Here is a 56708-nt window from a genome sequence, read left to right as displayed (position 1 = left end):
CGAGGTCGGCGGCGTGCCAGGCCCCGAGCGGGGCCACCCGCATGGCCGCGCCGTTGCCCCACGAGCCCTGGCCGCCGAACTGCCCGCCGACCACCTCCTGCCACGGCTCGCCCGCGCCGATCCGGCGGAGCACGTCGTGCATCGAGGCTCCGTACCCGCGGTGCGTGTCGTCGGCGTACGCCGACGCGAAGCGCAGGGCGAGGCGGTCCTGGTCGACGGTGCCGCCGCCCTCGGCGAGTTCCCGGACGAGCACCAGCGCCTGGGCGGTGTCGTCGCTCCACCGCCACAGCGGTTCCGGGGGCGGCGTCCGCGCCTCCAGAGCGGCGGGACCGTCCCGGCGCAGGATGCCGAACCAGCGGTCACCGAAGGCGTCGCCGAACGCGACCCCGTAGAGCGAATCCAGTACAGCCGGAGGCATGGTGATCATCGCGCCAGTCTCGCGGCGCGACGGCGCTCCCGCACTCCGTTTTCACCACGGGCGGTGGGCCCGCCCCGTCCCGCCCCGGCCCGTCAGCCCAGGCGGACCACCCGGGCCCAGGGGGGCGGGTCGGCGGGGACGTACTCCGGGTCGTCCTCGTCCACGGTGCCGGCGGGTCGCGGGAAGAGGCCGACGACCGTACGGCAGGACGGCTGCGCGGAGGGCCACGGCGTCTGCCCGTCCGTCAGGGCGACGATCACGTCCGGCCGGGGACGGGACCGCAGCGCCCGGGCGAAGCCCGACCTGAGGTCCGTACCGCCCCCGCCGATCAGCTCCAGGTTCTCGGCACGGCACAGCGGTACGGCCACCCCCGCCGCCGCGTCGCACGAGATCACCGAGACCAGGTCGCGGCGGCCGCCCACCGCCCGGGAGATCGCCGCGACCTCCAGCAGCGCGGTGCCCAGTTCGGCGTCGCTGACCGACCCGGAGGTGTCGATCACCACGCACACCCGGGGCGGCATCCGCCGCAGGCTCGGCAGCACGACGCCGGGAACCCCGGCCGAACGCCGGGACGGGCGCCGGTAGCTGTGGTCCTCGCCGGCCCCCGGCCCGCCCGCGGCCGCCCGGACGGCCGCGCCGAGCAGCTGCCGCCACGGCTGAGGGGGATGGAAGGCCTCGTCGGCCCACCGCCGCCAGCCCTCCGGCGCGTCCCCGGGCCGGCCGGTGATCGCCTCGGCCACCCGGAAGCGGACCGCGTCCCGCTGCTGCCGGCTCAGCCCGTGCGCGCCCTCCGGCCCCCGCTCCCAGGGCCGCGCCCAGCCGTCCGCGCCGCTCCCGCAGTCCAGCCAGGCCAGCTGCGGGGCGTGGTCGGCCAGGGAGAAGCGGCGCAGGTACTCCTCCATCAACAGCCCGTCGGGCAGGCCCATCAGGGCCGGCCGCACGGCACCGGAGGGCATCGGCAGGCCGTCGCCGTAGATGTCGTCGTTGATCTCGAAGTCGGCGGCGATGTTCCGCCGCAGCCGCTGCCCCGGACCGCTCTCCCCGCACTCCCGCGCGTACCGCTCGCCGCGCTCGTGGTGGTCCCGCAGCAGGTGGGAGACCTCGTGCACCCACACGCCCGCCAGCTCCTCCAGCGGCGTGCGCTCCACGAACGACGGGGAGACGTAGCAGCGCCAGTGGGCGTCCACCGCCATGGTGGGCACCGACCGGTCCTCCACCACGTGCAGCGCGAACAGCGCCCCCGAGAGGTACGGGCGGACGGAGGCCGCGTGCAGCCGGGCGGCCAGCAGCTTCTCCCTGTCCAGCGGGACGGCCGGGACGGCCGGGCCGGGCGGCCCGCCGGGGGCCGTCACCCGTACGGGCCGCGGCGGCGGGGGAGGGGCCATGGGACGCGGACGCGGACGCGGGTGGGGGCGGGGAGGGGGAGGGGGGCTCGGGCGGGCGGGAGTGCTCATCGGCGTCCCCCCGTGCCGCCGTGGCCCGCGGCCTTCGCGGTGCGGGCCACCGAGTTCTCCGCCCGCCGGGCCAGACCGACCACCGGGGCGAGCCGCTCCATCGCCTCCGGGACTTCCCAGCCGTCGCGCCGGAGGGCGGCCAGCGCCTTCGCCGGGCCGACCAGCAGGTCCGGCGCCCCGGTGTCCATCGCCCTGACGAGGACCGCCCAGGCAGCCTCCCACCGTGCACGCTCCGGGCGCGCCCCGACGGCGGCGACCACCCCTTCGAGCGCCGCCTGGCGCAGGTCGCCGCGTTCCGGCAGGTCGGCGGCGGCCGGATCGGCCAGCAGGGAGTCCGGGTCGGGCAGCTCCATCCGGTCGATGTGGGCGAGCAGTTCGAGGCCGGGGCCGTCGCCGACGGCGCCCCTGACCAGCAGTGCCAGTACGTCGCGGGAGACATCGGCGGCCGTGCCGAAGGCGAGCAGCGTCATCGCGGCCTCCCAGCTGCGGGGCGACGGCCATGCGCCGCCGCGCCGGGTCTCGGTGGTCGGCAGCCGGTGGATCAGCGTGGGCCGGGCGTTCAGGAAGCCGCACACCGCGAGGCGGGCGAACGCCACCGCCCCGGTCAGCGCCGCCGGGTCCAGCCGGGGCAGCTCGGCGCGCGGCCAGACCCCGCCGAGGCCGCGCACCACCACATCCCGGTCGTGCACCCAGTACAGGTGCACGAAGCGGTTGGCCAGGGGCGGGCTCAGCTCCCAGCCGTCCGCGGCCGAGGCCCGCGGGTTGGCCGCGGCCACGATCCGTACGTCGGACGGCAGTTGCAGCGCGCCGACCCTCCGCTCCAGGACGACGCGCAGCAGCGCGGCCTGGACGGCGGGTGTGGCGGTGGACAGCTCGTCGAGGAAGAGCAGCCCCCGTCCGGCGCGGACCAGTTCCACGGCCCACTGCGGCGGCGCCATGGGCACCCCGTTTTCGGCCGGGTCCTCGCCCAGGACCGGGAGGCCGGAGAAGTCGGTCGGCTCGTGGACGCTGGCGATCACGGTCGTCAGGGGCAGGTCCAGGGAGGCGGCGAGCTGGGTCAGCGCCGCGGTCTTCCCGATGCCGGGCTCGCCCCAGAGCAGGACGGGCAGGTCCGCGGCCACGGCCAGGGCCAGCGCCTCCAACTGCTCGTCGGGACGCGGCTCGGTGGTGGTGGTCCGCAGCAGCGCCAGGAGGTCGCCGGCGAGGGAGAGCTGGGGCCGATCGCCGTCCGCGGGAACGGCGGGCTGGGAGGGGAGGGAGGGGAGGAGAGTGCTGGAGGACATGGCTGTCACCTGTGTGGGTCTCGGGGACGGGGTTTCCGTCCGGATGCCGCCGAGGGAGAGGGCGAGGGCGAGGACGCCCAAGCGAACGCGAACGCGAACGCGCAAGCGCACGCCCCGGCGCCCCGGCGTGCGGGGAGGGGAAGGACAGGGGGCGAGCTCCGGCCGTCAGCCGCGCAAACCGGTCCGGGGGCGGGTACGGGAACCCCGCTTGCGGCGCAGTTCCCCCGGCAGCCGGCCGAGCGCGGCCGGGTGCACGGAGACCAGCCCCGCGCGGAAGAGCCCGTGGTCGAGGCGGCCCGCCACCGCCGCCTCCAGGGCCTCCCGCAGGGCGCCTTCACGCAGCACCGCGCCCGGCCCGAGGAGCCCTTCGACCACGGCGAGGGCGCCGGTCACGTCGCCGTGGCCGAGGCGCTCGCGCACCGCGGGCAGCGCCTCGGGGCTGCGGTGGACGGCGTCGATCGCCCGCAGGCAGGGCAGGCCCGGCCCGCCGAGGGCCATGAGCAGGTCCTCACGGGCCAGTTGGGCCGGATCGTGGTCGACGGCCGTCAGCACCCCGTCCCGCAGCGCGATCCGGTGGACCTCCCCGAGGCATTCCACCCGGTGCGGGTCCGTGCCGTCTGCGGAGGCCGCCGGACCGGGGTCCGGTACCGGCCCGCGTACGGGAGGCCGTTCGGGAGGGCGTACGAGGGCCCGTACGGATTCCCGTGTCGACAGCGCGGCCGCGACCAGCGGGTGCAAGCGGTCGGCCCGGACCAGGCCGGCCCGGAGCAGCTCAAGGTCGGGCAGCGGCCTCGCCGCGGCATCCGGCAGCACCGGCAGCGCCGCGACCGCCTGCGCCGGCAGCACTTCCCGTACCGGCCGCAGCGCCGGGGCGTGGCCGTCGTCCGGGGCGACGAGCTCGAAGACACCGCGGCCGCGCGCGCCGAACCGTACGGTCAGCGGCCCGCGCGGGCCGAGACCGTCGGCCCGCAGCAACAGCTCGGCCTCGGCGGCCCACTGCTCCGGCGGCCGCGACGGCGAGGGATCGCCGGCCTCACCGCACCGGCCCGCCAGCTCGGCACTGCGCGTGCCGTCCCAGAGGTGGCGGTGCAGGTCGAGCCGGAAGCGCCGGTCGGGGTGGGGGTGGGGATGGGGATGGTGCGCGGGTGCCCCGTCCCGGGGTTCCTCCCAGAGCGCCAGGGACATCCGCTGGCCCGCGTCCGCCCAGGCGGGCGGCGTCCGCACCACGAGCCGGGGCGCGGCCCGGCCGGGAGGCCCGTAGCGGGCCAGCGAGACGGTGAGGCCGGGCCGCAGGCGCCCGTCCGGTGCGGTCCGGGGCATGTGCCAGCGCAGCAGATCGGGCGCCAGACGGCGCAGATCGGCCCGCAGGCGGGAGGTGAGGTCGATGCCGTGGCGTCGGCGCACGGCGCGCAGATCGAGATCGACGTCGATCCGGGCGGCGGCGCAGGCCCCCGCCCAGTCCCCGACGGCGCGGCGCGCCGTCGCGTTCTCGATCATGGACGGTGGCACGGCGTACTCGCGTACGCGTTGCCACATGAGCAGGCGGGCGGGAATCGGTTCCACGAAGTGAGGTGCCATCAGCACTCACCTTGCGCGGACGATTCCCCCAATCCGGCAGAGGAGTAGGTCTTCATCGGCGGCATCATAGGCAGGCCCCCGAAGCCCTGTCACCCGACTTTCCGGTCCGCCGTGACGAGCCAGGCCGTGGCGAGCAGGCGGACCGCGCCCTCCCGTTCGTACGGGCGCAGGCGGTCGGCCAGTACGCGACGGGCCTCGGCCCGCGCCTGCGGACCGACCTGGGCGAGCAGGTGGTGGCCGGGGCCGGAGCCGAGCAGGAAGTCGGCCGCGTCCTCGGCGTCACGGCCCCACACCCCGTACGCCCGGACCCGTTCGGCCGTGACGGCGGTGAAGCCGGCCGCGCCGAGCAGCGCCTTCGTGCGGGCGGGGTCGGCGAGGGAGAACATGCCCGGGGTGCCCGGGGCGACGGCGAAGTCGCCCATGGGCAGGACGCCGTCCAGGGCCCGGAAGGCCTGCATCCATTCGCTGGCCTCCGCTTCGGCCGGGGCGACGAACGCCAGGCGGCCGCCGGGGCGCAGGGTCCGGCCGATGTGGGCGAAGGCGGCTTCGGGGTCGGCGAAGAACATCACGCCGTACCGGCTGATGGCATGCGTGAAGGAGCCCGGCGCGAAGGGGTGCACCTGGGCGTCGCCCTGAGTGAAGGTCACGTTGCCGATGCCCTCCGCCTCGGCGGAGGCGCGGGCGCGGGCCAGCAGGGGCGCCGAGAGGTCCAGCCCCTCCGCCGAGCCGCCGCCACCCCCGCCTTCGCCCCCGCCCTCGCCCCTGCCCTCGCCCCTGCCGGCGGCGCGCAGGGCCGCGAGCCGGGTCGTACGTCCCGCCCCGCAGCCGATGTCGAGGACGCGGTCGCCGGGGCCGATCCCCGCGGCGCTGAGCAGGGGTTCGTTGAACCCGTCGTTCACGGCGTCCCAGCGCTCCTGGTGGGTGGCCCAGTACGTGCCGTCGTATCCGTTCCACGCCTCCGCCTGCGCGGTGTTGACGATCCTCATGCCGTTCTCCTCCGGTCCGCGGGCCGAGAATGGGCGTACGCCCAAACCTCAGGGCGCTAGAGTATGGGCACCTGCCCATCCCCGCAATCACCCCTGGAACCGGAGCGCCCGATGTCACCCCGTGGAGTAGCCATTCCGGACCTGCGCGAACGGCTGTTCGCGGCCGCCGAGCGCGTGGTGGCCCGCGACGGCGCGGCCGCCCTCACCAGCCGGGCGGTCACCACCGAGGCCGACTGCGCCAAGGGGGTCCTGCACACGCACTTCGCGGGGCTCGACGCATTCGTGGCCGAGCTGGTCCTGGACCGGTTCGCGCGCACGGCGCGGCTGGCGCAGGCCCTGCCGGCCCGGGCGGGAGAGGGCGAAGTGGCCGGCAACCTCGCCGAGGTGGCGCTCGCCCTGCTGGACTCCCTCGACCCGGGCGTCGTCGGCCTCGCCCTCACCCGCCCCGCGTCCGCCCTGCACACGCGCGAGGCGCTGCGGTCGGGCTCGCCGGGGTTCGCGACGATCGAGGAAGCGCTACGGGCCTACCTGGAAGCGGAACGCACGCGCGGCCGCGTCCCGGCCGGCCTCGACTCCGGCGCGGTGGCCCTGGCCCTCGTCGGTACGGTCCACCACCTCCTGATGACCCGCACCCCCGACGGCCCACCCCCCGGCGAAACCACCACCCGCCTGATCGCCGCCCTGCTCCCCGCCCCGGTGGCCGCCCCACCGCTTCGGCCCGCCGGTCAGGCCGTCAGGCCCGGTCCGTGAGGTCGTAGTGCCCGGTTGAGGAGACGGGTTCACCACGGGAACGACACTTCACGGTCCGGCTACTGGCTCCGGAACGGTTCGGGCGACACGATGGAGGGCTCCCGGGAGCGGAGCCGTGGACGGGGTTCCGCGTCCCGACCGAGATCTCCACCCGACCCGAAGGGGTGTGCGCACATGCCCGACCGCCCGAGTGCCGAGAGCGGGGACCGCGTCGAACTCGCCCCCGGCGAAGTCCCCTCCGACGGCCGCTTCGCCAATCCCGACCTCCTCCCCGTCCCGGTCGACGCCCGCCGCTGGACGACGTACAACTTCACCGCCCTGTGGGTCGGCATGGCGCACAACATCCCCTCCTGGCTGCTCGCCTCCGGGCTGGTGGCCCTGGGGATGGACTGGAAGCAGGCCGTCTTCACCATCGCGCTCGCCAACCTCATCGTGCTCGTCCCGATGCTCCTCACCGGCCACGCCGGCCCCAAGTACGGGATCCCTTTCCCCGTGCTGGCCCGGGCCTCGTTCGGGGTCCGCGGCGCCAACATGGCCGCGCTCATCCGGGCGGCCGTGGCCTGCTGCTGGTTCGGGATCCAGACCTGGATCGGCGGGTCCGGGATCTTCGTCCTGCTCGGCAAGATCTTCGGCGGCTGGGCGGGGGCCGCCGAGATCGGCGGCGAGCCGTGGACGCTGTGGCTGTGCTTCGTCGTTTTCTGGGCCCTGGAGCTCGCCATCATCTACCGCGGGATGGAGGCCCTGCGGCGCTTCGAGAACTGGGCCGCGCCCTTCGTCATCGTCGGCGCGCTGGCCCTGCTGGTGTGGATCGGGGTGAAGGCGGGCGGCTTCGGCGAACTGCTCGACCAGCCGTCCCGGCTCGGCTGGGGCGCGGACTTCTGGCCGGTCTTGTTCCCCTCGCTCATGGGGATGATCGCCTTCTGGTCCACCCTCTCCCTCAACATCCCCGACTTCACCCGCTTCGGCGCGGGCCAGCGCTCCCAGATCCTCGGACAGACCCTCGGCCTGCCCACGACGATGACCCTCTTCGCGCTGCTGTCGGTGTTCGTCACCTCCGGCTCGGAGGCGGTGTACGGGGCCCCCGTCTGGGACCCCGTGGAGCTCGTCGCCAAGACCGACAGCGTCTTCGGGCTGCTATTCGCCCTGGTCACCGTGCTGATCGCGACGATTTCGGTGAACATCGCGGCCAACGTCGTCTCCCCGGCCTACGACCTGGCCAACCTGGCCCCCCGCCTGATCGACTTCCGCCGGGGCGCGCTGATCACCGGCGTGGTGGGCGTACTGATCATGCCGTGGAAGCTGACGTCCACCCCCGAGCTGTACATCTTCACCTGGCTGGGCCTCGTCGGCGGACTGCTCGGCACCGTGGCCGGCGTCCTCATCGCCGACTACTGGGTCGTACGCCGCACCCGCCTCTCGCTGCCCGACCTCTACCGGGAGGGCGGCCCGTACTGGTACACGGGGGGTTGGAACCTCCGGGCCCTCGCCGCCTTCCTGGCCGGCGGGGTACTGGCCATCGGCGGCTCCCACTCGGCCCCCGGCAAGGGCCCGTTCCCCGAAGAGGGCCTGATCCCCTTCCTGAAGCCGCTGGCCGACTACGGCTGGGCGGTGGGCCTGACCGCGTCCTTCCTGCTCTACACGGCGCTCATGCGCGGGGCGCGCCCCGGCCGCCCCGCCCACCGGCGGTCAGGTCACGTCATGTCAGACGGAAGACCGGACCTCTCGGCCTGAAGGGGAGACCGGCCCCCTCGGGGATCAGGTAGGCGTGCTCGCGGCGGATGCGCAGGGTGTCGCACCAGCCGTCGGTGATCACCAGGACCGGCGCCGCGGGCGGGAAGTCCTCGGCGCGCTGGAGCAGGTCGACGCCCGGCTGGAGCACCGTGCCTCCCCGGCCGCGGACCCGGACCCGGCCCGCGATCTCGGTCGGCGGGACGTAGCCCGCGTCGTCCGCGGCCGCGTCGCAGAAGACGACCCGGGCCGCCGGTACGTCGCGGGCCTCGGCGTACGAGGCGATCGCGCCCAGCGCCTTGCCGAGCAGGGCGGCGTTCATCGACCCCGAGGTGTCGAGCACCACGCCGAAGGTGCAGCGGGCCGTCTCCTCGGGCGGGAAGTACCGGCCCGCGCGTGGGATGTCCGGGGTCGAGGCCTGGCGGCGTGCCGGGCGCGCGTAGGACCGTACGGCCTCGGGCCTCGGCACGTACTCGTCGAACCAGCGGGCGAGCCGGGCGTCCCAGGGCACCGGCGGGTGGGCCAGGGCCCGGATCTCCTGTACGAGCCCGGCGGGCAGCAGGCCGCGCCCCTCGCGTACGTGCAGGTCGAAGCCCTGGACGAGGCCGCGCCGGTAGAACTCGTCGAGATCCGCGTACGGACGTCCCGCGCCATGCGCGAGGGGTTCGCCCAGGATGTCCCCGGCGCCCTTGCCGCGCAGCGTCGCGAGGCGCCGGATCCGCCGCAGGTCGGTGGCGATCCGGTCGTACACCTCCTCGACGGAGAGGCCGCGCAGCGCCGGGTCGTGCAGCAGCCCCTCGGGCATGCTGCCGACCCGCATCTCCACCAGCCAGTCGTTGACGACGTAGTCCGCGGCGACGTTGTGCAGGTACGGGTCGCGGCCGCCGCGGCGCTCACCGTGGCGCAGGGCGGCGTGGAGCATCTCGTGGGCCAGGATGAACCGCCACTCGTCGTCCTCGAAGGTGCGCAGCGGGTTGACGTAGATCTCGCCGGCGGCGGTGCTGACGGCGGCGACGGCGATGTCCTGGGCGCGGGCCAGTTCGGCGTCGGCGACGACGGTCAGGCCGGCGGCGAGCCCGCCGAGCAGCGGGTACGAGGACACGAACCAGTTCAGGGCCCGGTCCCACGGGCGCTGGGCGACGCGTTCGCCGGTGGTCCGGTCACGGCGGCCGCCGGCCACGTCCATGGCGGCGGAGACGCTGCGGGTCAGTGCGGCGGCGAAGGCGGTCTGCCAGTCGGGGACGGCGGCGCCGCCCCAGGCCCGCCAGGTGGTCAGGACCTGGTCGGGGCCGTGCCCGGCGGTGCCGCAGTGCTCGTAGGCGGGCGGGATGCCGTCGCGGCGCCAGCGGGCGGCGAGTTCGTCCTCGTCGCCGCCGGGGTAGTCGGCGGGCAGGTGGTCGGGGGCGCGGCCGACGGGGAAGGTCAGCAGGAAGCGGTTGACGACCACGCAGCGGGCGGCGAGGTCGAAGGGGTCCGGCTGGGCGCGGTCCTCGTCGTCGGCGGCCGGGACGTGGCCGAAGCCGAGGTGGAGCAGGGCGTGGGCGAGCGCCCATGCCCACGCGCGGGGTTCGGCCCGCCGGGTGGGGTGGACGTGGACGATGCCGTTGGAGGTGACGGCGGCCAGGCCCCCGTCCGGGGACTCCTTGCAGCCGGCCTCGCGGCAGATCTTGCCGTGGAGGGCGCCGAGGGCCGGGTTCCGCTTGACCAGGGCCAGGCCCTCGGCGAAGGCCTGGGCGGCCGGGTCGGGCCGGGCGGCGGCCTTCGCCCGGGCGCTGCCACTCCGGCTCACCGGCGGGCCTCGACCAGGCGGGGCATGTCGCGCGCGGCCTCGATCAGGAACCATCCGGGCAGCACGGGCAGGCCGTCGGCGTCGTCGGCGATGACGGTCTGGGCGACCTCGACGGAGATCTCGGCGAGCTGGACGAGCAGCGACTTGAAGCGGTGGGTGTGCTGGCGCAGGGCGGCCGAGACGTGTTCCTTCTGCGCCGGGAGTTCCTTGAGCAGACGGCCCCGGAAGGCTTCCGCGAGGTAGTAGAGCAGGTCGCGGTCCTGGAGCCGAGTGGGCCAGGAGGCGTCGCCCTTCAGGATGGCGTCGATGCCGAAGGTGTGACGGACGATCTTGGCATAGCCGCAGAAGGAGACGGCGTGCGCGGGGGTGAGGGTGCCGTGGGCGACCACCTTGAGGGTGTGCTCGTCCAACTCCGCGCCGAAGGAGTGCAGGGCGTCGGAGAGCATGTGCCAGGAGCGCGGGGTGGAGAAGGGCTCCTCGGTCTTGGGCGGCTGCGACCAGAGGTGGTCGGGCCGGTCGGTGAGGTAGTCGGTGACCCACGGGTGGACGCCGTGCTCGCCCGCCCACACCAGCCAGTCCTGTGCGGACGCCTGGAGGTGGACATGCGTGAGGCGGTTGACCAGGGCGGAGGCGATGGGCCGGGCGAGGGCGTTGTCCGTGGCCCGGTTGCCGGCGCCGATCACGATGGACCCGGCGGGCAGTTCGTAGGATCCGATCCGGCGGTCGAGGATCAGGGAGTAGAACGCCTTCTGGACGTCCGGGCCGGCGGCGTTGAGCTCGTCGAGGAAGAGGCAGTACGGCTCGTCGCGGGCGATCGCCTCGGGCGGGCAGAAGACCGAGCGGCCGTCACGGATCTGGGGTACGCCGATCAGGTCCTCGGGGGCGAGCTGCGTGCCCAGGAGGCTGACGCATTCCAGGCCCAGGGAGTCGGCGAACTTCCTGACGAGGGAGGACTTCCCGATACCGGGCGCCCCCCAGAGGAAGACGGGCCGCACGGTGGCGAGGCCGAGCAGCAGTTCGGGGATCTGGGCGGGGGTGACGGTGACGGCGGCCTGCACGCGCGGGAACGTCCTTCGGGGCGGGGCGGTGTGTGGTGCGGCCAGTGTGGACGCACCGCACACCGCCCGGCATCCGGTTTTCCCGCCGTCGGGCCGGCGCCGGCGCCGGCGGCCGAAGCGGTCGCCGGGTCCGCGTTCCGCGGCTACATGGGGTCCATGGTCCCGCTGCCGCGGCCGTTCTGCTGCTCGCTCTTCTCGCGGATGCGCAGGGCCTTGTCCCTCAGCCGCTGCTGTTCCGCGGGGTCCGTCGCCCGCTGGGCCGCCTGCTCCAGCTCCTGGGCCTTGTCCCGCATCTCCCGGGCTCGTTCGCTCGGCGCGCTGTCGTCGCTCATGACCGGTCCTCGTCCTGGTAGGGGAATGTGCGCACCCCGAGCCAAACAGGACCGGGCCCCGCCCGCCACCGGAGCCGGATCGAACGGGGGCGGGAGGGCGGTGGTGCCGTCCGGGGCGGCGGCGGGAGGGCGGTGGTGCCGTCCGGGGCGGCGGGGGTGCGGTGGCGGTCCTCTTCCTACCGTCGTGCCGCTTCCGGCCGCGGGGCCGGGCGTTCGCCGGCGGCCGGCGGCGCGACGCCCCGTCGTGGGCGCAGGAGCAGTGCGACCAGGAGCGCCGCGGCGGCCAGTGCGGCGCTGCCGCAGCGCAGCGCGAGGTGCAGGGCGTCGATGAAGGCGGCGTCGACGGCATCACGGACGGGGGCGGGGAGCGCGGCGGTGCCGTCCGAGGCCGTGCCGGGGAGATGGCGGCCGACTTCGGCAGGTACGCCGAGCCGGTGGAGGGTGTCGGTCAGGGTGGCGGTGAGCCGGCTGCCGAGCACGGCTCCGAGGACGGCGACGCCGATGACTCCGCCGATCTCGCGCAGGGTGTTGAGGGTCGCGGAGGCCATCCCGGCCCGCGCCGGGTCGACGCGCCGCATGACCGTGATGGACACGGGGGTGAACGTCATCCCCATGCCGAGGCCCATCACGAGCAGGACCCAGACGTACTGCGCGTAGTGGGCGTGCGCGCCGTAGCACGAGAGGGCGCCGAGTCCCGTGGCGCACAGGGCCAGGCCGGTGACCAGCGGCAGCCGCGGGCCGTGGCGTGAGGTGAGCGCGCCCGACAGCGGCGCGGCGACGACGATCATCGCGGTCATCGGCAGGCCCGCCACACCCGCGTCCGACGGGGACCAGCCCATCACGTCCTGCATGAGCAGCGGCAGGAAGAACGCCGCCCCGAACATGCCGAAGCTGGTCATGAAGCCGCTCACCGCGGCACCGGTCAGCACCCGGTCCCGGAAGAAGCGCAGGTCGAGCATCGGGTCGGCGCTGCGGGCCTCGACCACGACGAAGGCGGGCAGGGCCAGCAGCGCCACGGCGGCCAGGGCGAGCACCCGAGGGTCGGTCCAGCCCCGGGCGGGCCCCTCGATCAGCGCGTAGACCAGCGCTCCGCACCCCAGGGCGGAGAGCGCCTGGCCCGGCAGGTCCAGCCGCCTGGTGCGCGCCGCGAACTCGGGGAGGACCCGGGCCGCGAGCGCCAGCCCCGCCACCCCGACGGGGACGTTGACCCAGAAGACGGCGGCCCAGCCGAAGGTGTCCACGATCGGCCCGCCCAGCACCGGGCCGACGGCGAGACCCAGTGCGGAGACGCCCGACCACAGGCCGACCGCCCTGGCCCGCTCCTTCTCGTCCGTGAATACGTGGCGCAGGATGGACAGGCTGCCCGGTGTGAGCAGCGCCGCCCCGAGGCCCTGGAACATCCGGGCGGCGATCAGTGCGCCGGTCGAGCCGGACAGCGCCGCGGCCGCCGAGCCCGCGGTGAAGGCGGCCAGGCCGGTGAGGAAGATCCGCCTGCGGCCGTAGCGGTCGCCGAGGGTGCCGCCGGTGAGCAGCAGGGCCGCGTAGACCAGGCTGTATCCCTCCACCACCCACTGGAGCCCGCTGACGCCGGAGTGCAGTTGCCGCCCGATGCGGGGCAGCGCGTTGTTGACGATGACGTTGTCGAGCATCGCCATGAACATCGTGGCGCACAGTGTGGCGAGCACGAGCCCTTTGTGTCGGGCGGGCGGCTTCATCCTCACAACTCCCTAACAGTGTTAGTCGCAGGTTCGGTGCGGCTAGACTGCCTCTAACGGTGTTAGTTGGCAAGCGGGATTCCCAGCGGGACCCCGAGAAGGAGGTGGCCGATGGCCGCGGAGGGCAGGGGCGACGACACCCCGCAGCAGCCGGGACTCACCCGCCAGGCGGTCGTCCGGGCCGCCCTGCGCGTGCTGGAGCGCGAGGGCGTGGGCGGCCTGTCGATGCGCAAGCTCGCCTCCGAGCTGGGGGTGAAGGCGGCCTCGCTGTACTGGCACGTGCGCAACAAGGAGGAACTGCTCGACCTGCTCACCGACGAGCTCATGGCCGACGCGCAGGCGCCGCCCCGGGAGGGCGACTGGCGACAGCAGCTGCGCGAGTACTGCCTGCGCTACCGCCGGCACCTGCTCGGCAAGCGCGACGCCGCCAAGGTCGTCGCGGGCCGGCTCGCCCCCGGCCCGCACCTGCTGCGCCTGATGGAGGACCAGCTCGGCCGCCTGCGCGAGGCCGGCTTCTCCGACGCGGACGCCGCCATGATCAATTACCTGCTCGGCGCGTTCGTCCAGGGCTTCGTGCTCCAGGAGCAGGGGCCCCTCTCGGCGTCCGAGGCCATGGGCGCAGACCGCCGGGAGGTCGCCACGGCCGCGGGGGAGCAGCTGCGGCAGCTGCCGCGGGAGACCTTCCCCCACCTGGTCGCCCTCGCCGGCGACCTGACCGGCCCGTCCATGGAGGCACGCTTCTCCTTCGCCCTCGAACGCCTCCTGGACGGACTGGCCGCCCTGCTGGAGCAGGGCTCCGACGCACGAAACGAAGGGACGTCCCATGAGTGAGCGCACCTACCGAGTCATCGTCCGCGGCGTGTTCGCCGACCTCGACGACACCCGGCGCACCGAACTCCTCGCCACCGCCGACGCACACGACATCCTCAGGGCCGCTTTCACCGACGACGGCACCCTCGTCTACGACCGGGAGCTGCGCGCCTTCTCCTTCCGCTGCGTGGTCCGGCAGGCCGCCGACCTGGAGGACGAGGCCGCGGGCGGTACGGCCTGCGCCCGGGCGGCCGCGGCCCTCGCCGCACGCGGCATCGGACACGGGGCACTGCGGACGAAGGTCACCAGCGTGGACGACATGAAGATCCGCCGGCCCCGCCGGGGCTGATCGAGACGTCGGTCGAGCGGCTGGGCGAGCGCCCGGCCCGCCGCTCAGATCAGCCCGTTGTCCCGCGCGTAGAGCGCCGCCTGGGTCCGGTCCCGCAAGCCCAGCCGGCCCAGCACGCGGGAGATGTGGTTCTTGACGGTGCCCTCGCTCAGGTACAGCCGGGCGGCGATCTCCCGGTTCGTGGCACCCGCGGAGATGAGCCGCAGCACCTCCGTCTCCCGCGGCGTCAGCAGATCGGGGGCGGGGGCGGGGGCGCCGGCGGCCAGCGCGGCGAGGACCGTCTGATCGAACTGGGCGACCCCCGCGTGCGCCAGGCGGACCGCCTGGGCGAGTTCCGCCGCGGGAAGGTTCTTCAGCAGGTAGCCGACCGCGCCCGCCTTCAGCGCCCGGCCGACGTACTCGTCGTCGTTGAAGGTCGTCAGCATCACGATCCGGCAGCCGGGCAGTTGCCGGCGCAGCAGCGCCGTGGCGGTCACCCCGTCCATGCCCGGCATCCGGACGTCCATCAGCACCACGTCGGGGCCGGACCGCCCGGCCACGTCCACGGCCTCCGCTCCGTCACGCGCGCTGCCCACCACCTCGATGCCGGGCTGGAGCCCGAGCAGTGCGGCGATGCCCTCGCGGACGAGGTCCTGATCGTCGACCACCAGGACGCGTACGCTCGCCCCCTCCTGCGCCACGGGCCCGTTCACCACGGCACCCCCACCGTCAGCGACGTGCCCCGGTCCGAACTGGACAGCTCCAGCGTCCCCTCGGCCAGGCGGACGCGTTCCCGCAGCCCGGCCAGGCCGAAGCCCTCCTCGGCCCCGCCCAGACCGCTGCCGTTGTCCGTGACGCGCAGGCTCGCCCCGTGGTCGTCGTAGCGGACCCGCACGCCGATCTCGGTCGCTCCCGAATGCCGGCAGGCGTTGGTGAGGCCCTCCTGCGCCGCCCGGTACAGCACCAGCAGCGGCCGCCGCTCGACGCCCGACACGTCCAGGGAAATCCGACGGGCGCCGCCGTCCAGGTGGTGGACGAGGTCGGCCAGCGTCCGGGCGAGGCCCACCGGTTCCGACTCCGCCTCGGGGCCCAGGGTGCGCACGGATGCCCGTACCTCGTCCAGGGCCCGGTTCGCCGACCAGCGGGCGTGGGACACGGCCTGCGCGGAGGCGGCCGGATCGAGGGCGGCGAACGCCTCGGCCTTCTCCAACTGGATGCCGATCGCGGTGAGGTGGTGCCCGAGACTGTCGTGGATCTCGCGGGCCAGCCGGTTGCGCTCCCGGGCGGCGGACAGCTGCGCCACCTGCGCGAGGGTGTCCTCCAGCCGCCCCCGGGCCCGCCGCTCCCGTACGGCGACCGCCGCCGTCGCCAACGCCAGCACGACACCCAGCGCGAACATCAGCAGGTCGGAGATGTACTCGGCGCGCACCGCCCAGCCCGGCACCCACAGCGTGAACGCGCCCGCCAGCAGGGCCACACAGCCCGCACCGAGCCAGAGCGCGGCGGCCGGCCCGAACGCGAAGAACCCCAGGAACGGCACCAGCACGAACAGCACCCGCGAGAGCCCCGAGACGTCCAGGGCCGCCACCGCGCAGAGCAGCACCGCCCTGAGGACGAACACGGTGCCCTCCGGTATCCGCCACACCCTCCCGTCGAGCAGGGCCAGCGCACCCAGCAGCGCCGCGAACCCGCCGGTGCGGGCGCCGAAACCCGGACCGATCGCGGCGTAGTAGAGGCCCCCCGCCAGCACCGCCCCGTACAGGACGGCGGGTATCCAGGGCACGGGACGCGGCATCGGAGGACCTCCTCGGGAATCCCGTGCACCCGCACGGTCCCCGCAGCCTACGCACCCCCACGCGCCCGCCCGCACCCCGCGGCCAACGGGGTGCGGGATATGGCCAGAGGTCATGTGCCCGCCGGCCCGGCCCACCCCTGCCGCTTCGCACTTACCCCGCATGACCTGCGGTTCCTAGATTTCTCGGCATCACCACCGCACGAGATGAGGACTCATGCAGCTGCGTTCCCTCGCCCTCGCACCCCTGCTGATGGCAACCGTCCTGACCGCCCCGGCGGCCGCCCGGACCGGCCCCGCCGACATCAGGGTCCCCGGCGCCGAACACACCGTCTCCGCCCGCCTCACCGATCTGACCACCACGGGCACCCGGCTCACCGGGCACACGGATCAGGCCGACTGGGCGGGCCTGGAGGCTCCGGGCACCACGACCCCCTCAGGCGTCCCCGGCATCCAGATCGACGGCTACTTCCCCGACACGTCCACCACCAACAGCAACGTCAACTACGGCTGGAAGCACGACAGCCAGTTCGTCATCCGGCTGCCCGACCACTGGAACGGCGGGCTCGTCGTCGCCGGACCGCCGGGACTGCGCAAGCAGTACGCCAACGACCGCATCATCAGCGACCAGGTCCTCGCCAAGGGATACGCCTACGCCGCCACCGACAAGGGCAACACCGGCCCCGAGATCTACAAGGACGGGGACCGCCCCGGCGACGCCATTCTGGAATGGCACCGCAGGGTCACCGAACTCACCGTCGCCGCCCAAAAGGTCACCGACCGGCACTACGGGCGCAGCCCGCGCTTCACCTACGCCGCCGGCCTCTCCGCGGGCGGCTACCTCGTCCGCTGGCAGCTCGAACACCGACCCGACCTCTACACCGGCGGCCTCGACTGGAACGCCCTCACCTTCACCCCCGGCGGCGGCCTCCTCGCCACCCTCCCGCCCGCCCTGCGCGCCTACCCCCGCTACGACAAGGGCGACCGAACCGCCCAGGCCGCCCTGCTCGCCGCCGGCTATCCCAAGGGCTCCGAACCCCAGTGGGGCTGGCACTACGACAAGCAGTGGAACCTCCTCCAGCGCGTGATCCGCGAGGAGCTCGACCCCGACTACGACGGCCCCGGAGCCCCCCAGCCCGGCACCCCGCCCTGCCCCGTGGGCACCGGAGCCGGCTGCGACACCGACTACGACTTCGCCTCCCGCCCCCGGGCCGTGCACGAGGCCGTGGAGCGGATCTCCCTCACCGGGAACATCCGCCGCCCCCTCATCAGCATCCAGGGCAGCCTCGACGCCCTCACCCCGCCGGCCGACTTCGGCGACGCCTACCACCGCATGGTCACCGACGCCGGCCGCGGAGGCCTGCACCGCTACATCATGGTGGAGGGCGGCGCACACACCGACGGCCTCGTCCCGCTCGACAAGGACCACCTCCGCCCGATGCTGGGCTCCTTCACCGGGGCCCTGACCGACCTCGAACTCTGGACCCGGCCCACCTCCGCCTCCTGACCTCCCGGCCCGCTCATCCGTGGCCCCCCGCGGCGCCGTTCGCGGGGGTCACGCGCCAGGGGGCGAACGCGCTCGTCGTGCGCGGCAGGGAGGCCGCCAGTTCGGGGCAGTGCCGCAGTACCACGCTGGTCATGCCGTTGCGTTCGATCCAGTCCATGCCCAGCGGCGTGTACACCTCGGGCCTGAAGTCCACGGTGAGGAAGCGGTCGCTCTGCAGGCGTCGCGTGGCCATCAGGATGAAGATGCGGAAGGCCGTGTCGCTGAAGCCGAAGCCGTGCGGCGGGTTCTCGGCGAAGAGCCCCACCATGGTGTCGACGTGATCGACCTCGCGGTAGACCTCCTTCAGGCGGGCGACCGTCTCGGCGTCGGAGGACAGGTCTTCGAACCGTCGCAGGCGCGGTTTGTGCAGGCCGGCCCGGAAGTCGTTGTACCGGGGGACCCCGCGGCGCCGAGTCCGTACCAGGTCGACCACGGACAGATCGATGATCTCGCCGTCCCGCTCGAACGCCTGGAGGGCCCGCGGATAGTTGTGCAGGGTGATCGCGCCGGGATGGGCCGTGCCGAGCGAGTACAGCGAGTTGGCCAGACCGGTCTTGCGCATCAGCGGTTCCGTGGCGGAGCCCTGGACGTCGTTGAACCCGAGGGTGTCCAGGCGCCGGCCGAGGCGGTGGTCCACGATCTCGAAGTCGTCGGGGAGCAGCGGGTGCATGCGGTAGACGGTGACGAAGTCCTCGGTGAGGGAGTACGGAGCGGCGTGGTGGTCCGGCAGGGTCTTCGGGATGCCGGTCAGCGCGTGCGATTCGAAGAGCCACAGGCCCAAGTGGTCGAGCCATTTGTTCGGCGGTCCCTGCCAGTTGGTCTTCAGCCCGATGTCGATCACTTCGGTGGCGAGGATCGCGGGAGTCCACTCCACGGTGTGGATCTTCGCGATGAGGGCCGAGACGACCAGCCGTGCCGTCTGGTAGACGCGTTCCTCCGTCAGCCGGGGGTATTCCCGCCGCAGCGCCTCGCACACGACGTTGTGCTCCCGGGCGAAGAGGGTCTGCATCGCGCTGAGACCGAACCACCAGCTCTCCGCGAACCCGGTGAGCGGGAGGCCGTCCGGCCCGACCGGGAGGTGGCCGTCGTCCAGCCGCAGGGCGGCGCCGCCGTCCGGTTCGCGCAGCGACCTGCCGGTCGCCGTGTCCCCGCCGTAGATCTCCGATCCGTCCCACCAGTGGGACGCCGCGTCGGCGAAGAGCGTGGGCGGCCCCGTGCCGTCGGCCGGGTGCAGCCCCTCGTTCTCGGCGAAGCGCATCACCTTCTCGGGAGGCCCGCCCGGTGTGTTCCTCCACGTCACGTCGGGCGGGAGCGGTACCTCGACGCTCTTCGTACCGGTCGGGTAGCGCTTGTGGTTGACCCAGTCGTGGACCTGGAACTGGATCCAGGCGGCGGCCAGGATGTTGAGCGAACGCGCCGGGATGAAGGCGTCCCGGCGCAGCAGTTCCCTGCTGACCGTGACCGGGTTGGGCACGTCGAACAGCTCCGGCCGGTAGACCGGCGGCAGGTTGCGGCCGAAGGCGGCCCCGACGGCGCCCATGTGCGGCGCGGACAGGTCGTTGTAGGTGCCGTCGTAGCTCCGCGCGACCCGCATGTCCTCGTCGATGGCCGCCGGCACGGGCCGGGTCCTGGGCGGAGCCTCGTGCACGTCGGTGTCGATCAGGTTGGACCGCCGCAGCTGCTGGCGCAGGGCCACGAGGTTCAGCAGGCCGAGGGGGACGGGCAGCCGGTGCCAGGGGACGAACCGGTTGAGGCCGCGGAAGGCGCGGCGCAGCGGCACGCCCAGTACGGCATTGCGCCGGGGTTCGACGTTGGCGAACCGCTGGCCCAGGCGGTGGGCGCTGCTGGCCTCGTAGGCGACCTTGCGGGCGCGGTTGAGGTTTCCGAGCGGCCGGAACGCCTCGGTGCTGTTCCACGGGTTGAAGGCGAGCTGTTCGACCCGAGCGGCCGCGGCCCGGGCCCCGGCGGAGTCGATGTCCTGGCGCGGGACGGTGAGGGTGGCCACGCGGACGGGCGGGGTGTCCTGTTCCCTCCACTCCGCCGCGCCGTCCTCGACGGGTGTGCGGCGGGCGTCCACGTAGCGCTGGACGTACAGCCCGAAGACGACGTCCGCCTTCTCCAGCCGCTGCGCGAGTTCGCGGTGCAGGTGGTCGGGGTCACCGGGGGAGGGGTCCGGGGCCGGCGGAGCGTCCCCGGCCGGGCGCAGCTGGTACCGGACCGGTCCCGCGGCGCCCCACAGGATGGCGCCGCGGCTCCAGTACGTCTCCAGGGCCAGGCTGCGCACGGTGTGGCGGGTACCGGCCCGCACGGTGCGGCGCATGCGCGCGGCGGTGGACCAGCCGACCGCGAGCGGCAGCCTGACGAACAGGGCGAAGGCCTTGCGCGGGGTGGAGTCGGCGCCCGCCATCGCCTTCGCGAAGGCGACGAACTCGCGGGCGTCGCGTGCGTGCGAGACCGGATGGTTCGTCATGAGCAGGTCGTGCGCCTCGTCCGGCCCGGCCGCGATGCGCAGTGCCGCCCCGCGCAGATCGGGCGCCTGGTCCGGCCGGCGGGAGCCGTTCGCGTTCGAGAGCCGTACGGTGACGGGATACTCGGCGCCCGGGCTCGCGAAGCCGGTCCGCAGGTCCGAGGGCAGGTCGTCGACGAACCGCAGGCGGGCGTTCTCCGCGCCGAGGACCCCCTTGGCGTGGAACGCCCGCGCGACGCCGGCGGCGCCGCTGCGTTTCATGGACGTGAGCTGGACCCGCATGAGGTCACGGGCGAGCCGCTCGAAATGGAGCCGTTCCACCTCCGGGTGCCCGCCCACGTACCGCTCGTACCGGCCGATCTCGTCCATGTGTGCCTCTTCGCCAAGGCGCACCCCGTCGGCCGGACGCGAAGCCGGGGGCCGGGCCGGGGCGGCGCTGCGCGGCTGCCCGAGACCGGATACCGATCCTGCGGGCACCTCCGTTCCACACGGCAACCCTGACGCACCGGTGCGCCGGCGTCGCGCGGAACGGCGCAGACGGGTGCCGCGGGGCCCGCCCCGTGTGCGGAAGCGGGACGCACCACCCCGTGGCAAGCTGGATTCCGGCAGCCGACCGGCGGTACCGCCGGTCGTCCCCGATCCGGGGCGCGTGGAGGCCAGGTATGGACGACCCGCTGCACACCCGCGGCCGCGCCGGGTTCGAAGCCCTGCTGCACCGGCCCCTGCTCACGTCGATCTGGCGTCGCCGCACCCATCGCGTCAGCCGGGGCAGCTCCGTCGAGGCCGCTTCGATGAGCTGGGCCTCCGACGAACCGCGCACCCCGCTCACCGAGCTGGAAGAGGCCGTCCTGATCGCCATGACGGGGTGCTCCGGCCTCACCATGCCGGACCGTCCCTTCGCCGACCCGCGCAACGGCAAACCCATCATGGCCAAACCGAACCTCAACATGCCGGGCAGGACCGCCGGCAGCCCCGACAACGCCCAGGGCACGCACTTCTTCCTGATCAACGACACCGGCACCTACTTCCTGCGCAGACCGCCCCCTCCGGCCGACGGACCGACGGCGGAGTTCACCCCCGAGAACCTGTGCGCCCGCGCGGCCGCGGCGAAGGTGCGCCTGCTCGACCACCGCCTCGACGTACCGGAAGGCAAGCGGGACTTCCCCGCCTACCTGGACTCGAACCGCTTCCTGTCGAACCTGCCCGGGACCACGCTCCTCCTTCCCGTGGTGGACCTGTCACGGCAGTACATCAACGGTCTGATGTACCTGCTGACGCAGCCCGACGGGGCACGGCCGCTGATCGTCGACGACCGGAACCTCTACCGCCCGGCCGGCGTGCGCACGTGGGTGAAGTCGGGATTCCTGAACGAGGACATCAAGCTGCCGCTGGGCGCCATCTGGGCCATGCGCACCCAGATCGAGGCCGACCTACTGCTCCAGAACCTGATGCTCACCGCCGACGCCATGGGTCTCGGGGCCTGGATCCACGCGTCGCTCGCACCACCGATCATGCTGGGCGACCCGAAGTTCCGCGCCGACTACGGCCCCATGCTCGGCTTCGACTGGACCGTCCCGCGGTGGAGACCGGCGGACGTACTGCGCTGGCACGTGCCGCTGCCCCGCTACGCGAACCTGCGCGCGGCCCCCGTCGCCCTGCGTCACGACGGCGAGTACCTCATCAAGGCCATGTGCCCGCCCAACTACGGCAGCATGGCGGAAGCGGTGGACGCCGTCGTGGCGGGCAAGTTCGGGCCGAAGGGCATCTACGCCGACGAGGCGTTGTTCGCCCGGATCTACCGGGGCGACTTCGGCAGCCGCTACCTGCGCCAGGCCAGCGACTACTCCGCCGACGTCATCGCCTGCACCCGGGACATCTGCACCTACATCCACGAGACCCACGGACGGTTCCCCGCCCACTGCGACACCCTCCACGTGCCGGGCGTCTGGCTCCAGGCCCACCACGTCGAGAACGGCTACTACGAACGGTTCTTCCGGGACGGGCTGACCGACACGCACCGTACGCACGACCAGGACTGGCACGGGCGGTAGCCCGGGTCGCTACTCTGCGTGCATGCCGAATGCTCAGGCGCAGTTGAAGCTGCGAGAGGTGCCGGGCTGGGCGGTCGGGCTGTGCCTGTTCGGGCTCGTCGCCGGTGTCGCGATGGTCCTCTGGTACGGGGCGGCTCCGCCGTTCGGGGACAGGCCCCCCGGGAACGGGGAACTCCTGCTGCAGTTCGCGGCGACCCCCGCGGGAGCCCGCGCCCTCGTGAAGGCCGGCGGCGGACCCGAGCTCTTCCAGGACGGACTCGTGCTGGACTGGGGCTGGTTCATCCCCGGATACGCGGCGGCCCTCGCCGGGGCGTTCGGACTCGGCCACCTGCTCCTCTACCGGAAGGCCACGCGCCTGTGGGCCTTGCGGGGCCTGTTCCTCACCCCCGTGGCGGTGGCGGCGGACTGCGTGGAGAACGTCTTCCTCTGGAAGGCCCTGGACCGCATCAAGGCCGACCCGAACGGCCCCGTACCGCCCCTGGCCCACGTCCTGGGCGGTGGCCCGGAGCACGACCTGGAGCGGAACCTGCAGTGGGCGAGCCACTTCGCCCAGCTGAAATGGGCGCTCGCCCTCCCGCTGCTGGCGGCGGCGCTGCTGACCGTCGTCACCCTCTGCTCCCGCAACGTGCTGGCCCCCTCCCTGGTGAGGACCACGAGCAAGGGCCGCACCCGCCCCGTCGTGGAGTACGCCGACCAGCCCGCGGCGGACCGGACCGACCTGCCGGACGTGATCCTCCCGGCCGCCGCGCCCCACGACTGGGAACCCCTGTCCGAGTGGACCGCCCCCGACCCGGCGCGGCCACGCCTGACCGCGGACCCCGGGGACACCGCGGCGGCCCGCTGGCGCAACCGGAGCTACCAGCCGCCCTCCCGCACACCCGGGGAGCTCGGCTTCTGCGTCTCCGGCGGCGGCATCCGGTCGGCATCGGTCGCCCTCGGCGCCCTGCAGGCACTGCGGGCCGAACTGCTGGAGGCGGACTACCTGGTGTCGGTGTCCGGCGGCGGATACACCGCAGGCGCCCTCCAACTCGCCCTGACGGACGCCCGGTTCGTGGACGCGCAAGGCGCCCCCTCGGTACGGCGGCCCGGCCTCGCACAGCCCGCGGACGTGTTCGCGCCGGGCAGCCCGGAGGAGGACCACATCCGCCGGCACGCGAAATACCTGGCCGACGCCCCCAGGGAGAGGCTGCACGCCATCGGGGCGGTGCTGCGGGGGATGGCCGTCTCCTTCGGCATGCTGGCCCTCGTCTTCGCGGTGGTGGGCCAGTTCCTCAACGCGTTCTACTCGCGGCTCCCGCTGACCGACCTCCACCGCTTCGTCCCGCGGCCGAAGGTGTTCGTGCCGACCTGCCGGAACCCGGCGCTCCCCGTGTGCCCCGGGCCGCCGGAGACGTTCCTTCCGCCCTTCCACCTGTACCCGGGCGCCTGGCAGCCCGTCCTCGCGCTGTTCGGCCTGGCCGGCCTGGTGTCGGTGGCCTTCGCCTTCGGCGGAGCCTGGACCAAGGCGTCCCGCCCCGCCTGGCTGCGCAGCATCGTGAAGGCGATCGTGGCGATGGCCGTGATGGTCGCCGTGCTCTCCATCGTCCTCCCGGCCGTGATCTGGTTCTTCGCCTGGCTGGCCCACGGACAGGGAGTGGTCTACAACGACGGCCGGGGACTGTCCCTGCTCGCCGCGCTCACCGGGGCGGCGGCCGCGCTCGGCACCTGGTTCACCGTCGTCCACAAGACGGTGAAGCAGCTGACGCCCGACGGCGGACGGACCGGCCCGTTCCGCAAGGGTGGTGGCCCCTCCCTGGTCGTCCAGGTCGGCGGCGGCTGGGTGAAAGCCGCGGTGTGCTGGCTGGTGCTGTTCCTGGTCGCGTTCTTCTACCTCGCCCTCATGACCTGGACGGCCGTCTACGCGGGCACCTGGACCATCTGGTGGAAGGCCGGGATCCCGATCGCCCTGATCGTCCTGTCGCTCGTGATCGACCAGACCACCTTCAGCCTGCACCCCTTCTACCGCCAACGGCTGGCGAGCGCCTTCGCCGTCCGCCGCGCGGTGCTGAAGGGCGGCTCGGTGGGCGCCCTGCCGTACGACTACAACCACGAGCCGACCCCGCTGCACCCCTACGCGGAGCGGGTTCCCGGCTTCCCCCAGGTCATCTTCGCCGCCTCGGCCGCCGTCTCGCTGCGCAACCGGACCGCACCCGGGCGCCCGGCCGTGCCCTTCACCTTCGCCTCCGACTACTGCGGCGGCCCCGACACCGGCTGGGTCCGCACCGACACCCTGCAGAGGACCGCCCCCGAGCTGATCGGGCGCGACCTGACCGTACAGTCCGCCGTCGCCGTGTCGGGAGCGGCCTTCGCCTCGGCGATGGGCTCCCAGACGATGTTCATGGAGCGGCTGCTCGCCCTGTCCAACGTACGGCTGGGCACCTGGGTTCCGAACCCCCTCTACATCGCGGAACTCGCGAAGTACGGCCCCGACCGGATCATGCCGCGGCTGCCCCGGGTACGCCGGCTGCGCTACCAGCTCCAGGAACTGGTGGGCTGGTTCTCGGACACCACCCCCCTGCTGCTGTGCACCGACGGCGGCCACTTCGACAACCTCGGCCTGGTCGAGATGCTGCGGCTGCGCTGCCGGACCGTCTACGTCGTCGACGCCTCCGGGGACACCCCGCCCCTGCCCACCACCCTCGCCCAGGCGGTGACGCTCGCCTACGAGGACCTCGGCGTGAAGATCACCTTCGACCGGGAGGAGGGCCGCAACCTGCTGGACCTGGTACCTGGCAGCGGGAAGCCCCTCTCGCCCGAGACGCCGATGGCCGCCCTGAACGCCCGCTTCTCCGCGACCTGCGTGGTGCGCGGAACGATCGAGTACCCGGAGGAGGTCGAGTTCTCGTCCGGCACCCCCAGGACCACCAAGGGAACGATCATCTTCATGAAGGCCACCCTGACCCCCGACATGCCGGAGGAACTGCTGAGCTACGCCCTGCGCGAGCCGGCCTTCCCCCGCCAGGCCACCTTCGACCAGTGGTTCGACCACGCCCAGTTCGACGCCTACCGCGAGCTCGGCCACCACCTCGGCAGCAGGGCCGCGGAGCTGCGCCCCGACACCCCGGCGGCATGACCGCCCGTCCCTCAGGGCTCGGGGGGACACACCCGGCCGCCCGGCGAGTCGGGCAGGTAGGCCTTCCGTTCCTGGTCCGTCAGATCGCGGTTGACGGCGTGGCAGATCTTGCGGATCGCTTCGTCGGGTGTGTAGAGGAGCATGTCCCACAGCTGCGTGGTGCCGTCGCCGCCGCCGGCGGCGATCGTACGCCCGTTGGGGCTGACGGCCGCCGACAGGATGCCGCTGCTCAGGAACACGGTAGCCCGCACGTCGTGGGTGGCGACGTCCCACAGCCGGACGGTGGCGTCCTGACCTCCGGTGACGAGGGTGCGTCCGTCGGCGCTGAACGCCACTGCGACCACATCGCTGCCGTGACCGGTCAAGGGTTCACTGCTCTCATGCGTGGCCACGTCCCACAGACGTACGGTCGTGTCCTTGCTGCCGCTGGCGAGGAGGGTTCCGTCAGGGCTGAACACCACCGTCCAGGGAATGCCGATGTGGCCGGTCAGCGGCGGGGCGCCCTTCCGCGTGGCAACGTCCCAGAGCCGGACCGTGTTGTCCCCCACCCCCGCGGCCAGCCGGTGGCCGTCGGGGCTGAACGCCACCGCGTACACGGGGTCGTCGAAGTGCGCGAACTCGGTGGCCGAGTTGTCCGCCGCCATGTCCCACAGACGGATGGTGCCGTCCTCGCCACCGGTGGCCAGGGTGTGGCGGTCGGAGCTGAACGCCACGGAGTACACCGCGCCGGCGTGCCGTTTCGGGGCACCCCGACTCCGGTGTGAGGCCACGTCCCACAGGTGCAGTTCTCCGTCCGACCCGACGGACGCCAGGGTGCGTCCGTCGGGGCTGAACGCCACGGAATACACCACACCTGTGTGGCCCTTCAGAACGGCGATCCTCTTGCGTGTGCGCACGTTCCACAGACGGACGGTCCCGTCGTAGCTGCCGGTGGCGAGGGTGAGGCCGCCCCCGGGGCTGAACGCCACCGACCGCACGGCGTTCTTGTGCTCCGCCAGGGAGGCGTGGTTCTTGCCCGGAGCCACGTCCCACAGCCGTGCGGTGTGATCGAAACTGCTGGTGGCCAGGGTGCGCCCGTCGGGGCTGAACGCAGCCGCGTCGATCGCGGCGTAGTGGCCGGTGAAGCTGGTGAGGACGGTGCCGCGGGCGACGTCCCACAGGAGTGCCGTGTTGTCGGAACCGCCGCTGGCGAGGGTGTGCCCGTCGGGGCTGAACGCCACCGCGTACACCGCGCCGACGTGTGCGAGCGGGGCGCCGGACTTTCCCGTCGCCACGTTCCAGAGCCGGACCGTCCAGTCGAAACCGGCGGTGGCGAGGGTGCGCCCGTCGGGGCTGAACGCCACCGAGTACACCGTATTGCCGTGGCCCGCGAGGGTGCGGGACGTCTCCGTGGCCAGGTCCCACAGCCGTGCGGTCTTGTCGGGGCCGCAGGTGGCGAGCGTGCGTCCGTCCGGGCTGAACGTCAGGGTGCTCACCGCGGCCGTGTGCCCCCTCAGGGTGCTACGGGTCGTCCGGGTGGCCAGGTCCCACAGCCGAACGGTGCTGTCCTTGCTCCCGGTGGCGAGGGTGCGTCCGTCGGGACTGAACGCCACCGAGTACACGGCCGCGCCGTGCCCTTCGAGGGTCTGGTACGTCCGCGTGCCCAGGTCCCACAGCCGTGCCGTGCGGTCGCTCTCGCCGGTGGCGAGCGTGCGTCCGTCCGGGCTGAAGGCCACCGACCAGATCTGCGTGCCATGGCTCGGGAGGGTGGTGCGGGTCCTGCCCGTGGCCGTGTCCCACAGCCGTACCGTGCCGTCGTGACCGCCGGTGGCGAGCGTGTGGCCGTCCGGGCTGTACGCCAGCCGGTCGACCTGGTCGGTGTGTCCGGCCAGCCGCCGTTGCAGCGGCAGGCTCGCCGCGTCCTCCACGCTGGAGACGGCGTCGGGAGTGTGCCGGGTGCGGTACGCCCGGACGGCCAGGAGCGAGGCGGTGTCCGGATCGGCGTCGATGAGGTCTTCCGCTCGCACCGCCACCTGACGGGACTGCGCCGTCAGGCGTTCGTCGCTGGCCCTGCGCCACTGCCAGAGCGCTCCTCCCGCGGCGAGCAGCGCCAGGACGAGCAGTGCGGCCAGCACCGCGTTGAGGCGCCTGCTGCGCCGGTGCGCGGCCTGCTGGTGCTCGTAACTGGCGGTGAGGAACGCCTCGATGCCGGCCGGCAGACGACGCTGCCGCGACCACTCGCGCCCTTCCGCGAGCGCCGTTCCGGCGAGCAGGTCTCCCGCGTCCTTGCGCTCCTCCCAGCGGGCGCGCCGGGTGCGGGTGTAGTCGAGCCACCCCTGGAAGCGGTGGTCCTCCCTGACCCACGCCCGCAGGGTGCCCCAGTCGCGGATGAGGGCGTCGTGGATGAGCTCGGCCACCGGCTGTGCCGCGGGGGCGCCGTGGACGAGGGACACCTGGGGCGTGTGGGTGACGATGATCCGGTGGCGGGCGAGGGCGTCGAGGACGGCGTCGATCAGCTCGCCGCCACCGGGTCCGGCACCCACGTCGGCCGCGAGTTCCCGCAGGTCCTGCAGCGGGACCTGCTCCCGCATGGCGGGGATGCTGCGGCGGGTGTCGGCCGAGCGGACCAGCGAGGTGAGGATGCGCTGGGCGACGGGCAGGCCGCCGGGCGGCAGTTGGCGGAGCGCGGCGTCGCACCACGTGGTCAGGCTGCCGGTGACACCACCGATGCGCCGGTAGGCGTCGTGGGTGAGGAACCCCTCGCGGCGCCGCTGCCACAACTGGCTGAGGGTCAGTTCGAGCATGGGGAGGACGGTGACGGGCGCCCGGCGGGTCGTCGCCCCGTCGGGGGCGCCGGCGAGGACGTCGGCGATGATGCGCTCGGGCAGGCCCGCTTCGAAGTGGGCGCCGGCCTTCAGCGCGGGCTGGACGATGATGGCGTGCAGATCGTCCTGGCTCAGCGTGCTGGGGATGTTGAGCAGGCCCGGCATCGCCGCTTCGAGCAGCCTGGGGGCGAGGGCGGCCTGCCGGGGGTAGAAGTCGTCCCGCATGATCATGATCACGTAGAGCTCGGCGTGCGAGGTGATCGCGGCGGTGATCTGGTCGGTGGCGGCCAGCCGGCGCTCCTGCTCCCGGGGGGTCAAGGGGTCCGCGAGGAGCTCTTCGTACTGGTCGATGACCAGGACGACACGCTCGTGGCCCGGCTCGGCGGCCAGTCGGCGGGTCACGGCCTCGGCGATCCCGGCGGTCGCGGCCCCGGCCAGCCCCGCCCGTTCGAGCTCGGTCAGCAGGTCCTGCCTCGGCCGGGCCACCACGGGCAGCCAGCGGTCACTGCCGGGCAGTTCACCGGCGGCAAGGGCGGGCAGGACCCCCGCCTGGACCAGCGACGACTTCCCCGAACCCGAAGGACCGAGGAGCAGGGTCACGCGCTGCTGCGCGGCCAGGTTCTCCAGCACCTGCCGGACGGCGTCGCCGCGGCCCTCGAACCACTCGGCGTCCTCCACGGTGAACGATTCCAGCCCCCGGTAGGGGCACACGTCGTGCTCGACCAGGTCCGGCCAGACCTCCCGCAGCACCTGGGAGGGGGTGGCGTAGGCGATCCCCAGGCCCCGTTCGTACGCGTCGGGAGCGGTGATCTCTGTGAGCATGCCGATGACCAGGCCGGTCACCTCGTCGACGACCGGCCCGCCGCTGAAGCCGGTGGTCAGGTCATTGGCCGCGGTGAGCTGCAGGTGGACGCCGTGGCCTCCGGCGGCGGGCAACAGCCCGCCCGCCGTGCCGTATCCGAAGTGGCCGCCGACGGGTGCCTGGGCCGGGAAGCCGAACGAGTACACCGTATGGCCCCGTGAGCCGGCCGCGGACCCGAGTGCCGCGGGCGTGATGCCCGCGGTGACGTCGCGGCCGCCGGCCGCACCGTGCGTCGGCAGGCGTACGACGGCCACGTCCTCCTCGTCGGGGGAGCGCCACGCCTCCGCCACGACCAGTCCCTCGGTCTCGGGCACACCGTCCAGATGCGGGAAGGCCAGTCGCAGGCGGTCGCCCGGTCCGGCTCCGGCGTCGCGGACGACGTGGGCGCAGGTCATGAGGACGCCTTCGGCGACCAGGAAGCCGGCACCGGCCACCTCGCCGTCGGGCCCCAGGACCTGCGCCACGGCCCGGACCAGCTCCGCGGAGGGCGACTTCTGGTCGCCGCTCTCCTCGTGCGGTGGCGGGCCGGCGGTGTCCATGCGCTCAATCCGCCTGCCGGACCGGCCCCGGGCTGCTCTGCCTCTCCCACGCCATGGACACGCGCAGGTGCCCGCTGGCGCTGCTCTTGGTGATCACGGCGCCGGCCGCGAACGAGAGGTCGACACCGAACTCCACCGTGATCCCGTCGGGGGCCGCCTTGCGCAGCTGGTCGAGCACGGCGCTCGCCGCCTCCGTCACCGGGCCCAGGGCCGCCTGGAGGCTGGCGGGCAGTTCGTGGACGGTCTCGCCGAGGCGCCCCGCCTTCACCGGCCCTTCCACCGCCGCCGGAGCCTCGACCAGCAAGGAGCCGCCGTCCGCCAGGGGAATCCGCGCCAGATGGGTCACAGTTCCTCCTCGTCGGCCGCGTCCTGATCCGATGGTCATCGCAGCCGACGGCCGGCGCACCCAGGGTGACCCGGACGCATGACACTCCCCCCGGCCCGCGCACCGGCCCGCGCACCAGCCCGGGTGTCCGTATGCCGGTCCTGGTGTACGCCGGCGCGCGGACCTCGTCATCATGGGCCCATGACGACGAGCAGCGATGACCAGCACTCCGACTCGCCGGCGATAGCCCTGCTCAAGGAGCTGGGAGCGGAGACGACCAAGCACTCCGGAGGCACGCTCCTGGCCCACCTGCTGCGCGTCGAGGCGATGCTCGCCGCGTGGGGCGCGCGGCCCGCGCTGCGGACCGCGGCGCTGTGTCACGCCTTCTACGGCACCGACGGGCTGCCGCTGGTGCTCCTGGAGCTGTCCGAGCGGGACCGCCTGGCCGGGGTGATCGGCGGGGAGGCGGAGGAACTCGTGTACTTCTACGCCAGCTGCGACCGCAAGGCCTCCTACCCCACCCTCGCCGCACCGGCCGGGGCGGTGGTGACCTTCCGGGACCGGTTCACCGGCGAGGAGTTCACCCCGTCCCTGCAACGGCGTCGCGACTTCGCCGAGCTCACGGTGGCCAACGAGCTCGACCTGGCCAAGGTGAACGACTCCTTCCGCGAACGCAACGGGGCGGCCCTGCTCAGCCTGTTCACCCGCTGGACCCCCCTCCTGTCGGAGGCGACCCGCCGCGAGGTGACCGCGATCCTCGGCTGAGGCCCCGATACCGGGAGGCGACGCTGGGGGTGAGGTCACATTCGTCCAAGCCGCAGCCGTCCCGCGCCGCTACGTTCGAGCGCGGGGCCGGGCAGCGGCCGGGCGCAACCGGTCGCCCCACCGGCCCCGTTCGGGAGGGGGAACGGCGTGCACAGCGTGATCCGGCGGGGAGCACGGCGATGACGACACCCCTGCGGGCGGGCGATCCGCGTGAGGTGGGCGGCTACCGGTTGGTCGGGCGGCTCGGTGGCGGGCAGTTGGGGACGGTGTTCCTCGGTCGCTCCCGCAGCGGCCGGCTGGTGGCGGTGCGGGTGGTCGCACCGGAGCCGGCGGCCGATACGGAGTTCCGGCGCCACTTCTCGGAACTGACCGCCTCCGCGCGCACCGTGAGCGGCCCCTACACGGCGCCGGTGGTGGACGCCGCCGCCGACGGGGACGTGCTGTGGGTGGCGAGCGCGTACGTCCCCGGTCCGTCGCTGCGGGAGGCGGTGGCGGCGCACGGGCCGCTGCCGGAGGAGGCGCTGCGGGCGCTCGGGTCCGGGCTGGCGGAGGCGTTGGCCGGCGTGCACGCGGCCGGTCTGCTGCACGGGGGTCTCACCCCGGGCGACGTGATCCTCGCGGACGACGGTCCGCGGCTGACCGACTTCGCGCTCGCCCGGCTGTGGGACGCCGCACACCCCTCCCGGACGGTCGGGGCGCCACTCGGCGGCGTGTTCCTCGCGCCGGAGCAGCTCCGCACCGGGGCGGCCGTCCCGGCCTCGGACGTCTTCTCGCTCGGCGCCGTCCTCGTGTACGCCGCCACCGGCCGCAACGCCTTCGGTGACGGAGCCGGCTCCGACGCGCTGCTGCGCGTGGTGACGCAGGAGCCGGACCTCACCGGGGTGCCCCACCCGCTGCTCGGTCCGGTCTCCGCCTGCCTGGCCAAGGACCCGCAGGCCCGCCCGCACCTCGGTGTGCTGGTGCGGAGCCTCGCCGGGACGGAGCCGGGCGACTGGCTGCCGCCCACCCTCGTGGAGATGGTCGGGGAGCGGAAGGCCGAGGCCGACGCCCACACCGGGACCGGGACCGGGGCACGGCCGCGGCGGCGGGCGCTGCTGGCTGTCGCCGGTGTCGCCGCCCTGGCCGCCGTCGGGGTGCCCGTGGGCATCCGCGCCGCCTCGGGCGACGGCCGACCCGCCACCGGCACCCCAGGGTCCACCGACGGCGGCTCCGCGGCCGGCCCCGGCTCCGGCTCCGCGGCCGGGGTCGTCAAGTTGACGGCGGGCGCGCTGGTCGAGGTGGGCCGTGAAAGGGGCGACGGCACGGGGATCGCCTACAGCCCGGACGGCAGGCTCCTGGCGACGGGCGGGAAGAACAAGGTCGTCCTGATCGACCCGGCGGCCGGGAAACAGGTGGGTGTGGTGGCGGTGGGCCGTGCCCTGGGCGGCGCCGACGCCGTCGCCTTCTCCCGCACCGGCGGCCTCCTCGCCGCCGGCTACTCCCTGCCCCCCGACCTCGGCAGCCGCGACGAGAAGGACCGTGCGCACGGCCGGGCCGCCGTCACGGTGTGGGACGCCGCCTCCCACCGCGAGGTGATCACGGTGGTCGCCGCCTCCCAGGGCAACACGCTGGCGCAGCCGTACGCGGTGGCGTTCAGCCCGGACGGGCGGCTGGTCGCCCTCGGCCGGGACGGGCGCGACAGCATCGGAACGGCGCTGGTGTGGGAGGTGGCGTCCGGCAGGCAGGTCGCCTCCCTCATAGTGGGCCCGGGCTCGAACGGCACCCTGGGTGCCGCGCGGAGCGTCGCGTTCAGTCCCGACGGCAGGAACCTGGCCGTGGGCTACGGAGCCGACCTCAAGGGTGCGGTGGACCTGTTCGACGTCTCCTCGGCCTTCGCCCCGGTCGCGACCCTCGCCCTGGACGCGACCGACCCGTACGGCGTGACCTCGCTGGACTTCACCCCCGACGGGAAGACGCTCGCCGGCTCTTTCGGCGGCGTCGCCCTCTGGGACGTGACCAGCAGGAAGCTCACCGCGACCCTCACAGGCGTCAACTCCCACTGCCAGTCGGTGTCGTTCAGCCCCGACGGGAAACTGATCGCCGGCGCCGCCAGCGCCCACTCCCAGGGTGGCGGCGTGGTGGTGTGGGACCTCGCCTCCCGCAAGGGGACGCCGGTGAGGACGGGGCGCAGCGGCGGTGGGGACGTCGAGTTCGGTCCGGACGGCAAGACGCTCGCCGCGACCACCGACACGGGCGAGCTGCTGGGCGCCGTCCAGTTGTGGTCGGTCGGATGATGGAGCCGCTGGCCAAGGAGGATCCCCGTCAGGTCGGACCGTACGAGCTGGTGCGGCGGCTGGGCCGGGGCGGGATGGGCGAGGTGTTCCTCGGGCGCTCGCCGGGCGGGCGGCTGGTGGCGGTGAAGGTGGTGGCCGCCGGGCTGGCGCACGACGCCGACTTCCGCCGCCGCTTCGCCCTGGAGGTCGCGGCGGCGCGGAAGGTCGGCGGCTTCTACACGGCGCAGGTGGTGGACGCCGACACCGACGCGGCGCGGCCCTGGCTGGTCACCGCGTACATCCCCGGCCCGTCGCTGCACCAGGTGGTCCGCGACGCCGGGCCCCTGCCGCCCCGGGCCCTTCGGGTGCTCGGCTCCGGCCTGGCCGAGGGCCTGGCCGCCATCCACGCCGCCGATCTGGTCCACCGGGACCTGAAGCCGGGGAACGTCATCGTCGCCGACGACGGCCCGCGCGTCATCGACTTCGGGATCGCCCGTGCCCTGGACGGCGGTCAGCACACCGGCGCGGTGATCGGTACCCCCGGTTTCATGTCGCCGGAGCAGGCGCGGGGCGAGCCCACCGGGCCGGCCTCCGACGTGTTCGCCCTCGGCTGCGTGCTGGCCTTCGCCGCCACCGGGCACAGCCCCTACGGGCAGGGCCGCCCCGAGGCCATCCTCTACCGGACGGTGCACGAGCCCCCGGATCTGGAGGGGGTACCGGACGAGCTGACCGCGTTCGTCCGGGCCTGCCTGACCCCCGAGCCGGGCCGGCGCCCACTGCTGTCGGACGCGCTGCGTCACCTGGCGACCCCCGCCGAAGACCCGCAGTGGCTGCCCGCCGGGGTCGCGGCCATGATCGGCGAACGGCGCGCGGCGACGATCGTCCTGCGCGAGCGCGCGCACCCCGAACGGCCCGGCACCGGCCCGGAGTCCGGGCCCGTGCGGCGCCGCCGCCGCACGGTGCCGGTGGCGGCGGGCGCGGTCCTGGCCGTCGGCGGCGCCGCCTGGGCCGCCGTCGCGGTCCTGCACGCCTTCGGCACCGGAACCGGATCGGGGGCGGCGCCCCGGTCGCCGGCGCCCGCGAAGGCCGCCGCCTGGAGCGGGGACCCGTGCGACGTCACCAACTACACCCTCATCCAGGACCACCAGCTCACCAGCGTCGGACAGGCCGGCGGCTTCACCACCGGCGCCGACCGGGTGAAGACCTGCACCTGGAAGGTCGGGCCCGCGACGGTGGACAACCACGAGACGATGACGCTGGCCTACTCCACCGCCCCGTTCCACCTGATCACGGACCGCAAGCCGGCGAAGGAGTCGGCCGACGTGCACCTGGACGGGCTCACCTCCGCCGCGACCTACGTCGACCAGGAGGACGACCGGTGCGAGGTCGACTGGCGGACCCCCGACGGATACGCCGCCGTCCTCACGTACGAACCCGGCGTCGGCAGCGTCTCGTGCATCGGCGGCGCCCGATTCGCCCGGGACCTGGCCCCCGGACTGGCTGGCGGAACCCGGACCGGCTGACCGGCCGGCCCCGCGCCCGCGACGGGTGAGCCGTTCCCCGGTGTCGCCCGATCGTGGGTCGCCCCCGCGACCCGCCCGCGGGCCGGGGGCCCCTGCGCTACGTTCACCGCCATGGACATCCTGCGCGAGAAGATCAGCCACGGCTTCGATCTGCTGGACGCCGACGGCGACGGGGCCCTGACCGAGGCCGACCACGTCATCATGGGCGACCGGGCCGCCGACCAGCTCGGCTACGCCCGCGGCTCGGCCGAGCACACCCGCATGGTCGACGCCTACGTCGCCGTCTGGCGCGACCTGCACGCCCCGCACGTCGGCGGGCCCGACGGGCGCATGACCAAGCGGGAGTTCGTCACCAGCACCCTCACCCTGGCCGCCGACCCCGCGGCCGCGGCCGTCACCGTCGGCGCGCTCGCCCGGGCGTTCTTCGCCATCGCCGACGTCGACGGCGACGGCCAGGTCAGCAGGACCGAGTTCGACGCCTTCCAGCGCAGCCACTTCCCCGGGATCGGCCGGGCCGACCTGGACGCGGCGTTCGCCCACCTGGACCGTGACGGCGACGGCGCCCTCGACCCGGCCGAATTCGAGTCCGCCGTGGTCGAGTACTGGTCCAGCACCGACCCCGCCGCCCCCGGCAACTGGTGGATGGGACGCCCCGGCTCCCGGGGGTGACCCTCCTGTGGGGCAGGCCGCCGGCCGGCCTCCTACTCGTACCGGTACTTCAGCGAGTCCGCTTCCGCCCGCTCGATATCCGCGATCGTCAGCTCCGGCATCCGCAGCTGCGCCAGCGTCACCTCGGCCGACGTCGGCTGGGCATCCGCCGGCAGCCACTGCTCCGGCTTCCAGGCCCCGCTGCGCAGCAGCGACTTGGGGCAGTGCGGATAGACCTCCTCGATCCCCACCACCAGCGCACTGGCCGGAGGCTTGCCCACGGCGGTCAGCTGCGACAGCAGATCCGGCCGCGTGGAGACACAGGCCCGGCCGTTCACCCTGAGCGTCGTGGTGCGCCCCGGGACGAGGAACAGCAGCCCGGCCCGTCCGGTGGCGATGACGTTCTGCAGCGTGTCCAGACGCTTGTTGCCGGTCGCGTCGGGTATGACCACCGTCCGTGCGTCCAGGACGGTGACGAACCCGGCGGGGCCGCCGCGCGGGGAGACGTCGCAATGACCCTCGGCGTCAGCGCTGGCGATCAGGACCAGTGACGAGCAGCCGATCAGCCGGCGGGTCTGATCGGTGAGCTCGGTCATCTGTTTGCGTACGGCGGCGCCGGTGGGGAGCGCATAGGTCTGGCGCAGGGTCTCCGGATCGGACACGGCGTCCAGGCGAAGCGAGTCGAAGGCGCTGGTGGCAAGGGGCGTCGTCATGCCAACGAGCCTAAGGGACGGGCCTGTAGGCCCCCCCGCGTGCGCCGCCGCCGGCCCGGATCAGGGTCCGGCGGCCCGGCCGACGGAGTCCCAGAACGGGCAGTGGTGTGCGGAGTCCGCGTCCACGGGGCGGATCCCGCCCGGGCCGGCGGCCAGCGACTGTACCGGCTGGTCGCGGGGGCCCGCGGAGCGGAGCACGGGCCACGGCGGGGTGCCGGCGCCGTTCGGGCTGCCCGTGCGCGCGAAGGACGTCCAGTAGTCCACCATCCCGTCGGACAGGGCGAGCTGGGCTTCGCTCAGCGGCCGCCCGGTCGGCACGGAGGGGAACAGGAACGGCAGCTCGAAGCCGTGCGCCGCCCCGTAGGGGAGGTCCGCGTTCCGCGGCAGGCCGGCGGGTACGGGCGGGTCCGGCTCGCCGAACTCGTAGCCGTACAGGGGGAGGCCCGGCGCGCGGGCGGCGATGGTCCGGCCGGCGGCCAGGGTGGTGCACGCCAGCGACCGGTCCGTGAGCACCGCGGCCCAGGCCAGCGCGGGCGTGGGGTACTCCGCCGCCGGGTACCGCGCCTCCACGGCCGGGGCCGTGCTCCCGAAGGCGTCCGTCAGACGGGCACGGTACGCGTCCGCGGTGGCGATCGGGAAGGCGGCGAGGGACAGGCCGACGAACAGGCGCATCTCGTCGCGGTTGGTGCCCTGGATCAGCGGAACCCGGTGGAAACGGCCCGCCTCCAGCGCCTCCTCCGGCGCCACGGGCAGCAGCGCGTTGCCGTACGCGGGCCGGTTGAAGGACTGCATCAGCTCGGCGGTGGCCAGGCGGTCCGTGCTCTGTCCGCGCAGGCAGGCCATCACCTCCTCGTCACGCTCCGCCGTGCACCCCAGCCGCCGCGCGGCCTGCGCGCCGGCCGCCTGGACGTCGCGCTGCGCGGCGAAGGGCTCGTACGCCGGCGAACCGGGGCCGAGGGCGCCGCGCGGGAAGGACATGGAGCAGGACCCGCTCTGGAGCACCGCCCGCTGGAAGAGCCCGGCCGCCGTCGGCGAGGTGAGGTGCGCACAGATGCCGAGGGCGCCCGCGGACTCGCCGACCAGGGTGACCCGGTCCGGGTCGCCGCCGAAGTGCGCGGCGTTGGCGCGTACCCAGCGCAGGGCGGCCTGCTGGTCCGCCAGGCCGAACGGCGGGGCGGAGCCGAGACCGGGGTGTCCGAAGTAGCCGAAGATCCCCAGCCGGTAGTCGACGGTGACGACGACGGCACCGCCCCGGACCGCGAGCCGCGCGGCGTCGTAGTCACTGCCGGAACCGCCCAGGAAGGCACCGCCGTGCAGCCATACCAGCACGGGCCGCCGCGCCGCGGGCCGCGCCGGGGTCGGCGTCGTGACGTTGAGGTGGAGGCAGTCCTCCGACCCGGTCACGCTGCCGGCGGCCGTACCCGGTGCCGGCATCTGCACGCAGCGCGGGGCCACCGTCCTCGCGTCCCGTACGCCGTGCCACGCGGCGGCGGGCGCCGGCGGCTGCCAGCGCAGCCGGCCGAGGGGCGGAGCGGCGTAGGGGATGCCGTCGAAGGTGGCGTACGCGCCGTGGGCCGCGCCGCGCACCGGCCCGTGATCGGTCCGTACGACGGGATCGCCGCGGTCTGCCGCCGGCAGGGCGGCGGCCGGGGCGGCCGTCGAGGTGAAGAGACCCACGAGGGCGCAGAGCAGCGCGGGGAGTGTCGTGAGGAGCCCGCCTCTGCGGCGTCGGCTCCCTGGTGGCGTGGTCGCAGGCATACGGATCCGCCGTTCTCGGTCGCGGTGGGGCGGCAAGCGCCGCACGGGGCCCGGCTCCGGCGGCCAACGGGCGGCCGGCCGGGCTCGGTTGCGGCTTACGCTAGGACCTCCCGCGCGCTGGAGGTTCAAGGGCTTGTGACGCAGACCACGTGGAGCATCGGTGAACTCGCCGAGGGAACGGGGGTCCCCGTGAAGACCCTCCGCTACTACTCCGACAGCGGTCTGCTGCCCGTCGCCGCCCGTAGCGCGGGCGGGCACCGCCGCTACGGACCCGAGGCGTGGGAACGGATCCGGCTCATACGCCGGCTGCGGGCGCTGGACACTCCGATCGCCACCGTCACACGGGTGGTCACGGGTGAGTGCTCCCTGCACGAGCTGGTGGAAACCGAGCTGGAGGCGGTGCAGGAACGACTCGTCGAGCTGCGCTGGCGGCAGGCGACCCTCCAGGCCCTGGACGACTGCCCGAGCGGCGAGCGGTTGCACCGCCTGGAGGTCCTCTCCCGGGTGCAACGGCTCCCGCAGGCCCAGCGCACCCTCACCGACCACTGGTTCGGCGAACTGTCCGGGACCATGCCCCGCCACCGCCTGGAGAGCATGGTCGCGATGCTCTCCCCGGAGCCGCCGCGCGACCCCGGCCCGGACACCGCGCTGGCCTACGCCGAACTCCACCTGCTCATCTCCACACCCGGCTTCACCCGCTGGACGCAGGACCACGACGAGGAGATGCGCAGCGCCCCGGCGCTCTACGCGGAGCTGGACGAAGCCGCCGCCCTGACCGCCGCCGCGGTGTTCGCGGGACGGCCGCCCCGGGCCGGGGCGGCGGTCGACGCGTTCGTGTCCGCGCACGCACGGGCGCGGCGGGAGCTCGACACGCCCGCCTTCCGCGCGTTCCTGCACGGGCTGGCGTCGCGCTCCTCGGGGTTCGATCCCCGCCTGGAACGCTACTGGGCCCTCGTCGACACGGTCACCGGCGGCCGCGGGCTCAACATGACGGTGGCCCACAAGTGGCTGACCGAAGGACTGGCGCGGTCGCTGGCCGAGCCGGCCCCGTAGACCGCGGCCCGGCCCCCGCCCCGTTCCGGCTCGCATCGTTTTCGCGTCGTAGTGTGGGGGCATGACCGACGAAGCCCCCGGTGTCACCACGGGCGCGGTGGCGCGGCGACTGGGAGTGTCACCCACCACCGTGCGCTCCTGGGAGCAGCGGTACGGAATCGGGCCGGCCGTCCGGGAAGGCGGCAGGCACCGGCGGTGGATGCCCGGCGACATCGCCGTGCTGGAGGAGATGTGCCGCCTCACCTCATCCGGGATCCCCCCGGGCGAGGCCGCCCGTGCGGCGGCGGCTTCGCGCCGCCGGTCCGGAGCGGATGCCGGGAGCGAGCCCTCCGCGCCGGCGCAAGCGGCCGCGTCGTCGGGTGCCCCGGGGCGCGGCCGCCGGGGCCGTCCCGGGGGCGGGCTGCCCCTGGGGACGGTGCGGGAGGAGTGCCGCGGGCTGGCGCGTGCCGCGGTACGGCTCGACGGCCCGGCCATGGACGCCCTGCTCCGCCGGACGATGCGGGCTCACGGCCTGGTGGCCGCCTGGGAGGAGGTGATGGTGCCGACCCTCCACGCGGTGGGGCGCAAGTGGGAGTCCACCGACGACCGGTACGTCGAGGTGGAGCACCTGCTGTCGTGGCACGTGTCGACCGTGCTGCGGCAGGTGGCCGCCGCCGTTCCCCGGGTGCCGGCCCACGCGGCGCCGGTGGTGCTGGCCTGTCTGCCGGGGGAGCAGCACACGCTGCCCCTGGAGGCGTTGGCGGCGGCTCTGGCCGAACGGGGGCTGCCGGCGCGGATGTTCGGCGCTGCCGTGCCGGCGGAGGCTCTGCGGTCGGCGGTGGGCCGGTCGGGTCCGGTGGCCGTGGTGCTGTGGTCGCAGTCCCGCTCGACGGCGGACGGGGCGCTGGCCCGGCAGGTGGCGTCGACGGCCTTCGGCCTCAGGGGGGCGAGGACCGCTCCCCTCGTCTTCCTCGCGGGCCCGGGATGGCCGACGCGGGCCGTGAGGGCGGGGATGAGGCGTCCTCACGGGTTGCGGGAGGCGCTGGACGCCCTTTCCGCGCTCTACGCGGAGCCGAACGCGGCGGTCCCGTCGCCCTGACGGCACCCCGTGCGACGGTGTCACTGCCGGTGCCGCGTCCGGCCGCCGGCGGGTCCCCTTTCAGTCCCCGCCGTCCACGGCGCCGGAGGCCGCGCGCAGACGGAGCCTGCGCATGCCCCGCAGGGCATGGCTCTTGACGGTGCCGAGCGGCATCCCGGTGCGGTCGGCGATCTGCACCTGGGTGAGACCGGCGAAGTACGTGAGCGCGAGAACGTCGCGCTGGACCCGGGGGAGCCGGGCGAGCTCCTCGGTGATCACGATCCGGTCGATCACCTGCTCGACGCCCCCGGCCGTCTCGTCGCGCGGTTGCCCCCCGGCGGCGGCCACGAGCTCCAGGCGCCGTGTCCGAGCGCTCAGGGCGTCCGCCGTCTTGTGCCGGGTGATGCCCATCAGCCACGCCGACAACGTGCCGCGGTCCGGACGGAACCCGCAGCGGCCGCGCCACGCCGCGACGAACACGTGCTGGGCGACGTCCTCCGCCTCGCGCGCGTCCCCCAGGACCCGTACGGCATGGGCCTGGACGAGACGGCTCCAGCGACGGTGCGCCAGCGCGAGCCACCGGTCATCGCCCTGGAGCAGCAAGGAGACGATCTCCGCGTCCCGGACCGGCTCCTCCGGCCCGCCGCCCGCGTGCGCTGCGCTCATGACGCCGCCTCCTCCGGATCGCCTCCAGGCACCGCGCCCGCCGGAGCGAAGACAACCGCCGTGGGGGGGATGAGATCTCCGGACCCCGGCGGACGCGACGCGTTCAGGTTCTCCGGGCGGCCCCACCCCGATCAACTCGCATCGTTTCCGCATCGAATTAGCGCTGCTCCACCCGCTTCACCGGCCGAAGATCCGCTACGCCGGCAGGCCGCGCGCGTGCCGGAACCTCGCCAGGCCGTCCCGGAGGGCGATCAGCGGATCCGGATAGGCGTAAGCCGCCCGCTCGGGGCCGGTCAGCCGCCAGGGTTCGTGGATCGCCGCGCCGCCGATCCGGGCGAGTTCGGGGACCCAGCGCCGCACGTACGCCCCCTGGGGGTCGTAACGGTGGCCCTGCAGTACCGGGTTGAGGACCCGGTTGGGCCGGGAGTCCGTTCCGGTGCCGGCCACCCACTGCCAGTTCAGCTGGTTGTTGGCCACGTCCCCGTCCACCAGGAGGCTCAGGAAGTGGCGGGCGCCCTCGCGCCAGTCGACGTAGAGCGTCTTGGTCAGGAACGAGGCGGCGATGAGCCGGCCGCGGTTGTGCATCCACCCCTCGTGGGCGAGCTGCCGCATGGCGGCGTCGACGACCGGGTACCCCGTCCGGCCCTCCCGCCAGGCCGACAGGTCCGCCTCCGCCTCCCGCCCCCGCCGCCAGTGGTCCTCGCGGGAGCGGTAGTCCTGCTCGGCGGTCTCCGGGCGGGCCGCGAGCACCTGCTGGTGGAAGTCCCGCCAGCACACCTGGCGGATGAACGCCGCGGCGCCCGGCCCCCCGCCCCGGCCCGCCCGGAACACCACCTCCCGTGCCGACAGCGTTCCGAAGTGCAGATGGGCGGAGAGCCGGGACGTGGCGTCCCCCGCGAGGTCGTCATGCCGTTCCTCGTAGGTGTCGACATGGCGCGACAGCCAGTACCGCAGCTGCTTGCGCCCCTCGCGTTCGCCGCCGGGCGCCAGTCCCGGCGACACCCCCGACAGCCCAGACGATCCGGGCACCTCCTCCGACCTCAGCGCTGCGGGCACCCGCAGCCGCCGGGGCGCGGGCAGGGGAGCGTGCGGCGGTTCGGCCTGCCAGCGCCTGAAGTACGGGGTGAAGACGGCGAAGTGGTCCGATCCCTGCGGGGTGACGTGGCCGGGAGGTACGACACCGGTCACGCCCTCGTGGACGTAGAGACGACACCCCTCGGCTTCCAGCGCGTGCCGCAGCCGTGCCTCCCGGGCCCGCGCGAAGGCCGTGTACCCGGCCGCCATGTGCACCTCATCGGCGTCCGCCCGGCGCACCACCGCGGACACCTCCTCGACCATCTCGCCGGAGCGCACGATCAGGCGGCCGCCCAGGTCCCGCAGCGCCTGGTCCAGGTCACCGAGGCAGTCGGCGAGGAAGGCCAGGCGGTTCGGGGCCGCGAAGCCGGCCCGGTCCACGGCAGGGTCGCGCACGAACAACGGCACGACCTCCCCACCGCCCTCCAGGGCGGCCCGCAGCGGAGGGTGGTCGTGCACGCGCAGATCGGACGTGAAGAGGACTACGGAGACGGTCATGGGGCCACTTCCGGGAATCGGCCACCGGACACACGTACGCGAGCCGGTGGATCAGGACAGCTCGTACAGAGCGTTCCACCCGCCACGGGCCGGCGGATGCACGTTCCGGCCACCGCGTCACCGCCGGTGCCGGAGGGGTGGCGGCGGCTTGAGAGACTGACCGGTATGGATATCGTCCGCAGGAACAACGTCTCCGTCGTCGGCAACCCCGAGGGACCCGCGGTGGTGCTGGCGCACGGATTCGGCTGCGACCAGAACATGTGGCGGCTGACGGTCCCCGCGCTGGCGCGGGATCACCGGGTGGTGCTGTTCGACTACGTGGGCTCGGGCGGCGCGGACCCGTCCGCCTTCAGCGAGGACCGCTACTCCTCGCTGACCGGGTACGCCACCGACGTGGTGGAGGTCTGCGCGGCCCTCGGCCTTGAGGGAGCGGTGTTCGTGGGGCATTCGGTCAGCGCGATGGTGGGGGTGCTGGCCGCCGGCATGGCGCCCGAACGGATCGGCGCGCTGGTGATGGTGGCTCCGTCGCCCCGCTACATCGACGACGAGGACTACCGGGGCGGGTTCAGCGCGGCGGACATCGACGAGCTGCTGGCCTCGCTGGAGTCGAACTACCTGGGCTGGTCGGCGGTCATGGCCCCGGTGATCATGGGTAACGCGGACCGGCCGGAGCTCGGCGCGGAGCTGAAGAACAGTTTCTGCGCCACCGATCCGGACATGGCGCGGGTCTTCGCCCGCACCACCTTCCTGTCGGATTCCCGGGACGACCTGAAGGGCGTGCGGGTGCCGACCCTGGTGCTGGAATGCGCCGAGGACGTCATCGCCCCCCGGGAGGTCGGCGCGTTCGTCCACCGGGCGGTGCCCGGCTCGACGCTCGTGACGCTGGACGCGACCGGGCACTGCCCGCAGCTGTCCGCGCCCGAGGCCACCAACGCCGCGATGACCGCGTTCCTGGCCGGTCTGCGGTGATGTGCCGCGTCGGGCAACAGCCCGAACCGCAGGAGGGCGACGACGCGGCCACGTCGGACGCCGCCTTCGCGGCCCTGCTCGAGGACAGCGTCGAGGACCTGTACGAGAACGCGCCGTGCGGCTACCTCTCCACGATGATGGACGGCGGCATAGCGAAGATCAACGCCACGCTGCTGGACTGGCTCGGCCTGGACCGCGAGGCGGTGGTGGGCCGGATGCGCTTCACCGACCTGCTGACGGTGGGCGGCAAGCTCTACCACGAGACGCACTTCGCGCCGCTGCTGCGCATGCAGGGCCGGATCAGCGGCATCGCCCTGGAGATCAGGCAGAAGGACGGCGGCCGGATACCGGTGCTGGTCTCCTCGGCGGTCCGGTACGGCGCCACCGGCGAGCCCCTGCTGATCCGCACCACCGTCTTCGACGCCCGCGACCGCCGCGCGTACGAGGAGGAGCTGCTCAGGCGCCGCGAGGCGGCCGAGGAGGCCCGCAGGCGCGCGGAGGCCGACCGGGCCCGCCTCCAGGAAGTCCTGGCCACCCTCCAGCAGTCGCTGCTGCCCTCCACCCTGCCGCCGGTCGAAGGGATGGAGACGGCGGCCTACTACCACACCGCCTCCCCCGATCAGCTCGGCGGCGACTTCTACGACGTCTTCCCCCTCGACGGCAAGCGCTTCGCCTTCTTCCTCGGCGACGTGTGCGGCAAGGGCCCCCAGGCGGCCACGGTCACCTCCCTGACCCGCTACACCCTGCGGGCCGCCGCCCTGCACGACCCCGACCCCGTCTCCGCCCTGACGACCCTGAACCGGGTGCTCTACGAGCGCTACGCGGCCGACGGGGACCCCCGCTACTGCACGGCCGCCTTCGGCACCCTGCTGCGCGACACCGTCACGGGCGAGGTCCGCGTCGAGCTCGCCTCCGGCGGGCACCCCGCGGCCCTGGTGCTGCGGGCCGGCGGCACGGCGGAGTACCTGCCCACGCCCGGCGGCCTCCTCGTCGGTATCCTGCCCGACGCCCCCTTCGGCACGGCGGCCACCACCCTCGGCCCCGGTGACACCCTGCTGCTCTACACCGACGGGCTCACCGAGGCCCGTACGGGCGAGGACCGCAGGAGCCTGTACGGCGAGGAGGCCCTGCTCGCCTTCGCCACCGCTCACGCCGGCGCGTCACCGCACGCCGTCGTCGAGGCGCTGACCGGCCTGCTCGCCGGGTTCGGCGACGGCCTCGACGACGACACGGCCGTCCTCGCCCTCGGCGTACCCTCCCCAGGCCAGACCACGAGAGATCCCGTATGAGCCCGTTCCCCCTCACCCTCACCCTCCGCGACGCCGTGACCGGTCCGGTCCTGGAGATCGCCGGCGACCTCGACCACGCGACCGCTCCGCACCTGCGCGAGCGGCTCGGCGCGCTGACGCTCCAGCCGGGCCAGCGCCTCGTGGTCGACCTGGAAGGCCTGCGGTTCTGCGACTCCAGCGGCATCACCGCGCTCCTCGCCGCCCGTGCGCAGGCCCTCGCCGCCCGGGCGGACATCGCGCTCGCCGCGCTCCCCGGCCCGACCCTGCGCATCCTGCGCATCGTCGGCCTGGACCAGGTCTTCGCCCTCTACCCGGACAGCGACGCCGCCACGCGCCCCTGACGCCGGCCGACGGCGACATGCTGATCCGGCGTACCAGCGGTCCTGGAGGCTCCGCCGACAGTAGCGTCACCCCATGCGTACATGGACGGGCAAACCGTATCCCCTGGGAGCGACCTACGACGGCTCCGGAACCAACTTCGCACTCTTCTCCGAGGTCGCGGACGCCGTCGACCTGGTGCTGCTCGACGACGCGGGTCAGGAGACCCGGGTCCGGATGACCGAGATCGACCGCTCCGCCTGGCACATCCACCTCCCGGACGTGGGGCCGGGCCAGCGCTACGGCTACCGCGTCAGCGGCCCCTTCGACCCGGCCGCCGGTCACCGCTGCAATCCGGCCAAGCTGCTGCTCGACCCGTACGCCACGGCCATCGACGGGCAGCTCGACCACCACGAGTCTCTCTTCGGGCACCGCTTCGCGGACGGCGGGGAGCCCAACACCCTCGACAGCGCGGGCCACACCATGCTCTCGGTGGTCACCGACCGCCGCTTCGACTGGGGCGACGACAGGCCGCCCGGACACGCTTACGGCGAGAGCGTCATCTACGAGGGCCACGTCCGCGGCCTCACCCGCACCCACCCCGGCCTGCCGGAGGAGCTGCGCGGCACCTACGCGGGCATCGCCCACCCCGCGATCCTCGACCACCTGACCGGTCTCGGGGTGACCGCCCTGGAACTGATGCCCGTGCACCAGTTCGTACAGGACGGCCATCTGGCCGAGAAGGGCCTGTCGAACTACTGGGGTTACAACACCATCGGCTTCTTCGCCCCGCACAACGCCTACGCGGCGACCGGCGGCCGCGGCGCGCAGGTCACCGAGTTCAAGGAGATGGTCAAGGCACTGCACGCGGCGGGCATCGAGCTCATCCTCGACGTCGTCTACAACCACACCGCCGAGGGCAACGGCAAGGGCCCGGTCCTGGCGTTCAAGGGCATCGACAACGCCGCCTACTACCGGCTCGTCGACGAGGACCGCTCGCACTACTACGACACCACCGGCACCGGCAACAGCCTGCTGATGCGCCACCCCAACGTGCTCCAGCTCATCATGGACTCCCTGCGCTACTGGGTGCAGGAGATGCACGTCGACGGCTTCCGGTTCGACCTCGCCGCCACCTTGGCCCGGCAGTTCCACGAGGTCGACCGGCTCTCCGCCTTCTTCGACGTCATCCAGCAGGACCCGGTGATCAGCCGGGTCAAGCTGATCGCCGAACCGTGGGACCTCGGGGAGGGCGGCTACCAGGTCGGGAACTTCCCGCCCCTGTGGTCGGAGTGGAACGGGCGCTACCGCGACGCCGTCCGGGACTACTGGCGCGGCGCCGAGGGCACGCTCGGCGAATTCGCCTCGCGCATCACCGGCTCCGCCGACCTGTACGAGAACGACCGGCGCCGCCCGCTCGCCAGCGTCAACTTCGTCACCGCCCACGACGGTTTCACCCTGCGCGACCTGGTCTCCTACGACAACAAGCACAACGGGGCGAACGGCGAGGACGGGCGCGACGGGGAGGACCACAACCGGTCCTGGAACTGCGGGGCGGAAGGGGAGACGGACGACCCGGCCGTCCTGGCGCTGCGGGCACGCCAGCAGCGCAACCTGCTGACCACGCTCGTCCTCTCCCAGGGCATCCCCATGATCAGCCACGGGGACGAGCTGGGCCGCACCCAGGGCGGCAACAACAACGCCTACTGCCAGGACAACCCGACCACCTGGATCGACTGGGACCTCGACGAGGAGGCCCGCTCGCTCCTCGCCTTCACCTCAAGCCTCATCCGGCTCCGCCGCGACCACCCCGTCCTGCGGCGCCGGCGCTTCTTCTCCGGACGACCGGTGGGCCACGCCGACCGGCCGCCGGCGGACGTCGAATGGCTGCGCCCCGACGCGTCACCGATGCAGGAGGAGGACTGGAGCTGGCCGCAGGCCGGCGCGCTGACCATGTTCCTCAACGGGCAGGCGATCACGGAGCCGGACCGCTACGGCAACCGGGTCACCGACGATTCCTTCCTGCTGATGTTCAACAGCTCGGACACGGCCGTCTCCTTCCGCCTCCCCGACGAACGGTTCGCCACCCGCTGGATCCTCCTCGTCGACACCGCCACCACCGACACCCCGGACGAACGCGAGCTCAAGCCGGACGCCACCCTCCGTCTGTGCGCGCACAGCACGGTGGTCCTGCGCAGCGCGGGCGAGGCCCGGCCGCCCCGCTGACGGGGCGCCGGGGGCGCCGGGTGCGGTCAGTCGTCGTCGCCCGGCGCCCAGAAGGCGGCCAGGCGCGCCGCGCGGGGCGCGACGTCGCCCCAGCCGCCGTCCACGGTCAGCACGGCGACGGCGGACTTGGGAAAGGCGGTCCGCAGACGCCGTACGAGCGGTCCCGGGCCGCCGCCGCACAGGCTCTTGGCGAGGTCGTGGACCGCCGGATTGTGGCCCACCAGCACCAGGCCGGTCACCTCGGCCGCCACCCCCGTCACGGCGGAGAGTAGGTCGTGCGCCTCGGCCTCGTACAGGCCCTCCTGGTAGACGGTGGGCGGCGGTTGGCTCAGCCGGGGCAGCATGAGCTGCCAGGTCTGGCGGGTCCGCCGGGCCGGGGAACACAGGGCCAGGTCCACGGCGAAGCCGGACCGCTCCAGCCAGTCGCCCGCCAACGGCGCATCGTGGGAGCCGCGGTCGCAGAGCGCGCGGTCGAAGTCCTCCGTGACGTGTTTGGGCACCGCCTTGGCATGCCTGACCAGCACGATCCGGCGTTCCCCTGCACCTCGCTGCGGCACGGTCCGATCCTCCCGCCTGCGCCGACCCCTCGGGTCAGCCGCGTCGTCGCCGGGGTGCTGAGCCGGCACGCGGGCGCGGTGGTACGGAGAGGGGTGCGCGCGCGTGCCCGGACCCGGCGGCCGAGAGGCCGCTCGCACTTCCGGCCGCCGTCTCCAGGATAGGTCCGACGGTGCGGGCCCGCGGGGCGGCGGCCCCGTGCGGGTCCAGCAGGCCGCGCAGGGTCTCGGCGGCGCGTACGGCGGCGTCACCGCAGCAGTTGTTGAACAGGACGTGCAGCCGGTCGACGCGGTCCGCCACGGAGCGCAGGCGCGGCAGCCAGCCGCGCAGCTCCTCCCGGGTGTACGCGTGCCGGAATCGGTCCTCCTTGCCGCCGGTTCCCCAGGCCGCGCTGCGGCCGTGGAAGCGGACCACTCCGAGCGCCGGGGAGGTCACCGGGGTGACAGGCGGCATCGAGGTGGGCAGCCCCTGGGCCGTGTCCACGGCCACGGCGGTGGCGTCCAGGTCCCGCAACAGGCCGGCGGTGCGCTCCCGCCGGTCCTCGCGCCACCAGTCGGGGTGGCGGAACTCCACGGCCGTCGGCCACCGAGACGCCCGCTCCCTGGTGCGGTGCAGCACGGCCTCCGCCCGGGGGCCTGGGGTGAACCAGGGCGGGAACTGGAACAGTACGGCGCCCAGCCGGCCGGCGTCCGCGAGCGGCCCAAGAGCCGCGCCGAAACGGTGCCAGACCTCGTCGAGGAGTTCCGGGTCCCCGGCTTCGTAGCCGCGGAGGTCGGCGGGCAGGGCGGCCTTGCGGGTCGGGTGGCCGGTGAGGAGGGAGAACGCCTTGACGTCGAAGTGGAAGCCCGGCGGGGTGCGTTCCGCCCAGAGCGTGCTGGTGCGCACGCCGGGGAGGGCGTAGTAGGCGGAGTCGACCTCCACGACCGGGAACCGTTCGGCGTAATGCCGCAGCCGCCCCTCCGGGTTGCGGCGCCCGGGCGGGTACCACCCGCTGCCCACGAGGGCCTTGTCCGTCCAGGAACACGTTCCGATCAGCATCTCGCCCATCTCGGCCGTCCCTTCTCGTCGTGGGCGTGCGGGTCTCGGTCACGCATCGGGCTCCGCCTACCGGGCCGGTGGCACCGGCGACCCGCCGGCGGGGGCGCGGACGCCACGGCGGGTCAGGCGGTGCCACCAGTGGTGGCGGCGCGGATGGACGGCCCGGCCCATCCGGCGGCCCAGGAGGAGATAGCCGAGCAGTGCTCCCGTGGTGTTGAGGATGACGTCGTCCACGTCGAAGGCGCGCCCGGTGACCAGCGCGCCCTGGATCAGTTCGACGAGCGTCATCACCACGGCCGTCACCGCCGCCACCCTCAGCAGCCCGCGGGCCTGCGGCAGGAGCACCGGGAGCAGCACCCCGAAGGGAACGCCGAGCAGGACGTTCCCGCCGAGCTGCTCGGCGGCCACCCTGACGGACGCGCGGTCGAGGTACGGGCCGATCGAGGCGCCCGGGCGGGTGTTGCTGTGCACCAGCCCGGCCGACGCCGCCGACGGCTCCAGGGTGACGTGGGCCAGGACCAGGCTGAACAGCACCGTCCCGGCGAAGGCCGCCAGCACCGCCAGTGCCCGCAGCGCGGGCCGCGTGGGAGGCCGGACGACGGGGGCCGGCTCCCGCACCCTCTCCGCCCCCTCCGCCCTCTCCGCCCCCTGCGTCCGCCGCTTCCCCTTCGCCCGGCGCGCCGCGGCGAGCTTCCCGCGCAGGTCCATCGACCGCTCCCTCCGTGACCGGCTTCGTACCGTGCAGCCGCGTGTACCCCGCCGCACGGCGCCGATGCACGCGAGCCGGGCACCAACGACCCGGGAAAACGCCCGAACTGACGGGGTATCCGTTCCGCATGCCGGGGCAGGAGCGGTCCGTGGCACCCGAAACCCTCCCCGCGAACCGGCGCGCCCCCGGACACCGCACCCCCGCCGGACGGATCACCGCAGAGCTGCGCCGCACCGCGGTACGGCTCTGGGACGACAACGTCGCCGACCACGCTGCGGCGCTCACCTACTACGCGGTCCTCGCCCTGGTCCCCGCGCTCCTCGTGTGCGTCTCCCTCGTCGGGCTCGCCGGGGCGGGCACCCGCGAGCGGCTGATCCTCGACCTCACCTCGTACGCCCCTCCCCAGTCGGCCCAGGTGCTCCGGGAGGCGTTGGACGGCCTCACCTCGGGTCCGTCCTCCCTCTGGCTCCTCCTCGGCAGCGCGGTCCTCAGCGCCCTGTGGTCGGCCTCCAGCTACCTGGCGGTCTTCCGCCGCGCCCTGCACGCCATGCACCGGCTGCCCGACACCCGCCCGCCCCTGCGCTCGGCACACGTCCTGGCCCTGACCGCCGCGGCGCTGCTGGCCCTGCTGGTGGCGGGTGCCGCGAGCCTCGTCGCCACCGGCCCCGTGGTCCGCCGGCTCGCCGCGGCGGCCGGTCACGCCGGCAGCGACACGCTCGCCCTCCTGCGGTGGCCGGTCCTGCTCCTGATCGTCACGGCGCTGATCCTCGTCCTCTACCGCACGGGCCCGGGCCCGGCCCGCGGAACCCGGCGCTGCCTGCCCGGCGGGGTCCTGGCGGCACTGCTCTGGCTCGGCGCCTCCGGCCTGTTCACCCTCTACGCCGAGTCGGGCACCTACAACCGGCTGTACGGCTCACTGGCCGGGACCGTCGTGTTCCTCGTCTGGCTCTACGTCACCAACCTGGCGCTCCTCGCCGGAGCCCAGTTCAACGCCGTGCGCGCCCGCCGGGACGAGTAGGGGGCGGGGCGGCCGGGTACGCCCGCCGCCCCGCCCGGTCCAGCCGCTCACCGCCCGGGCAGCGCCCTCCGCAGCCGCGATACGCGAGCCTCCCGGCCCGCGGTCCCCTCGCGGAGGGCGCCCGCCCGGTCCATCCGGCTCCAGCCCGAACCGGGCTCGGCGTTGACTTCCTCCCGGACGTCCGTCAGCCCGTAGTGCGCGAACAACCGCTGCTCCTCCGCCACGGTCGGCAGGCTCCCGCAGTCGTACGCCGCGCACGGAGCCCGCTCGATCAGCGAGACGGCGTACGGCAGCACCAGCCGCTCCCGCTCCAGCACCGCGTGCCGCAACGGGGCGAACACCCCTCCCAGGCCGGACGCCCGGTCGGTGATCCGCACCCACTCGGGCCTGCCGGTGGTGTCGTCCACCAGGACGTACTCCACCCCGCCGACCCGCTGGCCCCCCTCCGTATAGGCCGCACACCCCTCCAGGGCCGCCAGCTGCTCCTGCTTGATCATCGCTCCTCCTCTTCCACCTGCCGCGCACTGCCGTCCCCGCCCGGCTACCCACACCCGCCGGCTCCGAACGCCGGGCGAACATCCAGGGGGCAGGGCCGCAGCGGGCCTCCGCGGCCTCCGTTCCCCCGTGCGGGTGGATACCGCCCCGCCTAACCTGGGAAGGACGCGAGGTCCCGGCCGGGTAGGAGGCCGCAGTGAGCCGTACACAGAAGCGACAGCGCCCGTACCGGAAGGCCTGCGTGGGGCTCGCCACGGCGGGCCTCCTCGCCCTCCCGGCGACCGGTGCCCTGGCGCAGGGAACGCCGCCCGCCCCCCGGCCGACCGCCTCGGGGGAACCCTCCCCGGCGGCCGGCTTCCCCACCCTCGACGCCGCCACGGCCGCCAAGCTGGACAGGGCCGTCCAGGACGTACTGAAGAAGACCGGTGTCCCGGGCGTCATCGTCGGGATATCCGCGCCCGGCAAGGGCGAGTACACGCGGGCCTTCGGCATCGCCGACAAGGCGACGAAACAGCCGATGGCGGCGGACTTCTACGCGCGCATCGGCAGCGAGACCAAGACGTTCACCGTGACGGCGGTGCTCCAGCTCGCCGAGCAGGGGAAGGTGGGCCTGGACGACCCCATCGGCAAGTACGTCGAGGGCGTCCCCAACGGCGACAAGGTGACCCTGAGGGAACTCGCGGGCATGCGCAGCGGGCTGCTCAGCTACACGGCGACGGAGACCTTCTACAAGGCGCTCACCACCGACCCGACGCGCCACTTCGCCCCCCGGGAACTGCTCGACTACGCCTTCAAGGCGCCCAAGCCGGTGATCTTCGCACCGAACGCGCAGTTCAACTACTCCAACACCAACCTGATCCTGCTCGGCCTGGTGGTCGAGAAGCAGTCCGGGCAGCCGCTCCCCGCCTACATCCGCGACCACGTCCTGCGCCCCGCCGGAATGACCCGCACCAGCTTCCCCGACGACGCCTCGTTCCCCACCCCGCACGCCCACGGCTACACCCGGCAGACGGCATCGGGGAAGACCGAGGACGCCACCGACTGGAACCCCTCCTGGGGCTGGGCCGCCGGCGCGATGATCTCCGACCTGCACGACCTGCGGATCTGGGCGAAGACCCTGGCCACCGGCGTCTTCCCCGACGGCACGCGCATGGTCGGCCCCGCCATGCAGAAGCAGCGCCTCGACACCCCGCCCACCAGCATCCCCGGCGCGGGCTACGGCCTGGGCATCTTCGACGTGCAGGGCTGGATCGGCCACAACGGTTCGCTGCCGGGCTACCAGTCCCTCACCATGTACCTGCCCGAGCAGCGGGCGACCATGGTGGTCCTGCTCAACACCGACATCCCGTACGGGCCTCGGCAGGAGGAACCGAGCACGGTCTTCGGCCAGGCGCTGACCGGCGTCCTGACCCCCGGCCACGTCTACGACCTGCCGGCGGCCGCCCAGAAGGACATGACCCCCTCGCCCACGCACTGACCCTCGCTCCTCCCGGGAGCCGCCCGTGGCCCCGTCGCCGAGGCGGCCGCGAGGTTTGAACCGCGGCGCAGCGAGCACGGGCGGGAGGGACGGGCGGAGGCGGCCGGGCGCCGCGGCGGGGCGAGGGAGCGGATCATGGCCGGACGGGACGGCGAGACACGGGTCACGGTGTGGGTGGCCCTCGCGGCGAACCTCGTGATCTGCGCGGCCAAAGCCGTGGGAGGGGTGGTCGCCGGCTCGCCCGCCCTGCTCTCGGAGGCCGCCCATTCGGTGGCCGACAGCCTCAACGAGGTGTTCCTCCTGGCCTCGGTCCGCCGCAGCAGGCGCCCGGCCGACGAGCTGCACCCCTTCGGCTACGGCAAGGAGCGGTTCTTCTGGTCACTGCTCGCCGCGGTCGGGATCTTCGTCACGGGCGGGTGCTTCTCGGTGTTCCAGGGGGTGGAGGCCTTCCGCGACGGCGGCGGGGAAACGCACGAGGGGTACGCCATCGGTCTGGCGGTCCTGTTCGTCGCCCTCCTCGCCGAAGCCGGTTCACTGCTGCGCGCCGTCCTCCAGGTACGGCGGGCCGCACGGGCCGCCGGCCACGGGATGGCCGAGGAGGTCCGGGAAGGCCGCGATCCGGCCCTGCGGACCGTGCTCGCCGAGGACGGCACGGCCTGCGTGGGGGTGCTCCTGGCGATGGGGGGGATGGCGCTCCACCTGGCGACCGGGCAGGTGGCGTACGAGGCCTGCGCCTCCATCCTCATCGGCGTCCTGCTCGTCTACGTGGCGTACGTGCTCGGCAAGGGCGCCCGGACCCACCTGATCGGCGAGGCCGCCGACCCGCGCCTGCGGGACGAGGTCCACGCCTTCCTCGACGGCCAGCCCGAGATCGACTCCGTGACGGCCCTGCTGACCATGCGCCTGGGTCCCGACGCGGTGCTCCTCGCCGCCGGCATCGACCTGACGGCCGGCTACGACAGCGAGACCGTCGAGGACGCGATGGTCCGCGTCCGCACCGAGCTGAAGCGGCGCTGGCCCGAGCTGGGCCAGGTCTTCCTGGACGTCACGGACGCCGCGGCGGCCCGAAAGTAAAGAGTTCCCCAAAGCGGCCGTCCGGCGCGTGGTAGGCACGTCGCCCTCGTACGCCTGTCCTGCGGAAACGCAAAGCCGGATGTGTGAGGAAGCGGCGTGCGGGTCGGGTCCCGGGAGAACTCCAAAACTCCGCATAACAGGACACTCGACCCCAGTTGGCGCACGTGACGGAAGTCATTGCATGGAGATCGTCATTGCCCGGCGCGAGCGAATTTGCACATAGTTGCCACTGCTATCGCTCCCTGCCGGCCCGTTCGGGCACCCCCGCACCACGGCCAGGGACCACGCCGAACACCCCCGTGGAAGGGACGTGCGCCGATGAAGACCGCGCCCCAGCGGCTGCGCGCCGGCCTGGCCGCCGGAGCCGCCGCGGTCGTCCTGCTGTGGGCCGCCCAGGTGCGGCCGTCCGCCCGTCCCGACGACCTCATCGGGGCGGGCGCGCACCTGACCGGACTCCTCGCCGGCTACGGCATCCTGGTCATGCTCTTCCTGATGGCACGCGTCCCGGCGGTCGAGCACGGCGTCGGCGCCGACCGCCTCGCCCGCTGGCACGCCTTCGGCGGCCGCTGGGCGCTGCTCCTCTGCGCCGCCCACGGCCTGCTCGCCCTCCTCGTGTACGCCCTGCGCGGCGGGACCGACCTGGTCACGGCCACCAGGGACCTGCTCGGGTACCCGGCCGTGGCCGCCGCCTACGCCGGAGCCGCCCTGCTCGCCTGCGCGGGCCTGGCTTCCGCCGGGGCCGTACGCCGCCGGATCCCGCACGAGACGTGGCGCGGCATCCACCTGCTCACCTACATCGCCGCCGCCCTCGGCTTCGTCCACCAGCTGGCCGGCCCCGACGTCGCCGTCACCTCCGTGACCACCTGGTTCTGGGCCCTGCTGCACACCGTCGTCGCCGTCCTGCTCGTCTGGTACCGGGGCGTCGTCCCGGTACGCCAGGCCCTGCGGCACGGGCTGCGCGTCGCCGCCGTCGAACGCGAGGGCCCGGACGTGGTCTCCGTGACCATCCGCGGCGGCCGGCTCCGCGAACTCCGCGCCGAGCCGGGCCAGTTCTTCCGCTGGCGGTTCCTGCGGCGCGGCCTGTGGCACACCGCCCTGCCGTTCTCGCTCTCCGCCCCCGTCCACGACGACCGCCTGCGGATCACGGTGAAGGCGCTCGGCGCGCACTCCCGGCGGGTGCGCAGGCTGCGCCCCGGCACCCGGGTGCTGGCGACCGGCCCGTTCGGCGCGCTCACCCGGTGGCGGCGCACCCGCCCCAAGGTCCTGCTGATCGCCGGCGGCATCGGGATCACCCCGATGCGGGCCCTGTTCGAGGCGCTCCCCGCCGGTCCCGGTGACCTCACGCTGCTCTACCGGGCCGGTGACGCCGGCCAGCTGGTCCTGCGCGACGAGCTGGAAGCCATCGCCGCCGAGCGCCAGGCCGCCCTGCACTACCTCGTGGGACGCTCCGACGAGGCGTACGACCCGCTCGCCCCGCAGGCACTGCGCTCGCTCGTACCCGGGCTGGCCGACCACGACGTGTACCTGTGCGGGCCGCCCGGAATGACGGACGCCACGACGGCGGCACTGGTCCGGGCGGGCGTGCCCTCCGGGCGGATCCATTCCGAGTGCTTCACCTACTGAGGACCAGGTCCCGGCGATGAACCAGCCCACGAACCAGCCCGCGACCCCGCGCATGGACCGGCCCGCGACCCCGCGCACGAACCGGCCCGCGGATCCGCTGCCGACGCCGCCGCGCGCCCGGCACCGGGGGCCCTCGCGTCCGCGCCGGCTCGCCGTCGGCCTCGCCCTGGTCAGCGCGCTGGCCGCGACGGGCATCACGATGACGGTCGAGCCGGCCGCCCCGGCCCCGAGCGCCCCACCGCACGGGGGCTTCCCCGGACCGGGCGGTGGCGTGAGAATTGAACGGTGAACCGGTTGGGAGGGCTGGACCGGCTGGACGGGTTGGCGCCGTCACGGGCCCGCGAGCGCCTGGGCGACGCCCTCTTCCGGCATGTCGCCGGTCCGTCGGGCGCGGAGAACCGGGCGAGGATCCACGACACTCCGGGCCCCAGGTGGTTCGCGCCCGAGGAGCCGATCTGCCGCGTCCACGGCGACGCCTCGATGTTCGTCGGCGGGCTGAGCGCGCTGCTCCTGCAGTCCCTGCACCCCCGCGCGATGGCCGCGGTGGAGGCCCACTCCGGGTACCGGGGAGATCCCTGGGGCCGTCTCCAGCGCACCAGCACCTTCCTGGCCTTCACCACGTACGGGACCGCCGAGGACGCGCAGCGCGCGGTGGACGGCGTACGGGCGGTGCACGCCCGCATCCGGGGGCGGAGCCCCGACGGCGAGCCCTACCGCGCCGACGACCCGCACCTGCTCGAGTGGGTGCACGTCGCCGAGGTCGACAGCTTCCTGCGGGCCCACCAGCGGTACGGCGCCCGGCGCCTGGACCCCGCCGAATGCGACGCCTACGTCGCCTCCGCCGCCCGGGTCGGCCGGGCCCTGGGCGTGGCGCGACCGCCCCGCACGACGCGGGAACTGGCGGAGCGGATCGAGGCCTTCCGGCCGGAGTTGCGAGGAACGCGGGAGGCACGTGCCGCGGCCCGCTTCATCCTGCTCCGGCCCCCGCTGCCCTGGCCGGCGCGGCCCCCGTACGCCATGCTCGCGGCGGCCGCGGTGGCCCTGCTGCCGTCCTGGGCCCGGCACCCCCTGGGTCTGCCGCTGCTGCCGCGGACCGAACGCTGGTGCGCCGCCCCCGCGGGGGCGGCGGTGACCGGCACCATCCGCTGGGCGATGCACCGGCCGCCCGCGCCGACGGCGCCTGACACCCGTCGGCCGTCCCAGGGTTGAGCGGCCCGCAGGAGGGCAGGGGCCGAGGACCGAGGTGATCCGCCCGTCCGAGGAAGGACCGCCGATGAACCTGCACCGCGAGGCCCGGGCCTACGCGGGTGACGCCGACCGGCCGCTCGCCGCCTATGCCGGCCTCATGGGCCTCTACGCCGGCACGGTGCTCGGCATCGGCGCCGCCGCGCGGGCCCTGCGCCGCCCCCTGCCGCAACCGGGCCCCTGGGACGTCGTCCTCAACGCCGTGGCCACCCATCAGCTGGCCCGCCTGATCACCAAGGACCCCGTCAGCAGCCCCTTGCGCGCGCCGTTCACCCGCTTCGAGGGCACCTCCGGGCCCGCCGAACTGAAGGAAGAGGTACGCGGCACCGGCGCCCGCAAGGCGATCGGCGAGCTGCTCACCTGCCCCTTCTGCACCGGTCTGTGGGTCGCCACCGGGATCACGGCCGGAACCGTGCTGGCCCCGCGCCCCACCCGCGTGGCGACCGCCACCCTCGCCGCCCTCGCCGCGGCCGACTTCCTCCAACTCGCCCGGGCGGCGGCACAGAGGGGCGCCGGCGAAGCCTCGTGACCCCGGGACCGGGCGCGACGGCCGGTGGACTCGTCTGCCCGCTCCGGCGGATAAGAAACACGTAAAAGTCATGTGCATGGTCGGACGGCGCACGGGCATGAGCGGCTTCGGAGGTTGATAATCATGGTTCCCCTGCTTCTCGTTCTTCTGCTCGCCCTGATCCTCTTCGGTGCCGGTTTCGCGGTGAAGGTCCTCTGGTGGGTCGCCCTCGCGGTCCTGGTCCTGTGGCTGGTCGGATTCGTCGCCCGCCCCGCGGGTGGCAGCGGCCGGTGGTACCGCTGGTAGCCGTACGTCCCGGCGCGTCCCTCGCGGCGCACGGGGGGGGGGGGGGGGGGGGGGGGGGGGGGGGGAGAGAGGGGGGGGGGGGGGGGGGGGGGGGGGGGGGGGGGGGGGGGGGGGGGGGGGGGGG

General features: G+C 74.1%; 47 protein-coding genes (1 of these 47 running past the window's edge). 25 read left to right on the top strand and 22 right to left on the bottom strand.

Annotation, left to right across the window (positions count from 1 at the left end; genetic code table 11):
- From ACZ5NJ_RS03845 to ACZ5NJ_RS03825, 5 genes are all read right to left on the bottom strand, one after another.
- On the bottom strand, positions 1-427 hold the 5' end (the start) of the coding sequence (locus tag ACZ5NJ_RS03845) for an ADP-ribosylglycohydrolase family protein (RefSeq protein WP_468762405.1). Its footprint begins 485 nt before the window's first position; the window shows 427 of its 912 coding nt (coding positions 1-427); it begins with the start codon at positions 425-427; the stop codon falls past the left edge of the window.
- A gap of 83 nt (positions 428-510) precedes the next feature.
- A complete protein-coding gene (locus tag ACZ5NJ_RS03840) occupies positions 511-1803 on the bottom strand; it encodes a vWA domain-containing protein (protein WP_468762403.1) in 1293 nt (430 codons plus the stop codon).
- 65 nt (positions 1804-1868) lie between these two features.
- Positions 1869-3155: a sigma 54-interacting transcriptional regulator gene (locus ACZ5NJ_RS03835; RefSeq protein ID WP_468762401.1), complete on the bottom strand. Its 1287-nt coding sequence runs from the start codon at positions 3153-3155 to the stop codon at positions 1869-1871.
- 165 nt (positions 3156-3320) lie between these two features.
- Positions 3321-4733 (bottom strand): hypothetical protein, encoded by a 1413-nt coding sequence (locus ACZ5NJ_RS03830; protein WP_468762399.1) that lies wholly within the window; start codon positions 4731-4733, stop codon positions 3321-3323.
- Between the two features lie 89 nt (positions 4734-4822).
- Positions 4823-5719, bottom strand: a complete 897-nt coding sequence (locus tag ACZ5NJ_RS03825) for a class I SAM-dependent methyltransferase (RefSeq protein ID WP_468762397.1) — start codon at positions 5717-5719, stop codon at positions 4823-4825.
- A gap of 111 nt (positions 5720-5830) precedes the next feature.
- Between ACZ5NJ_RS03825 and ACZ5NJ_RS03820 the strand changes: the two genes are divergently transcribed.
- Both ACZ5NJ_RS03820 and ACZ5NJ_RS03815 read left to right on the top strand, forming a co-directional pair.
- Positions 5831-6469, top strand: a complete 639-nt coding sequence (locus tag ACZ5NJ_RS03820) for a TetR/AcrR family transcriptional regulator (protein WP_468762395.1) — start codon at positions 5831-5833, stop codon at positions 6467-6469.
- Between the two features lie 174 nt (positions 6470-6643).
- Positions 6644-8200 (top strand): NCS1 family nucleobase:cation symporter-1, encoded by a 1557-nt coding sequence (locus ACZ5NJ_RS03815; protein ID WP_468762393.1) that lies wholly within the window; start codon positions 6644-6646, stop codon positions 8198-8200.
- On the opposite strand, the gene ACZ5NJ_RS03810 is transcribed toward ACZ5NJ_RS03815, so the two are convergent.
- The 4 genes from ACZ5NJ_RS03810 to ACZ5NJ_RS03795 all read right to left on the bottom strand — a co-directional run bounded on the left by ACZ5NJ_RS03810 (position 8166) and on the right by ACZ5NJ_RS03795 (position 13061).
- On the bottom strand, positions 8166-9986 hold the full coding sequence (locus ACZ5NJ_RS03810; protein WP_468762391.1) for a vWA domain-containing protein: 1821 nt from the start codon (positions 9984-9986) through the stop codon (positions 8166-8168). The two genes, ACZ5NJ_RS03815 and ACZ5NJ_RS03810, sit on opposite strands and share 35 nt — an antisense overlap.
- The gene (locus ACZ5NJ_RS03805) at positions 9983-11044 is read right to left on the bottom strand and encodes an ATP-binding protein (RefSeq protein ID WP_468762389.1); all 1062 of its coding nucleotides are present in this window, start codon (positions 11042-11044) and stop codon (positions 9983-9985) included. The genes ACZ5NJ_RS03810 and ACZ5NJ_RS03805 overlap by 4 nt, the downstream gene beginning before the upstream one ends.
- Positions 11045-11187: 143 nt before the next feature.
- A complete protein-coding gene (locus ACZ5NJ_RS03800; RefSeq protein WP_468762387.1) occupies positions 11188-11376 on the bottom strand; it encodes a DUF6381 family protein in 189 nt (62 codons plus the stop codon).
- Positions 11377-11552: 176 nt separating this feature from the next.
- Positions 11553-13061, bottom strand: a complete 1509-nt coding sequence (locus tag ACZ5NJ_RS03795; RefSeq protein WP_468762385.1) for an MFS transporter — start codon at positions 13059-13061, stop codon at positions 11553-11555.
- A 141-nt stretch (positions 13062-13202) separates the two neighbouring features.
- Between ACZ5NJ_RS03795 and ACZ5NJ_RS03790 the strand changes: the two genes are divergently transcribed.
- Positions 13203-13922: a TetR/AcrR family transcriptional regulator C-terminal domain-containing protein gene (locus ACZ5NJ_RS03790; RefSeq protein ID WP_468762382.1), complete on the top strand. Its 720-nt coding sequence runs from the start codon at positions 13203-13205 to the stop codon at positions 13920-13922.
- The gene (locus tag ACZ5NJ_RS03785; RefSeq protein WP_468762380.1) at positions 13915-14250 is read left to right on the top strand and encodes a DUF6204 family protein; all 336 of its coding nucleotides are present in this window, start codon (positions 13915-13917) and stop codon (positions 14248-14250) included. The genes ACZ5NJ_RS03790 and ACZ5NJ_RS03785 overlap by 8 nt, the downstream gene beginning before the upstream one ends.
- Positions 14251-14294: 44 nt before the next feature.
- Here ACZ5NJ_RS03785 and ACZ5NJ_RS03780 read toward each other — a convergent pair whose 3' ends face one another.
- Both ACZ5NJ_RS03780 and ACZ5NJ_RS03775 read right to left on the bottom strand, forming a co-directional pair.
- Positions 14295-14945 (bottom strand): response regulator transcription factor, encoded by a 651-nt coding sequence (locus ACZ5NJ_RS03780; protein WP_468762378.1) that lies wholly within the window; start codon positions 14943-14945, stop codon positions 14295-14297.
- The gene (locus ACZ5NJ_RS03775) at positions 14939-16024 is read right to left on the bottom strand and encodes a sensor histidine kinase (protein WP_468762376.1); all 1086 of its coding nucleotides are present in this window, start codon (positions 16022-16024) and stop codon (positions 14939-14941) included. Before ACZ5NJ_RS03775 ends, ACZ5NJ_RS03780 begins: the two co-directional genes overlap by 7 nt.
- Before the next feature lie 214 nt (positions 16025-16238).
- Here ACZ5NJ_RS03775 and ACZ5NJ_RS03770 point away from each other — a divergent pair, with 214 nt between their 5' ends.
- Positions 16239-17528, top strand: coding sequence for a tannase/feruloyl esterase family alpha/beta hydrolase (locus tag ACZ5NJ_RS03770; protein ID WP_468762374.1), 1290 nt, complete (start codon positions 16239-16241; stop codon positions 17526-17528).
- Positions 17529-17541: 13 nt separating this feature from the next.
- Here ACZ5NJ_RS03770 and ACZ5NJ_RS03765 read toward each other — a convergent pair whose 3' ends face one another.
- Positions 17542-20403, bottom strand: a complete 2862-nt coding sequence (locus ACZ5NJ_RS03765) for a peroxidase family protein (protein ID WP_468762372.1) — start codon at positions 20401-20403, stop codon at positions 17542-17544.
- Between the two features lie 293 nt (positions 20404-20696).
- Here ACZ5NJ_RS03765 and ACZ5NJ_RS03760 point away from each other — a divergent pair, with 293 nt between their 5' ends.
- Both ACZ5NJ_RS03760 and ACZ5NJ_RS03755 read left to right on the top strand, forming a co-directional pair.
- Positions 20697-22085: a hypothetical protein gene (locus ACZ5NJ_RS03760; protein WP_468762370.1), complete on the top strand. Its 1389-nt coding sequence runs from the start codon at positions 20697-20699 to the stop codon at positions 22083-22085.
- 22 nt (positions 22086-22107) lie between these two features.
- Positions 22108-25197, top strand: coding sequence for a hypothetical protein (locus ACZ5NJ_RS03755; protein WP_468762368.1), 3090 nt, complete (start codon positions 22108-22110; stop codon positions 25195-25197).
- Positions 25198-25208: 11 nt separating this feature from the next.
- On the opposite strand, the gene ACZ5NJ_RS03750 is transcribed toward ACZ5NJ_RS03755, so the two are convergent.
- Both ACZ5NJ_RS03750 and ACZ5NJ_RS03745 read right to left on the bottom strand, forming a co-directional pair.
- Positions 25209-29402: an nSTAND1 domain-containing NTPase gene (locus tag ACZ5NJ_RS03750; protein WP_468762366.1), complete on the bottom strand. Its 4194-nt coding sequence runs from the start codon at positions 29400-29402 to the stop codon at positions 25209-25211.
- Between the two features lie 4 nt (positions 29403-29406).
- Positions 29407-29748 carry a CU044_2847 family protein gene (locus ACZ5NJ_RS03745; RefSeq protein WP_468762364.1) on the bottom strand — a complete coding sequence of 114 codons (342 nt, stop codon included), beginning with the start codon at positions 29746-29748 and terminating at the stop codon, positions 29407-29409.
- A 180-nt stretch (positions 29749-29928) separates the two neighbouring features.
- On the opposite strand from ACZ5NJ_RS03745, the gene ACZ5NJ_RS03740 reads away from it, so the two are divergent.
- The 4 genes from ACZ5NJ_RS03740 (at position 29929) to ACZ5NJ_RS03725 (ending at position 34936) form a co-directional block, all read left to right on the top strand.
- Entirely contained in the window at positions 29929-30492 is a 564-nt protein-coding gene (locus ACZ5NJ_RS03740; RefSeq protein ID WP_468762362.1) for a DUF6817 domain-containing protein, read from the top strand.
- A gap of 179 nt (positions 30493-30671) precedes the next feature.
- The gene (locus ACZ5NJ_RS03735; protein WP_468762360.1) at positions 30672-32765 is read left to right on the top strand and encodes a WD40 repeat domain-containing serine/threonine protein kinase; all 2094 of its coding nucleotides are present in this window, start codon (positions 30672-30674) and stop codon (positions 32763-32765) included.
- The gene (locus ACZ5NJ_RS03730) at positions 32762-34267 is read left to right on the top strand and encodes a serine/threonine-protein kinase (protein WP_468762358.1); all 1506 of its coding nucleotides are present in this window, start codon (positions 32762-32764) and stop codon (positions 34265-34267) included. Before ACZ5NJ_RS03735 ends, ACZ5NJ_RS03730 begins: the two co-directional genes overlap by 4 nt.
- Before the next feature lie 111 nt (positions 34268-34378).
- Positions 34379-34936 (top strand): EF-hand domain-containing protein, encoded by a 558-nt coding sequence (locus ACZ5NJ_RS03725; RefSeq protein WP_468762356.1) that lies wholly within the window; start codon positions 34379-34381, stop codon positions 34934-34936.
- A gap of 32 nt (positions 34937-34968) precedes the next feature.
- Here the strand turns inward: ACZ5NJ_RS03725 and ACZ5NJ_RS03720 are convergent, their stop codons facing one another.
- Both ACZ5NJ_RS03720 and ACZ5NJ_RS03715 read right to left on the bottom strand, forming a co-directional pair.
- Positions 34969-35628 (bottom strand): MSMEG_1061 family FMN-dependent PPOX-type flavoprotein, encoded by a 660-nt coding sequence (locus tag ACZ5NJ_RS03720; protein WP_468762354.1) that lies wholly within the window; start codon positions 35626-35628, stop codon positions 34969-34971.
- A gap of 60 nt (positions 35629-35688) precedes the next feature.
- On the bottom strand, positions 35689-37305 hold the full coding sequence (locus ACZ5NJ_RS03715) for a carboxylesterase/lipase family protein (RefSeq protein ID WP_468762352.1): 1617 nt from the start codon (positions 37303-37305) through the stop codon (positions 35689-35691).
- A 216-nt stretch (positions 37306-37521) separates the two neighbouring features.
- On the opposite strand from ACZ5NJ_RS03715, the gene ACZ5NJ_RS03710 reads away from it, so the two are divergent.
- Both ACZ5NJ_RS03710 and ACZ5NJ_RS03705 read left to right on the top strand, forming a co-directional pair.
- Positions 37522-38439 carry a helix-turn-helix domain-containing protein gene (locus tag ACZ5NJ_RS03710; RefSeq protein ID WP_468762350.1) on the top strand — a complete coding sequence of 306 codons (918 nt, stop codon included), beginning with the start codon at positions 37522-37524 and terminating at the stop codon, positions 38437-38439.
- A 61-nt stretch (positions 38440-38500) separates the two neighbouring features.
- Positions 38501-39517, top strand: a complete 1017-nt coding sequence (locus ACZ5NJ_RS03705) for a MerR family transcriptional regulator (protein ID WP_468762348.1) — start codon at positions 38501-38503, stop codon at positions 39515-39517.
- A gap of 60 nt (positions 39518-39577) precedes the next feature.
- On the opposite strand, the gene ACZ5NJ_RS03700 is transcribed toward ACZ5NJ_RS03705, so the two are convergent.
- The gene (locus ACZ5NJ_RS03700; protein ID WP_468762346.1) at positions 39578-40162 is read right to left on the bottom strand and encodes a sigma-70 family RNA polymerase sigma factor; all 585 of its coding nucleotides are present in this window, start codon (positions 40160-40162) and stop codon (positions 39578-39580) included.
- Positions 40163-40357: 195 nt separating this feature from the next.
- Entirely contained in the window at positions 40358-41734 is a 1377-nt protein-coding gene (locus ACZ5NJ_RS03695; protein WP_468762343.1) for a cryptochrome/photolyase family protein, read from the bottom strand.
- Between the two features lie 165 nt (positions 41735-41899).
- Here ACZ5NJ_RS03695 and ACZ5NJ_RS03690 point away from each other — a divergent pair, with 165 nt between their 5' ends.
- The 4 genes from ACZ5NJ_RS03690 to glgX all read left to right on the top strand — a co-directional run bounded on the left by ACZ5NJ_RS03690 (position 41900) and on the right by glgX (position 46536).
- Entirely contained in the window at positions 41900-42703 is an 804-nt protein-coding gene (locus tag ACZ5NJ_RS03690) for an alpha/beta fold hydrolase (RefSeq protein WP_468762342.1), read from the top strand.
- Positions 42703-43992, top strand: a complete 1290-nt coding sequence (locus tag ACZ5NJ_RS03685) for a SpoIIE family protein phosphatase (RefSeq protein WP_468762340.1) — start codon at positions 42703-42705, stop codon at positions 43990-43992. The genes ACZ5NJ_RS03690 and ACZ5NJ_RS03685 overlap by 1 nt, the downstream gene beginning before the upstream one ends.
- Positions 43989-44333: an STAS domain-containing protein gene (locus ACZ5NJ_RS03680; protein ID WP_468762338.1), complete on the top strand. Its 345-nt coding sequence runs from the start codon at positions 43989-43991 to the stop codon at positions 44331-44333. Before ACZ5NJ_RS03685 ends, ACZ5NJ_RS03680 begins: the two co-directional genes overlap by 4 nt.
- A gap of 73 nt (positions 44334-44406) precedes the next feature.
- The gene (gene glgX, locus ACZ5NJ_RS03675; protein ID WP_468762336.1) at positions 44407-46536 is read left to right on the top strand and encodes a glycogen debranching protein GlgX; all 2130 of its coding nucleotides are present in this window, start codon (positions 44407-44409) and stop codon (positions 46534-46536) included.
- A gap of 26 nt (positions 46537-46562) precedes the next feature.
- On the opposite strand, the gene ACZ5NJ_RS03670 is transcribed toward glgX, so the two are convergent.
- Genes ACZ5NJ_RS03670 through ACZ5NJ_RS03660 form a run of 3 tightly spaced genes read right to left on the bottom strand, consistent with a single transcriptional unit; the run spans position 46563 to position 48837 of the window.
- The gene (locus ACZ5NJ_RS03670) at positions 46563-47093 is read right to left on the bottom strand and encodes a SixA phosphatase family protein (protein WP_468762334.1); all 531 of its coding nucleotides are present in this window, start codon (positions 47091-47093) and stop codon (positions 46563-46565) included.
- 34 nt (positions 47094-47127) lie between these two features.
- The gene (locus ACZ5NJ_RS03665; protein ID WP_468762332.1) at positions 47128-48138 is read right to left on the bottom strand and encodes a DUF72 domain-containing protein; all 1011 of its coding nucleotides are present in this window, start codon (positions 48136-48138) and stop codon (positions 47128-47130) included.
- Between the two features lie 57 nt (positions 48139-48195).
- Positions 48196-48837: a VanZ family protein gene (locus tag ACZ5NJ_RS03660; protein ID WP_468762330.1), complete on the bottom strand. Its 642-nt coding sequence runs from the start codon at positions 48835-48837 to the stop codon at positions 48196-48198.
- 149 nt (positions 48838-48986) lie between these two features.
- Between ACZ5NJ_RS03660 and ACZ5NJ_RS03655 the strand changes: the two genes are divergently transcribed.
- The gene (locus ACZ5NJ_RS03655; protein WP_468762328.1) at positions 48987-49856 is read left to right on the top strand and encodes a YihY/virulence factor BrkB family protein; all 870 of its coding nucleotides are present in this window, start codon (positions 48987-48989) and stop codon (positions 49854-49856) included.
- 47 nt (positions 49857-49903) lie between these two features.
- Here the strand turns inward: ACZ5NJ_RS03655 and ACZ5NJ_RS03650 are convergent, their stop codons facing one another.
- On the bottom strand, positions 49904-50353 hold the full coding sequence (locus tag ACZ5NJ_RS03650) for a PRC-barrel domain-containing protein (RefSeq protein WP_468762326.1): 450 nt from the start codon (positions 50351-50353) through the stop codon (positions 49904-49906).
- A gap of 194 nt (positions 50354-50547) precedes the next feature.
- On the opposite strand from ACZ5NJ_RS03650, the gene ACZ5NJ_RS03645 reads away from it, so the two are divergent.
- The 7 genes from ACZ5NJ_RS03645 (at position 50548) to ACZ5NJ_RS03615 (ending at position 56584) form a co-directional block, all read left to right on the top strand.
- The gene (locus tag ACZ5NJ_RS03645) at positions 50548-51828 is read left to right on the top strand and encodes a serine hydrolase domain-containing protein (RefSeq protein WP_468762324.1); all 1281 of its coding nucleotides are present in this window, start codon (positions 50548-50550) and stop codon (positions 51826-51828) included.
- 135 nt (positions 51829-51963) lie between these two features.
- Positions 51964-52902 carry a cation diffusion facilitator family transporter gene (locus ACZ5NJ_RS03640; protein WP_468762321.1) on the top strand — a complete coding sequence of 313 codons (939 nt, stop codon included), beginning with the start codon at positions 51964-51966 and terminating at the stop codon, positions 52900-52902.
- A 318-nt stretch (positions 52903-53220) separates the two neighbouring features.
- Positions 53221-54525, top strand: coding sequence for a ferredoxin reductase family protein (locus ACZ5NJ_RS03635; RefSeq protein ID WP_468762319.1), 1305 nt, complete (start codon positions 53221-53223; stop codon positions 54523-54525).
- A 16-nt stretch (positions 54526-54541) separates the two neighbouring features.
- Complete coding sequence (locus tag ACZ5NJ_RS03630) at positions 54542-54814, top strand: hypothetical protein (protein WP_468762317.1); 273 nt, start codon at positions 54542-54544, stop codon at positions 54812-54814.
- Positions 54811-55734: an oxygenase MpaB family protein gene (locus ACZ5NJ_RS03625; protein WP_468762315.1), complete on the top strand. Its 924-nt coding sequence runs from the start codon at positions 54811-54813 to the stop codon at positions 55732-55734. Before ACZ5NJ_RS03630 ends, ACZ5NJ_RS03625 begins: the two co-directional genes overlap by 4 nt.
- A gap of 64 nt (positions 55735-55798) precedes the next feature.
- Positions 55799-56299, top strand: a complete 501-nt coding sequence (locus ACZ5NJ_RS03620) for a DUF1360 domain-containing protein (protein WP_468762313.1) — start codon at positions 55799-55801, stop codon at positions 56297-56299.
- 123 nt (positions 56300-56422) lie between these two features.
- A complete protein-coding gene (locus ACZ5NJ_RS03615; protein ID WP_468762311.1) occupies positions 56423-56584 on the top strand; it encodes a hydrophobic protein in 162 nt (53 codons plus the stop codon).
- Positions 56585-56708 lie beyond the last annotated feature (124 nt).

The organism is Streptomyces sp. NPDC032091 (assembly GCF_055580265.1).
This window is presented reverse-complemented; position numbering and strand designations above follow the sequence as displayed.

Excerpts from the sequence above, each read along its gene's own strand:
- ACZ5NJ_RS03840 (WP_468762403.1), bottom strand. The coding sequence starts at position 1,803 with ATGGCCCCTCCCCCGCCGCCGCGGCCCGTACGGGTGACGGCCCCCGGC.
- ACZ5NJ_RS03835 (WP_468762401.1), bottom strand. The coding sequence starts at position 3,155 with ATGTCCTCCAGCACTCTCCTCCCCTCCCTCCCCTCCCAGCCCGCCGTT.
- ACZ5NJ_RS03830 (WP_468762399.1), bottom strand. The coding sequence starts at position 4,733 with ATGGCACCTCACTTCGTGGAACCGATTCCCGCCCGCCTGCTCATGTGG.
- ACZ5NJ_RS03825 (WP_468762397.1), bottom strand. The coding sequence starts at position 5,719 with ATGAGGATCGTCAACACCGCGCAGGCGGAGGCGTGGAACGGATACGAC.
- ACZ5NJ_RS03820 (WP_468762395.1), top strand. The coding sequence starts at position 5,831 with ATGTCACCCCGTGGAGTAGCCATTCCGGACCTGCGCGAACGGCTGTTC.
- ACZ5NJ_RS03815 (WP_468762393.1), top strand. The coding sequence starts at position 6,644 with ATGCCCGACCGCCCGAGTGCCGAGAGCGGGGACCGCGTCGAACTCGCC.
- ACZ5NJ_RS03800 (WP_468762387.1), bottom strand. The coding sequence starts at position 11,376 with ATGAGCGACGACAGCGCGCCGAGCGAACGAGCCCGGGAGATGCGGGAC.
- ACZ5NJ_RS03790 (WP_468762382.1), top strand. The coding sequence starts at position 13,203 with ATGGCCGCGGAGGGCAGGGGCGACGACACCCCGCAGCAGCCGGGACTC.
- ACZ5NJ_RS03785 (WP_468762380.1), top strand. The coding sequence starts at position 13,915 with ATGAGTGAGCGCACCTACCGAGTCATCGTCCGCGGCGTGTTCGCCGAC.
- ACZ5NJ_RS03775 (WP_468762376.1), bottom strand. The coding sequence starts at position 16,024 with ATGCCGCGTCCCGTGCCCTGGATACCCGCCGTCCTGTACGGGGCGGTG.
- ACZ5NJ_RS03770 (WP_468762374.1), top strand. The coding sequence starts at position 16,239 with ATGCAGCTGCGTTCCCTCGCCCTCGCACCCCTGCTGATGGCAACCGTC.
- ACZ5NJ_RS03765 (WP_468762372.1), bottom strand. The coding sequence starts at position 20,403 with ATGGACGAGATCGGCCGGTACGAGCGGTACGTGGGCGGGCACCCGGAG.
- ACZ5NJ_RS03760 (WP_468762370.1), top strand. The coding sequence starts at position 20,697 with ATGGACGACCCGCTGCACACCCGCGGCCGCGCCGGGTTCGAAGCCCTG.
- ACZ5NJ_RS03755 (WP_468762368.1), top strand. The coding sequence starts at position 22,108 with ATGCCGAATGCTCAGGCGCAGTTGAAGCTGCGAGAGGTGCCGGGCTGG.
- ACZ5NJ_RS03750 (WP_468762366.1), bottom strand. The coding sequence starts at position 29,402 with ATGGACACCGCCGGCCCGCCACCGCACGAGGAGAGCGGCGACCAGAAG.
- ACZ5NJ_RS03740 (WP_468762362.1), top strand. The coding sequence starts at position 29,929 with ATGACGACGAGCAGCGATGACCAGCACTCCGACTCGCCGGCGATAGCC.
- ACZ5NJ_RS03735 (WP_468762360.1), top strand. The coding sequence starts at position 30,672 with ATGACGACACCCCTGCGGGCGGGCGATCCGCGTGAGGTGGGCGGCTAC.
- ACZ5NJ_RS03730 (WP_468762358.1), top strand. The coding sequence starts at position 32,762 with ATGATGGAGCCGCTGGCCAAGGAGGATCCCCGTCAGGTCGGACCGTAC.
- ACZ5NJ_RS03725 (WP_468762356.1), top strand. The coding sequence starts at position 34,379 with ATGGACATCCTGCGCGAGAAGATCAGCCACGGCTTCGATCTGCTGGAC.
- ACZ5NJ_RS03720 (WP_468762354.1), bottom strand. The coding sequence starts at position 35,628 with ATGACGACGCCCCTTGCCACCAGCGCCTTCGACTCGCTTCGCCTGGAC.
- ACZ5NJ_RS03705 (WP_468762348.1), top strand. The coding sequence starts at position 38,501 with ATGACCGACGAAGCCCCCGGTGTCACCACGGGCGCGGTGGCGCGGCGA.
- ACZ5NJ_RS03700 (WP_468762346.1), bottom strand. The coding sequence starts at position 40,162 with ATGAGCGCAGCGCACGCGGGCGGCGGGCCGGAGGAGCCGGTCCGGGAC.
- ACZ5NJ_RS03695 (WP_468762343.1), bottom strand. The coding sequence starts at position 41,734 with ATGACCGTCTCCGTAGTCCTCTTCACGTCCGATCTGCGCGTGCACGAC.
- ACZ5NJ_RS03690 (WP_468762342.1), top strand. The coding sequence starts at position 41,900 with ATGGATATCGTCCGCAGGAACAACGTCTCCGTCGTCGGCAACCCCGAG.
- ACZ5NJ_RS03685 (WP_468762340.1), top strand. The coding sequence starts at position 42,703 with ATGTGCCGCGTCGGGCAACAGCCCGAACCGCAGGAGGGCGACGACGCG.
- ACZ5NJ_RS03680 (WP_468762338.1), top strand. The coding sequence starts at position 43,989 with ATGAGCCCGTTCCCCCTCACCCTCACCCTCCGCGACGCCGTGACCGGT.
- glgX (WP_468762336.1), top strand. The coding sequence starts at position 44,407 with ATGCGTACATGGACGGGCAAACCGTATCCCCTGGGAGCGACCTACGAC.
- ACZ5NJ_RS03665 (WP_468762332.1), bottom strand. The coding sequence starts at position 48,138 with ATGGGCGAGATGCTGATCGGAACGTGTTCCTGGACGGACAAGGCCCTC.
- ACZ5NJ_RS03660 (WP_468762330.1), bottom strand. The coding sequence starts at position 48,837 with ATGGACCTGCGCGGGAAGCTCGCCGCGGCGCGCCGGGCGAAGGGGAAG.
- ACZ5NJ_RS03650 (WP_468762326.1), bottom strand. The coding sequence starts at position 50,353 with ATGATCAAGCAGGAGCAGCTGGCGGCCCTGGAGGGGTGTGCGGCCTAT.
- ACZ5NJ_RS03640 (WP_468762321.1), top strand. The coding sequence starts at position 51,964 with ATGGCCGGACGGGACGGCGAGACACGGGTCACGGTGTGGGTGGCCCTC.
- ACZ5NJ_RS03635 (WP_468762319.1), top strand. The coding sequence starts at position 53,221 with ATGAAGACCGCGCCCCAGCGGCTGCGCGCCGGCCTGGCCGCCGGAGCC.
- ACZ5NJ_RS03630 (WP_468762317.1), top strand. The coding sequence starts at position 54,542 with ATGAACCAGCCCACGAACCAGCCCGCGACCCCGCGCATGGACCGGCCC.
- ACZ5NJ_RS03620 (WP_468762313.1), top strand. The coding sequence starts at position 55,799 with ATGAACCTGCACCGCGAGGCCCGGGCCTACGCGGGTGACGCCGACCGG.
- ACZ5NJ_RS03615 (WP_468762311.1), top strand. The coding sequence starts at position 56,423 with ATGGTTCCCCTGCTTCTCGTTCTTCTGCTCGCCCTGATCCTCTTCGGT.